Consider the following 56,083-nt stretch of genomic DNA (forward strand, 5'->3'; position numbering starts at 1 on the left):
CGCCTCCCCCGCCCCCCCCCCCCCCCCCCCGCCGGGGGGGGGGGGCGGGGCCGGCCCCCCCCCCCCCCCCCCCATGTCCGTGTGCGTACGGCGGCGGCTACGCCGTCTTCTGCTCGCCCGGGCCGCGGCCCCGCGCGTCGCGCGGGATCAGCGTCGGGTTGACGTTGGAGAGGACCACGTCGGCCGTGACGACGACGCGGGCGACGTCCTTGCGGGACGGGACCTCGTACATCACGCCCTGGAGGACCTCCTCCATGATGGCGCGCAGGCCGCGGGCGCCGGTCTGGCGGAGGATGGCCTGGTCGGCGATGGCCTCCAGGGCCTCGCGCTCGAAGTCCAGCTCCACGCCGTCGAGTTCGAACAGGCGCTGGTACTGCTTCACCAGCGCGTTGCGCGGCTCGACCAGGATCTGGAGCAGGGCCTCGCGGTCGAGGTTGTGGACGGAGGTGATGACGGGGAGGCGGCCGATGAACTCGGGGATCATCCCGAACTTCACCAGGTCCTCCGGCATGACCTGCTCGAACTGGTCCTTGGACTCGATCTCCCGCTTGGAGCGGATCGTCGCGCCGAAGCCGATGCCCTTGGCGCCGGCCCGGCCCTCGATGATCTTCTCCAGGCCCGCGAAGGCGCCGCCCACGATGAACAGGACGTTCGTCGTGTCGATCTGGATGAACTCCTGGTGCGGGTGCTTGCGGCCGCCCTGGGGCGGGACCGAGGCCGTGGTGCCCTCGAGGATCTTGAGCAGGGCCTGCTGGACGCCCTCGCCGCTCACGTCGCGCGTGATCGACGGGTTCTCGCTCTTGCGCGCGACCTTGTCGATCTCGTCGATGTAGATGATCCCGGTCTCGGCCTTCTTGACGTCGTAGTCGGCGGCCTGGATCAGCTTGAGCAGGATGTTCTCGACGTCCTCGCCGACGTACCCCGCCTCGGTGAGCGCCGTGGCGTCGGCGATCGCGAACGGGACGTTCAGCATGCGGGCGAGGGTCTGGGCGAGGAGGGTCTTGCCGGAGCCGGTGGGGCCCAGCAGGAGGATGTTGGACTTCGCCAGTTCGATGGCGTCCTCGCGGCCCTGGGCGCCGCCGTTCTCGCCGGCCTGGACCCGCTTGTAGTGGTTGTACACCGCGACGGAGAGGGCCTTCTTGGCGGCTTCCTGGCCCACCACGTAGCTCTCGAGGAACTCGTAGATCTCGCGGGGCTTGGGGAGCTCCTCCCAGCGCACCTCGCCGGTCTCGGCGAGCTCCTCCTCGATGATCTCGTTGCAGAGATCGATGCACTCGTCGCAGATGTACACACCGGGCCCTGCGATGAGCTTCTTGACCTGCTTCTGGCTCTTGCCGCAGAACGAGCACTTGAGCAGATCGCCGCCGTCACCGATGCGTGCCACGGTGTGCTTCCCCTTCGCCTGGGAGTCCTGCGGTCGTCGACACGAGGTCGACGGCCGGCCGGCTCCTGGTGCTGCCTTATGTCCGACGGTACCTTGCCGGGCCCCTCGTCCGGGCCCCCCTTGGCACGGTTCGCTTTGACGTGAACCGCGTCAAACCGTGCCAAGGAGCGGCAGACGTTACCGCCTCCCGCCTAGCGCAGGGAGGAGTTGTCCATCTTCCGGGTGGTGATGATCTGGTCGATCAGGCCGTAGCTGAGCGCGTCCTCGGCCGTGAGGATCTTGTCGCGCTCGATGTCCTCGCGGATCTTCTCGACCGGCGTGGTGGAGTGCTTGGCCAGCATCTCCTCCAGCTGGGCGCGCATGCGCAGGATCTCGTTGGCGGCGATCTCCAGGTCGGAGACCTGGCCGCGGCCCGTCTCGCTGTAGGGCTGGTGGATCAGGACGCGGGCGTTGGGCAGCGCCATGCGCTTGCCCGGCGTGCCGGCGGCCAGCAGGATCGCGGCGGCGGAGGCGGCCTGGCCCATGCAGACCGTCTGGACGTCCGGCTTCACGTACTGCATCGTGTCGTAGATCGCGGTGAGTGCCGTGAAGGAGCCGCCGGGGCTGTTGATGTAGACCGAGATGTCGCGGTCCGGGTCCATCGACTCCAGGCACAGCAGCTGCGCCATGACGTCGTTGGCGGAGGCGTCGTCGATCTGCACACCGAGGAAGATCACGCGCTCCTCGAAGAGCTTCGCGTACGGGTCGTACTCGCGCACGCCCTGCGAGGTGCGCTCGACGAAGCGCGGGATGACGTAACGGGACTCGGCGGTGGGGCCGGTGTACTCGGCGCGCGTGCGGTCGTACAGGCTGCTGCCGGGGAAGTCGTTCACAGTGTCTCCTGTAAAGGGGCTGAGGCGGTCGGCTCGGGGCGGGACGTGGCTCAGGCGCCCGTGCCGCCGCCGCCCGGCATGCCGGCGGCCGTGGGGATCACGTCGTCGATGAGGCCGTACTCCTTGGCCTCGAAGGCGTCGAACCAGCGGTCGCGGTCCGAGTCGCGGGTGATCTGCTCGACCGTCTGGCCGGTGTGCTGGGCCGTGAGCTCGGCCATGCGCTTCTTGGTGTGCAGCAGCCGCTCGGCGTGGATCTTGATGTCCGAGGCGGAGCCGGCGAGGCCCGCGGAGGGCTGGTGGATCAGGATCTCGGCGTTCGGCAGGGCGAAGCGCTTGCCGGGGGTGCCCGCGCTGAGCAGGAACTGCCCCATCGAGGCCGCGAGGCCCATCGCGATCGTCACCACGTCGTTCTTGATGAACTGCATGGTGTCGTAGATCGCCATGCCGGCCGTGATCGAACCACCGGGGCTGTTGATGTAGAGGAAGATGTCCTTGTCCGGGTCGGCGGCAAGGAGCAGCAGCTGAGCGGTGATCTTGTTGGCAATGTCGTCGTCGACCGGCTGGCCGAGGAAGATGATCCGCTCGTTGAGCAGCCGGTTGTAGACCTGGTCGCCGAGGCCACCACCGATGGAGGGCTCGCCGGCGGCTGAGGGCATCAGATTCGTCACGTATCCACCTGCTCGTCTTACGACGGCGCCGGGCCGTCTCACGTTTCCCTGCGGGGCTGGAAGCCGATTCGGAGACTCCCCTGCCCTCGTATTCATGGACCCTAACGCGGTGGGCCTGTGGGGCCATCCCGGTTCCGCTGGTGTTCGCCGGGGGCGTAGCGCGGCGGAGCCGCACGCCGGTGCGGTCCCGTGTCCCCGGGGGGTCCCGCCGTATGCCGACGGGCCCCGGCGATGGTCGTCCGGGGCCCGTCGTACGGCTGTGGGGGGTGGCGCGAGGATCAGCCCTCGGCCTTCTCCTCGCCCTTGTCGTCACCGGACTCGGCGTCGGTGGTCTCGGCGGCGGCCTCGGCGGCCTCCGTCTCCTCCTCCTCGTCGTCCAGGTCGACGATCTCGCCGTTGGTGTCCTTGACCGTGGCCTTCTCGACCACGGCGGCCAGGGCCTTGCCGCGGGCGACCTCGCCGACGAGGAGCGGGACCTGGCCCTGCTCGACGACGGCCTGGGCGAACTGGTCGGGGGACATGCCGGAGGAGGCCGCGCGCCGCATGAGGTGCTCGGTGAGCTCCTCCTGGCTGACGTTGAGCTTCTCCTGCTTGACCAGCTCGTCGAGGACGAACTGGGTCTTGATGCCCTTGACCGCGGCCTCGCGGGTCTCGGCGTCGAACTCCTCGGCGGTCTTGCCCTGGATCTCCAGGTACTTGTCGAGGGTGAGGCCCATCTGGCCGAGCTGGTGGTGCTCGAGGTTGTGCTTACGGGTGTTGATCTCGTCCTCGAGGAGCTTCTCGGGGACGGGGACCTCGACCAGCTCGAGCAGCTTGTCCAGCACGCGCTCCTGGGCCTGGGTGGCCTGGTCGTACTGCTTCATGTTGGCCAGGCGCTTGCGGCTGTCGGCCTTGAGCTCTTCCAGGGTGTCGAACTCCGACGCGAGCTGCGCGAAGTCGTCGTCCAGCTCGGGCAGCTCGCGCTTGGCGACCTGGGTGACCTTGACGGTGACCTCGGCCTCCTTGCCGGCCGCCGAGCCGCCCTTGAGCTCGGAGGTGAAGGTGGCCTCGCCACCGGCCTCCAGGCCCTTCACGGCGTCGTCGATGCCGTCCAGCAGCTCACCGGAGCCGATGGTGTACGAGACGCCGCTGGCGACGCCGTCCTCGAGGACCTCGCCGTCGACCTTGGCCTCCAGGTCGATGGTGACCACGTCGCCGTCCTCGGCGGCGCGCTCGACCGGGGAGGTGGAGGCGAAGCGCTCGCGCAGCTGCTCGACCGACTTCTCCACGTCCTCGTCGGTGACCTCGACGGCGTCGACCTCGACCTCGATGCCGGAGTAGTCCGGGATCTCGACGGTCGGGCGGACGTCGACCTCGGCGGTGAAGTTCAGCGTCTCGCCGTCCTTCAGCTCCGTGATGTCGACCTCGGGCTGGCCGAGCGGGTTCAGCTCGGCCTCGTTGACCGCCTCGGTGTAGAACTTCGGGAGCGCGTCGTTGACCGCCTCCTCCAGCACCGCACCGCGGCCGAACCGCTGGTCGATGATCCGGGCCGGGATCTTGCCCTTGCGGAAGCCCTTCACCGTGACCTGCTGGTTGATCTTCTTGTACGCCGCGTCGAGGCTGTCCTTGAGCTCCTCGAAGGGCACCTCGACAGTGAGCCGAACCCGGGTCGGGTTCAGGGTCTCCACGGCGCTCTTCACGGTTCGGTCTCCTTGTGGCTGACTGCTTCGGTTCTGCCGGAGCCGAGAGGCGTCCGGCGGATTTCGCCGCCCGGAGACTGCAGACTCTGAGACACACGGGCGTGCAGCTTGCATAGTAACGGCAGCGACTACACGGCCCAAAAGGCGATCACCCCCGATCGCCGCCGGTGATCCGTGAACGGGCCGCCGGCGATCACGGACGACCGGCCGGTGGATGGTCGGGGTGGCGGGATTTGAACCCACGGCCTTCCGCTCCCAAAGCGGACGCGCTACCAAGCTGCGCCACACCCCGTCTGGTGCGACACGTAGGGTACATGCCGCCGGGTTCCGGGGGTGCCGTGTTTTCCGCGTGCCCGCGGTTCACCCGCCCGTGGTCGCGGCGCGCCCGTGAAGGCGCCTCGCGGACGTTCCGTCCGGCGCGGACGGGAAGGGGTGTGCGGCGAAGGGGGGCGACCCGCTACGATGCCTCCAGTGCCGCGGTCACGGACCTGCGGCGCGCTGTGCGGGCGTAGCTCAATGGTAGAGCCCTAGTCTTCCAAACTAGCTACGCGGGTTCGATTCCCGTCGCCCGCTCCGAGAGGCCTCCGGCCCGGTCCCCGCAAGGGGCCGGGCCGGAGGCCTTCCGCGTGCCCGGGGTGCCGGGGGGCGGCTCCTAGAACTGGATGGAGTTGATCGTCTCCGCTATCGAGTTCAGGAACCTCTGGATGTCGTCGGCCATGCCCGTGGAGGCCAGGAAGAAGCCGAAGAGGACCGCGACGACCGCCGGGCCCGCCTTGAGGGAGCCTCCTCGCACCAGCACCACCAGGATGATCGCCAACAGCAGCACCACTGACAGTGAAATGGCCACAACTGATCACACCCTCGGTCGGTTCGCTCTCCCGGCCCGGGGACGCGACCCCGCGCACCCCGCCAGAACCATCGTGCCACCAACCGGGCTCCGTCATGCGGCGGGTGACACATCGTCCGGTCGGCTTCCGGCCGGACTCCTTCCCTCTCGGGCGCCGGACATCCGGCGGACCCGCCCCGCGCAGGGGTCCGCACGGGCCCTTCGCGGGAATCTCCGCAAGAAACCGCACAAGAATCCGCACAGGAATTCGACAGGGCACCCACATGGGGAACGAGAGGCGCGCCGTCGCCATCTCCGTACCTCGCTTCCGCAGGCATTCCTGAATTTCTTCACGGGTACCTCGAGCGGGTCGCGCACGGCCGCCGCAGACACACCCGGCCGGACATTCCCGAGGAGTCATCCGGTGGCCCCATGCCCGCTTCGGTGCCGAAGTGTCATGATAATTCGGGCCTTCCGGGCGGCCGGTGCCGGTGGGAGGCGCGGGCGGTGTGCGGTCCGCCACGTAATCCGGAGGGGCAACTCCTCGCGAATTCCGGGTAGTCGCGGAAAGTTCCGCGATCCCGAATACGGAAATACCGCGGGAGGTTTTACGGCATCACTCGGGCGGCGCTAGTGTGCCTGAGATGTTCAACGCTGCCTCGTCCCCCACCACCGCAGCGAGGTCGACGGGTGCGGCCCCGCCCGGCGCGCGACGCGACGCGTTCTTCGACAACGCCAAGTACCTGGCGATCGTGCTGGTGGCCATGGGCCACGCCTGGGACCCGCTGAACGACGACAGCCGGGGCCTGGAGACGCTGTACACGGTGGTCTACGTCTTCCACATGCCGGCGTTCGTCGTCATCTCCGGCTACTTCTCCCGCAGTTTCGACATGCGCCCCGACCGGATCGGACGGCTGATCACCGGCGTCGCCGTGCCGTACGTCGTCTTCGAGACCGCCTACGCCCTCGTCCAGCGCTTCGCCGGTGACGACCCACGGCACGGCATCAGCCTGCTGGACCCCTGGTATCTGACGTGGTTCCTGTGCGCGTTGTTCGTCTGGCGCCTGATCACGCCGCTGTGGAAGGTGATCCGGTATCCGCTGCCCGTGGCCCTGGGGATCGCCATGCTCGCCTCGATGGCGCCGGACGTCGGTGACGACCTGGACATGCAGCGGCTGTTGCAGTTCCTGCCGTGCTTCGTGCTGGGCCTGTGCCTGAGGCCCGAGCACTTCCGGGCGGTGCGACGGCGCGCGGTGCGGATCGCGTCGGTGCCGGTGTTCGCGGCGGCGCTGCTCGTGGGCTGGTGGGTGTCCCCGCACATGGACCTGGGCTGGGTGTACCGCAACGCCGCCGCGCAGGAGATGGGCGCGCCGTGGTGGGCCGGGCCGGTCATGGTGCTCGCGCTCTTCGGCTGCTCGGTGCTGCTGACGGCCTGTTTCTTCTCGTGGGTTCCGGGCCGGCACACCTGGTTCACCCCGCTCGGCGCGGGCACCCTGTACGGCTATCTGCTGCACGGCTTCCTGATCAAGGCCGGTTACTACACGGGGCTGTTCGACCGGCCCGCGCTGCATCACCCCGTCGGCGAGCTCGCGGTGACCGTCGCGGCCGCGGCGGCCGTCACGCTGCTGTGCACCGGGCCGGTGCGGCGCGTCTTCCGGTGCGTGATGGAGCCGGGGATGGCATGGGCGTTCCGGCGGGACACGGCCGGTCCGGTGCCGGGGCCGGGGCGCGGGGAGCGCGAGAAGGCGGGCGGGAAGCGGGAGAGGGTCCCGGTCTAGCGGGGGCCGGCGGCCGGTGCGGGCTGGGGGAAGTCCGGCGGCCGGGGCGGCCGGTGGGTCACCGGTCCGGGGTGGGGTGGCTGCTGTCGGTGGGCCGCGGGGTGTCCCGCAGGCCGAGGAGCGCGCGCATCCGCGCGTACTTCCGCGTCAGCCGGGCGCGGGTCGGCGCGTCGAGGAGCGCGAGCCGTTCCGGGTCCGCGTTGTGCGCCAGGTCCGCCTCCTTGACCAGCGGGGCACCGGGGGTGGCGAGGATGCGGGCCGCGTACGCCTCGGGCGGTTCCCCGGCCCGTCTGGTGAGGGCGAGCACGATGTCCTTGGTGCGGTGGCTGAGCGCGGCCTCGCGCAGCCACCGTTCGGACAGCGCGTCGTCCTCGATCGCGTCGTGGAGCCAGGCCGCGGCGATCTGCTCGTCGTCCCCGCCGCGCCGGCGGACGCCTTCGGCGACGGCCCGCAGGTGTTCGGCGTACGGGCGGCCCGCCTTGTCGGTCTGGCCGGCGTGGGCCGTGCGGGCGGTGGCCTCCACGTCGGCCAGGGAGAGGTACGGCCCGGAGGCGGGCGGCGGGGTGCGGGACACGCGGACCAGTGTGTCAGTCCGGCGTCGCCGGGGACAGGGTGGTCGGGCCCTCGCGGCTGATCAGCAGGAGCGCCCGGTCGTCGTTGACGTCCTTGGCCACCGCCTCGATCAGGTGCCAGGCGGCACCGTGGAAACCGCCGGCGACATAGCGGTCGGCCTCGCCGGTGAGGCGGTCGATGCCCTCGGTGATGTCGCGGTCGGAGGTCTCCACCAGTCCGTCCGTGAACAGCATCAGTACGTCCCCGGGGCGCAGGACGCCCTTCACCGGGTCGAACTGGGCACCGTCGTACACGCCCAGCAGCGGGCCCTCGGCGGACTTCTCCTCCCAGCGGCCGGTGCCGGCACTGAGCTGGAGGCCCGGCGGATGTCCGGCGGAGTACAGCTCGTAGTCGCCGGAGTCGAGGTCGAGGACGAGGTGGATGGAGGTGGCGAAGCCCTCGTCCCAGTCCTGGCGGAGCAGGTAGCCGTTGGCGGCGGGCAGGAAAGCGTGCGGGGGCAGGCTGCCGAGCAGGCCGCCGAAGGCGCCCGACAGCAGCAGGGCGCGCGATCCGGCGTCCATGCCCTTGCCGGACACGTCGGTGAGGACGACCTCCAGGGTCCGGCCGCCATGGGTGCGGGCCGCGACCACGAAGTCGCCGGAGAAGGACTGGCCGCCGGCCGGGCGCAGCGCCATCTCCCGGTGCCAGCCCGGCGGCAGCTGGGGCAGCTTGCTCTGGACGCGGATGCGTTCGCGCAGGTCGAAGAGCATGGTGCTGCCGCGTCGCCAGGGCACGCCGACCCGGCTGCGGAACTGGGCGAGCAGCAGGCCGAAGAAGCCGCAGGCGGCGACGACGAGGACGACGCCAGGGGTGACTCTGGAGGGCCCCTCCGTGTAGGGGCCCAGCTGCACGGACTCCACGATGAGCGCGGTCGCCGCGGCCGCGTACAGGGCGAGGAGGCTCGCGGGACGCAGCAGCAGGCCGCCCGCGACGATGGGCAGGACCAGGGCGGCCGGTGAGCACCAGACCGAGTCGGCCATCGTGGCCGCCGCGATCACCGGGACCGTCAGCAGCAGTCCGGCCAGCGCGATCCAGTCCGCGCCGTCGCCGCGGAAGTGGTCGACGGCGGATCTGCGCACGCCGACGCGGGCCCGGTGCCACTGCTTCTTCAACCGGGCCGTGAACGTCTCGGCTTCCGCGCGCCGCTGTCGTCCTGCTGTCATTAGTCCGGGACCCTATCCATCGGACCGGCCGCTCGGTACGGGAGGTCCCGCTTGTCCCCCGTCCGGGGCCGGACTTCACAGTGAACTTCACGAACGGCCGTCGCGCCGCAACCTGGCGGAAATTCCCTCGCCCGCATCTCGGGACGCTGATAGGCATGGGCCCATGGAAGACAACGGCATCGGCGGCACGGACGGTTTCGACCCCGCGGGAGGACTGCGGGTCCTGCGGCGGGACGAATGGGACACCTGGTACGGAACGCTGGTCCGTGCCTTCGGCGGTGTCCCGGAGCCGTCCGAGGAGCGGGAACTGTACCGGGACCTGACGCGGTGCGACCGCTCCATCGGCGTCTGGGACGGCGACGAGTGCGTCGGTACGGCGGGGGCGTTCGCCTTCCGGATGACGGTGCCCGGCGGGGTGCCGGTGGACGCGGCCGGGGTCACCATGGTCGGCGTCTCGGCCACGCACCGGCGTCGGGGCGTGCTCACGTCGATGATGCGGCGGCAGCTGGACGACGTACGGTCCTGGGGTGAGCCGCTGGCCGTGCTGACGGCCTCGGAGCCGGCGATCTACGGCCGTTTCGGATACGGCGTCGCGTCCTTCCAGACGAGCGCGGAGATCGACACGGACCGGGTCCGTCTGTCGGTGCCGGACGGGACGGACGACGTACGGGTGCGGTACGCCGCGCCCGCGGACGTCCTCGACGCGTGCGAGGCGGTGTATGCGCGGCTGGTGCCCCGCCGGCCGGGGATGATCGCCCGGACGCCGGGGTGGGAGCGGCTGGGGCTGCTGGACCCGGAGGCCGGCCGCGGCGGGGCGTCGCCCCTGCAGTGCGTGGTCGCCCGGCGGGGCGGAGAGGTCACGGGGTACGCGCGGTTCCGGGTGCGGCCGGAGTGGGGGACGGCGGGGGCCGCCGGCACGGTGGTCGTGCAGGACCTGGCCGGGCTGGACCCGGCGACGGAGGCGGCGTTGTGGCGTTTCCTCTTCGGCATCGACCTGACCACGCGGGTGAGCGTGCGCGGGCGGCCGGTCGACGAGGCGTGGCAGTACCAGGTGTCCGACCTCCGGCGGTGCGAGCCGCGGACGCGGGACGCCCTGTTCGTGCGGCTGGTGGATGTGGGGGCCGCGCTCCAGGCGCGGACGTACCAGGCGCCGGTGGACGTGGTGTTCGAGGTCGAGGACGCCTTCTGCCCGTGGAACGCGGGGCGTTGGCGGCTGTCGGGCGACGCGAAGGGGGCGTCCTGCGAGCGCACGTCGGACGCGGCGGATCTCGCGCTGACGGTACGGGAGCTGGGGTCGGCGTATCTCGGGGGCGTGTCGCTGGCGGCGCTGGCGGCGGCCGGGCGGGTGCGGGAGCTGCGGCCGGGTGCGCTGACGGAGGCGTCGGTGGGGTTCGCGTCGGACGTGGCGCCGTGGCTGCCGCACGGGTTCTGACGCGGGAGTCGTAGCGCCGGGGGTTGTGTCGCGCGAGGGTGTGTCGCGGGGGTGCCGGCGGCCGGGGTTCTCGCCCCGGCCGTCAGTTCCGCTGGCAGGTCGGGCACCAGAAGAGGTTGCGGGCGGCCAGTTCGGCGGTGCGGACGGTGTCGCCGCACAGGTGGCAGGGTGCGCCGGTCCGGCGGTAGACGTAGACCTCGCCGCCGTGGTCGTCGACGCGGGGCGGGCGGCCCATGGCCTCGGGGGTGTGCTCCGGGCGGACGGTGTCGATGCGGTTGTTCCGTACGCCCTCGCGCATGAGGGCGACGAGGTCGTGCCAGATCGCGTCCCATTCGTCGGGGGTGATGTCCCTGCCCGGGCGGTACGGGTCGATGCCGTGCCGGAAGAGGACCTCGGCGCGGTAGACGTTGCCGACGCCGGCGACGACCTTCTGGTCCATGAGCAGGGCGGCGATGGTGGTGCGGCTGCGGGAGATCCGGGCGTAGGCGGTGCGCGGGTCGTTGCCCTCGCCGGGCGGGCGGAGCGGGTCGGGGCCGAGACGGTCGTGTATGGCCTGCTTCTCGGGGTCCGTGATCAGGGCGCAGGTGGTGGGGCCGCGCAGGTCGGCGTAGGCGGTGTCGTCGACGAGGCGGAGGCGGACGGTGTCCGTGGGCGGGGGCGCGGGGGTGGCGCCGAAGGAGACCTTGCCGAAGAGGCCGAGGTGGATGTGGACCCAGTGGGTGCCTTCGGCGCCGGTGCCCGCGGCGCCGAAGCCGAGGAAGAGGTGCTTGCCGTGGGCCTCGGTGCGGGCGAGTCCGGTGCCGGTGAGGAGGGCGGCCGCGTCGGAGAACTTGCCCTGGGGGCTGGTGACGCGCACCGCCGTGCCGGTGAAGGCGGCGGCGTAGTCCTGGGCCAGCCGGTGGATCGTGTGCCCCTCTGGCAACGGGGGGTTTCCTTTCGTGGTTCTTCGCCCGCCCGTCCACCCGTCCGTCCGCACGTCCCGGCCGGCCGAGAGGCGGGACTCGCTTCAAGGCTCCGCCCCGGGTCACGGCGGGGCGCCGGTCCGGCCCTCCCCGGTGCGCGCGCACCGGGGAGGGCCGGACCGGCGTTCTCGTTACTGCTGGGGGTGGTGCGGGGGAATGGGCGGAAGGTCGCCCGTCGTCTCGTAGTCCGCCAGCATGTCGATGCGGCGGATGTGGCGCTCGTCGCCGGAGAACGGGGTGGCGAGGAAGGTCTCGACGAACTTCGTCGCCTCCTCCTGCGTGTGCATGCGGGCGCCGACCGCGACGACGTTGGCGTTGTTGTGCTGGCGGCCCAGCGACGCCGTCTCCTCGCTCCAGGCCAGCGCCGCGCGCACGCCCTTCACCTTGTTCGCCGCGATCTGCTCGCCGTTGCCCGAGCCGCCGATCACGATGCCGAGGGCGTCGGGGTCCGCGGCCGTCCGCTCGGCGGCGCGGAGGCAGAAGGGCGGGTAGTCGTCCTGGGCGTCGTAGATGTGCGGGCCGCAGTCGACGGGCTCGTGGCCCGCCGTCTTGAGCCATTCGACGAGGTGGTTCTTGAGTTCGTAGCCCGCATGGTCGGAGCCGAGATACACGCGCATGGTTCGAGTGTGACACGCGGGAGACGGGGCAGCCGCGTCGGGTGTGGGGCTGGGGAAGGGGGGCGGAGCTGTGGTTCCTCGGGCAAAGCTCGAGTAACGATCCGGAATCAGTGGTTCCGGAATGTGTCCCCCTCTGTTTCCCTGGTCCGGCTCGTACGCGTCGTACGCGGTTCGTACGGGTGAACGCTCGACCGGCGCAAAGGAAAACACCCCCATGACTTCGCAGCCGACCCTGACCAAGGCCGGGAACGGCCCCGGAGAACCCGGGGACCCCGGGACCGGACTCCAGGCCGGGCTCAAGAACCGCCACCTCTCGATGATCGCCATCGGCGGCGTCATCGGAGCCGGACTGTTCGTGGGATCCAGCTCCGGCATCGCCACCGCCGGCCCCGCGATCCTGCTGTCGTACGCCCTCGTCGGCACCCTGGTGGTGTGCGTGATGCGGATGCTCGGTGAGATGTCCGCGGCCGATCCGGCGTCCGGGTCCTTCTCCGCGCACGCCGACCGGGCGCTCGGTCCCTGGGCCGGTTTCTCGATCGGCTGGCTCTACTGGTTCTTCTGGGTCGTCGTGCTGGCCGTGGAGGCGACCGCGGGGGCCAAGATCCTCGAAGGGTGGGTGCCGGCCGTGCCCCAGTGGGGGTGGGCCCTCATCGTGATGGTGGTGCTGACCGCCACCAACCTCGCCTCGGTCGGCTCCTACGGCGAGTTCGAGTTCTGGTTCGCCGGGATCAAGGTCGTCGCCATCGCCGCGTTCATCGTCATCGGCGGGCTGGCCGTCTTCGGCGTGCTGCCGGGCGTCGACAGCGAGCGGGCGGGGCTGTCCAATCTGACGGAGCACGGCGGCTTCCTGCCGAACGGGCCCGGAGCCGTCCTCACCGGTGTGCTGCTCGTCGTCTTCTCGTTCATGGGCAGCGAGATCCCCACCCTGGCCGCCGGTGAGTCCGAGGACCCGCAGCGGGCCGTGACCAAGGCGACGAACAGCATCATCTGGCGCATCGCCGTCTTCTACCTCGGGTCCGTCTTCGTCGTCGTGACCCTGCTGCCGTGGGACTCCCCCGAGATCGTCGAGCTGGGCTCCTACGTCGCCGCCCTCGACTCCCTCGGCATCCCGAACGCCGGTGAGGTCATGAACGTCATCGTGCTGACGTCCGTGCTGTCCTGCCTCAACTCCGGCCTCTACACGGCGTCCCGGATGGCCTTCTCGCTCGGCCGGCGCGGGGACGCGCCGAAGTCGTTCGCCCGGACCACCCGGCGCGGGGTGCCGCGGACGGCGATCCTCGCGTCCGTCGTCTTCGGCTTCGTCGCGGTCTTCTTCAACTACAAGTTCCCCGACACCGTCTTCCTCTTCCTGCTCAACTCCTCGGGTGCCGTGGCGCTCTTCGTCTGGCTGGTCATCTGCTTCTCGCAACTGCGGCTGCGGAAGATCATCCAGGCCGAGGCGCCGGAGAAGCTGGTCGTGCGGATGTGGCTGTACCCGTACCTGACCTGGGTGACCACCGCGGTCATCGTCTTCGTCCTCGGCTACATGCTGACCGACACCGAGCACGACGGACGCACCACCGTGCTGCTGACGATGCTCGTCGCGGCGGTCGTGGTCGCCGTCGCCGTCGTCAAGCAGCGGGTCCTCGCCGCGCGCAGGAGCTGACGGCGGCCTCCCGGAACGGGGAAGGGGCCCGCCGGTCGCAGTGCGACCGGCGGGCCCCTTCCCCGTGCGGGTTCCTACGGCGTCATCGCCTGCCGGCCAGCTTCCAGGCGGTGGGCAGCACGCCCATCGCCAGGGCGGCCTTGAGCGCGTCGCCGATCAGGAACGGGGTGAGCCCGGCCGCGACGGCGGCGGTGAGGGACATGTCGGCGGCGACGGCCAGGTAGGGGACGCCGACGGCGTAGACGACCGCCTCGCCCAGCAGCATCGTGCCGGCCGTGCGCAGCACCGAACGGTCGGCGCCGCGGCGGGCGAGGGCGCCCACGACCGTGGCGGCGAGCAGCATGCCGAAGACGTAGCCGAGGGACGGGGCGCCGATGCCGGAGCCGCCCTCCGCGAACCACGGCACGCCCGCCATGCCCACCAGCGCGTACAGCGCGAGGGACAGCAGGCCGCGGCCGGCGCCGAGGGAGGTGCCGACGAGGAGCGCCGCGAAGGTCTGGCCGGTCACGGGCACCGGGGAGCCGGGGACGGGCACGGCGATCTGGGCGGCGATGCCGGTGAGCACGGCGCCGCCGGCCACGAGCGCGACGTCCCGGACTCGGGAGGAGGGGATGAGGTCGGCGAGGACCTGCCCGGTGCGGGCGGGGACGGCAGCGGTGCTCATGGGGACTCCGCGGTGGTGTGGACATGTCGGGACACCGCGACGCTATCCCAGCGGGCCGCACCGATCACGAGCAGCGACCGACAAAGGCCGCCGCGCAGGCTTGGTGGGCTCCCGACAAAGAACGCGGGGCACACCTGCTCCGGGGTGACACCGGTCACGAAGGTGAGGAGGTGGGCGTCACCCGGGGCGCGGCCGGCCGGGTCCGGGGCAGGCTGTGGGGTTCCGCCAAAGACGGGCGGGCGACCGGTCCGGCGAGCTATCGGACGATCACGTTCCGTATCGTCGGCGTCCGTATGGTGGGCGTCCGCTGTCGCCGGGTGGCGGCACGGCCGAGACTGTGGGCGTTTTTGCCCCCGCCCCCACGTATGGGACGAGCCGCCACATGACCCACACCACCCCCGTCGAGGCACCACCGCGGCCGGACGACGCCGCCCTCTCGCACGGCCTCAAGCAGCGCCACCTGTCGATGATCGCCCTCGGCGGGGTGATCGGCGCCGGGCTGTTCGTCGGCTCCGGCGCCGGTATCGCCGCCGCCGGTCCGTCGATCGTCGTCGCCTACGCCCTCTCCGGCCTCCTCGTGATGCTGGTGATGCGGATGCTGGGCGAGATGTCCGCCGCCCATCCGTCGTCGGGCTCCTTCTCCGCGCACGCCGAACGGGCGATCGGCCCCTGGGCCGGTTTCACCGCGGGCTGGGCGTTCTGGGTGCTGCTGTGCACGGCCGTCGGGCTGGAGGGCATCGGCGCGGCGCAGATCGTCCACGGCTGGCTGCCGGGCACGCCCGAGTGGGCGTGGGTGGCGCTGTTCATGGTGGTGTTCTGCGGGACGAACCTGGCCGCCGTGAAGAACTTCGGCGAGTTCGAGTTCTGGTTCGCCGCCCTGAAGGTCGGCGCGATCACCCTGTTCCTGGTGCTGGGCGTGCTGGCGATCGCCGGCGTCCTGCCGGGCACCGACTCCCCCGGCACCTCCCACCTGAGCGACTTCCTGCCCAACGGCGGTGACGGCCTGATCATCGGCCTGCTCGCCTCGGTGTTCGCCTACGGCGGCCTGGAGACGGTGACCATCGCCGCGGCCGAGTCGGAGAACCCGGTCAAGGGCGTGGCGAGCGCCGTGCGCACGGCGATGTGGCGCATCGCGCTGTTCTACATCGGCTCGATGGCGGTCATCGTCACCCTGGTCCCCTGGGACTCCGAGGAGGTCGTGGCGAAGGGCCCGTACGTCGCCGCCCTCGACGAGCTCGGCATCCCCGGCGCCGGCCAGCTGATGAACGTCGTCGTGCTGGTCGCGCTGCTGAGCGCGATGAACGCCAACATCTACGGCGCCTCCCGCATCGGCTACTCGCTGGTCGAGCGCGGGCAGGGTCCGAAGGCGCTGGGCCGGGTGTCGGGCGGGGTGCCGCGGGTCGCGGTCCTCGTCTCCTCCCTCTTCGGCTTCGGCTGTGTGCTGCTCAGCTACTGGCGCCCCGACGACGTCTTCGCCTGGCTGCTGAACATGATCGGCGCGATCATCCTGGTCGTGTGGATCTTCATCGCCGTCTCCCAGCTGCGGCTGCGCCGCCGGCTGGAGCGGGAGGCGCCGGAGAAGCTGGTGGTGCGCATGTGGGGCTTCCCGTGGCTGACGTGGGTGGCGCTGGCGGGCATGGCCGCGGTGTTCGTGCTGATGGCCCGGGAGCCGGACACCCGGGTGCAGCTGTACTCGACGGGCGGGCTGACGCTCGCCCTGGCGGCCGTCGGCTACGCCCGGCAGCGGCGGCGGGCGCGCGGCTGACACGCGGACGCCCCGGACGCCCCGGACGCCCCGGACGCCCCGGACGCCCCGAGGGGCCCTCGCACGGAGAACCCAAGATCCGTGCGGGGGCCCCTTTCCGCGCGTCCCGGCACACCCACGCCCCTTCCTGCTGCTAGCGTGCAGTTGCAATACTGTTGCAGTAAGAGGCCGGAGGGGGTCCGTCATGCCCGTCTGCACGCTTCCTGAGCCGCCGTACGACCACTCCGCGCCGGCCCCCGCGATCAGCCCCGAGATCGTCGAGCCGCACCACGACAAGCACCACGCGGCCTACCGGACACCCCTGGGCCTCTGAGTCGTCCCGCCTCGTGATCGTCTTCTCACCCTTCACGGCGGCGGGCGGAACGGGGAAGCCCCCGCGAGCGGACATCCCTCCTCCGGGGGGAGTGACTCGCGGGGGCTTCCGGTATGCGGTGGTCCGGGGCAGAGTGTCGTGATGGCGACACAGAGGACGATGAAGGACCACTGCTGGACCTGCCGCGCGGACCAGCAGCACCGTCAGCTGAACAAGAAGGAGCAGGACTGGCTGAAGGAACGGCTGGGCCGGGCCGGCGTGGGCGAGTTCTGGCTCTGCGAGAACGTGCTGGACCCGGACACCGGCAAGCAGTGCCGCAATCTGCGTACGGGCTTCAACAAGAAGCCCTTCGCCGATCCCATCAAGGTTCCCGTCCTGGACTGACCCGTCACAGGTTGCTGAAGTCCGGGCCCTGGGTGCGGGTGCGCTTGATCTCGTAGAAGCCGGGGACCGAGGCGACCGCGAGGGTGCCGTCCCAGAGACGGACCGCGTCCTCGCCCTTGGGGGCGGGGGTGACGACGGGGCCGAAGAAGGCGATCTGCCCGCCGTCGGCGCCGGGAACGGCGATGACGGGGGTGCCGACCTCCTGGCCGACCTTGTCGATGCCCTCCTTGTGGGAGGCGCGCAGCTGGGGTTCGTAGGGGGTGGAGTCCCAGTGGTCCATGAGGGACTCGGGCAGGCCGACGTCCTTGAGGGCGGCGGCGACCGCCTCCTTCTCCGGTCCCTCGCCCTGGTTGTGGAAGCGGGTGCCGAGGGCCGTGTAGAGGTCGCCGAGGATCTCGGGGCCGTGCTCCTCCCGGGCGGCGATGACGACGCGGACCGGGCCCCAGGCCTTGGTCTCGAGCAGCTCGCGGTACTCGGCGGGCAGCTCGTCGAGCTTGTCCTCGTTGAGGACGGCGAGGCTCATCACATGCCAGCGGACCTCGATGTCCCGGTGCTTCTCCACCTCCAGGACCCAGCGGGAGGTCATCCAGGCCCAGGGGCACAGCGGGTCGAACCAGAAGTCGACGGGGGTCTTCTGCGACATGTCTCTCCTCGTGGAACGGGCACGGCCGAGCGCTTTCCCCCTGGCAACGCGTCGGCTCACCCCTCCCATTCCCGGCTGCCGCCCGTCAGGGCCGCATGGCAGGATCGGTGCCGTCCGCATACTGAACACCACCCGAGGGAGTGCCGCCCGTGCCCGGTGAGAATCTGTCCCGCGACGAGGCCCGGGAGCGGGCCGCCCTGCTGTCCGTCGACGGGTACGAGGTGTCCCTCGACGTGCGCTCGGCCGTCGGTGAGGCGAAGGGCGCGGGGCCGCGCACCTTCCGCTCCGTCACCACGATCCGCTTCCGCTGCAACGAGCCCGGCGCGAGCAGCTTCGCCGATCTGATCGCGCCGAGCGTGACCGCCGTGTCCCTCAACGGCCGCGACCTGGACCCGAGCGAGGTCTTCGACGGCTCCCGGATCGTCCTGGAGGACCTGGCCGCCGACAACGAGCTGGTGGTCGACGCCCAGTGCGCGTACTCCCGCACCGGTGAGGGCCTGCACCGCTTCGTCGACCCGGAGGACGGCGAGGTGTACCTGTACACCCAGTACGAGCCGGCCGACTCCCGCCGGGTGTTCGCGAACTTCGAGCAGCCGGACCTCAAGGCGCCCTTCCGCTTCGAGGTGCGGGCGCCCGAGGAGTGGACGGTGTGGAGCAACGGGGCCGGGGAACTCGCCGACGGGGTGTGGCGGTTCGCGGAGACGAAGCCGATCTCGACGTACATCACGTGCGTGGTCGCGGGGCCGTACCACTACGTCACGGACTCCTACGAGCGCGTGCTCGGGGACGGTACGCGGCTGGAGATCCCGCTCGGCGCGATGTGCCGCAAGGGCCTGGCGCCGCACTTCGACGCCGACGACGTCTTCCTGATCACCAAGCAGGGCCTGGACTTCTTCCACGACCACTTCGACTACCCGTACCCCTTCGGGAAGTACGACCAGGCGTTCGTGCCCGAGTACAACCTCGGCGCGATGGAGAACCCGGGGATGGTGACCTTCCGGGAGGAGTACATCTTCCGCGGGAAGGTGACGCGGGCGTCGTACGAGGGCCGCGCCAACACGATCCTGCACGAGATGGCGCACATGTGGTTCGGCGACCTGGTCACCATGGAGTGGTGGGACGACCTGTGGCTGAAGGAGTCCTTCGCGGACTTCATGGGCGCGTTCGCCAATGGCGGCGCGACCCGGTTCAAGGACGCCTGGATCACGTTCGCCAACCGCCGCAAGGCGTGGGCGTACCGCGCCGACCAGCTTCCCTCCACGCACCCGATCACGGCCGACATCCGTGACCTGGAGGACGCCAAGCTCAACTTCGACGGCATCACGTACGCCAAGGGCGCGAGCGTGCTCAAGCAGCTGGTGGCGTACGTCGGCCAGGACGCCTTCCTGGAGGGCGCGCGGCGCTACTTCAAGCGGCACGCGTACGGCAACACGCGCCTGGGCGACCTGCTGTCGGTGCTGGAGGAGACCAGCGGGCGGGACATGACCGCCTGGGCGCGGTCCTGGCTGCAGACGGCCGGCATCAACTCGCTGACGCCGCAGGTGCTGCTGGACGCCGAGGGCCGCGTCGACGAGCTGGCGGTCGTGCAGGAGGCCGCCGAGTCCCACCCCGAGCTGCGCCCGCACCGGGTGGCGGTGGGCCTGTACCGGCGTACGGCCGAGGGCGCCCTGGAGCGGTACGCGCGCGCCGAGGTGGACGTCGAGGGTCCGCGCACGGTCGTGGCGGAGCTGACCGGGGCCGAGGCGCCCGAGCTGGTGCTCGTCAACGACGACGACCTGACGTACTGCAAGACCCGCTTCGACGAGACCTCGCTGGCGACGCTGCGCGAGCACCTGGGCGCGCTGACCGACCCGCTGGCCCGTGCCCTGTGCTGGTCGGCGCTGTGGAACATGACGCGGGACGCGCTGCTGCCGGCGCGGGACTTCACCGGGCTGGTGCTGCGCTTCGCGGGGCGCGAGTCCGAGATCGGCGTCCTGCAGATGCTGCACGCCTGGGCACAGTCGGCGCTGGTGCACTACGTGGCGCCCGACGGGCGCGAGGCCTGCGGCCGGCTGCTGGGCGAGGGCGCGCTGCGGGAGCTGCGGGAGGCGGTGCCGGGCAGCGAGCAGCAGCTGGCGTGGGCGCGGTTCTTCGCGGCGGTCGCCTCCGACGGGGCGGACCTGCGGCTGCTGCGCGGCCTGCTGGAGGGCACGGAGAAGATCGACGGGCTGGACGTGGACCAGGAGCTGCGCTGGGCGTTCCTGGAGCCGCTCGCCGCGCACGGCGAGGCCGGCGAGGACGTGCTGGCCGCCGAACTGGCCCGGGACGACACGGCCTCCGGCAAGCGGCACCAGGTGCGCTGCCTGGCGGCCCGCCCCTCGGCGGCGGTGAAGGCGCAGGCCTGGGCACAGGTCGTGGAGTCCGACGCGCTGTCCAACGCCCTGGTGGAGGCGACCATCGCGGGCTTCGCGCAGCCCTCGCAGCGGGAGCTGCTGGCGCCGTACGCCCAGAAGTACTTCGCGGCGATCGAGCGGGTGTGGAGCGAGCGGTCGATCCAGATCGGCATGGACGTGGTCCGCGGCCTGTTCCCGTCGCTGCGGGACTCGCAGGAGACCCTCGACGCGACGGACGCCTGGCTGTCGGCCCACCAGGACGCGGCCCCCGCGCTGCGCCGGCTGGTGCTGGAGGCGCGGGACGACCTGGCGCGGGCGCTGCGGGGGCAGGCGTGCGACGCGGCCGCCGCCGGGGGGCGATGAGGGATGCCCCTGCAGGGCGGTGGCCGTCTGCGGGAGGTGAGCGGCCGGCCACGGCCGTGAGCTTTGGCCAATGACTTGGCGTTCCGTGATCGTTACGGAATTCGGGCAGAGGCGCCCGTAACCCCTGGTCCGCACCTTTGCGGACCAGGGGTTTTCGGCATCCGAACACCCGTACTTTAGGGCGGGCTTGTCCCGATTCGGCGATGGGCTTGTAACAGCGGTTAAGGGGCGGATCGGACACGGGAAAGTCCCGGTCATGACGCACAACACCCCGCTCTCCCCCCGCCCCCTCCGTCACCTGGCCGAGGGCCGGCGCCCCCTGATGACGACCGCGCAGCTGCGGGCGCACGGTGTCCCGGCCGCCGAGACCGACGAGCGGTGCCGCCCCGGCGGGCCCTGGCAGCGGCTGCTGCCGAACGTCGTCCTGCTCCACCCGGGCCCGCCGACCGGCGACGAGCGCCTGCACGCGGCCCTGCTGTACGCGGCCCGGGAGCGGCCCGCCGGCGCGGCCCCCGGCGTGCCGGTGCAGCCCGGGGCGGAGGGGGAGAAGGGGGCGGAGGGGGAGAAGGGGGCGGCAGCGCCCGGTCACGCGGAGGCGATGATCACGGGGCTGGCCGCGCTGACCCTGCACGGCTTCCGGGCCGCTCCCCCGCTGCCGGCCCTGGACGCCTTCGACGTCCTGGTGCCGCGGACGCGCCGGCTGCGTTCGACGGGCTGCGCGCGGATCGTGCGCACGGCGGCGCTGCCGGTCGCCGAGCAGGTGACCGGGGTGCCGGTGGCGCCGGTGGCGCGGGCGCTGGCGGACGCGGTGGCGCAGCTGACGGACGCCGCCACCGTGCACCGGCTGCTGACGGAGGCGGTGCGCGGCGGACACTGCGAGCCGGCGGCGGTGGTGCGGGAGCTGAACCGGGCGCGGCTGCTGAGCCGGCCGCACGTGGTGGACGCCGTGGACTCGCTGGTGGCGGAGGGGCGGGCCCTCGCCGAACAGCGCCTGTACCGGATGGTGCGCGAGCACGGACTGCCGGAGCCGGTGTGGAACGTCGAGCTGCGCCTGCCCGGCGGCCCCCGCCTCGGCTCCCTGGACGCCTACTGGCCCGAGCAGGCGGTCGCCCTGGAGCTGGACACGCGGGCCCACCGCCAGGAGGGCGACGCGCTGTGGCCGGAGCACGTCCGCAAACGCGAGCGTCTGGAGCGGCTGGGCATCACGGTCGTGCACCTCACGCCGCGCAAGCTGCGGGACTCGCCCGAGCAGCAGGCGGTCGTCGTCCGTACGGCGTTGGCGGCGGCCGGGGACCGGGAACCCGCCGCGTACGTCGTGGTGCTGCCCCGGTAGTGACGGGCCGGGGCGGCACCAGGAGGGGAGAGGAGGGACCGGCGGGCGCGGCTGCCCGCCGGTCCCTCCTCGTGTGCGCGGGACCGCCGCGGACCGGGAACGCCCTGCTCCGGGGCCACCGCGGACCGGGGCCTCCACGGGATCTCCAGGGGACGGGATTGTCATGGACCGTCCCTTGCGTCCCCGATGGCGTATGGCGGGAGTACGCCATGGCTCCTTGACGTCACGGTCAACTCTCCCCAAACAACTATCCCTTGCGTAAGGCTGAGCGATCGTCCGGGATCACCTTCCGGACCTTCTCGGCCAGGGCCGATCGGCCCTGGCCGTACACGCCCGTTCTTTCCTCTTACAAGGGATGCCGATGACCCACACCCCCCAGCGCGAACCGATACCGGGCGCGAGACGCGCGACCCGCATGGCCGTGGCCGCGGGTCTCGTCGCCGCGCTCTGCGCGGCCGGGCCGCTCCCCCTGGCCCTCGCGGCCGACGGTCCGGGCAACGGAACCGTGCCGCCCGCCGACGCCTCCGTCAAGTCCGCGCACGAGAAGCTCGGTTCGGACGACGCGGACCGGCTCGCCGAGGCGAAGGCCGACGGCGAGAAGAGCGTCACGATGATGGTCGCCACCGCGCCCGGCCGGACCGAGCAGGTCGCGAAGGAGCTGAACTCCGTCGGCGGCGGCGCCGTGGGCCGGACCGACGACGAGCTCGGCTACGTCCGCGCCACCGTCCCCCTCGCCAAGGCGGACTCGGCCATCGCGGCCGCCGCGAAGCTCTCCTCCGTGCACGGCATCGACCTGCGCGACGAGATCCCGCTGGACGACCCGACGCCGGGCGCGGACACGGCGAAGGGCGCCTCGCACAAGGGCCGTTCCTACCCGGCGCCGGACCGGAACACGCCCGCCGAGAACCCGTACAACCCGTCCTTCGAGACGGGCGCCGTCGACTTCGTGAAGAAGAACCCGAAGGCGGACGGCCGCGGTGTCACCATCGGCATCCTCGACTCGGGCGTGGACCTCGCCCACCCGGCGCTGCAGAGGACCACCACCGGCGAACGCAAGATCGTCGACTGGGTCACCGCGACCGACCCGGTCGTCGACGGGGACGCCACCTGGCGGCGCATGGACACCGCCGTCTCCGGCCCCGCCTTCACCTACGGCGGGCAGAGCTGGACGGCGCCCGCCGGGTCGTACCGGATCAACGTCTTCCGGGAGGCCGTCACCGCCGGCGGCGACGCCGCGGGCGACGCGAACCGGGACGGCGACACCACCGACTCCTGGGGCGTCCTGTACGACGCGCAGGCCGGCACGGTCCGCGTCGACCTGAACAACAACCACGACTTCGGCGACGACACCCCGATGAAGCCGTACAAGGACGGCTTCCAGATCGGGTGGTTCGGCACCGACGACCCGAAGACGGAGGTGGCCGAGCGCCAGCCGTTCGTGGTCGAGATCCGCAAGGACGTCGTCGTCGGCGGCTCCGGCGCCAAGGCCGACTTCGTCAACATCGGCGTCATCGAGGGCTCGCACGGCTCGCACGTGGCCGGCCTCGCCGCCGCCCACGGCCTGTTCGGCGGGCGGATGAACGGCGCGGCCCCCGGCGCGAAGATCGTCTCCTCGCGCGCCTGCTCCTGGTCCGGCGGCTGCACCAACGTCGCGCTCACCGAGGGCATGATGGACCTCGTCAAGAACCGCGGCGTCGACATCGTCAACATGTCGATCGGCGGCCTCCCGGCGCTGAACGACGGCAACAACGCGCGCGCCGAGCTGTACACGCGGCTCATCGACACCTACGGCGTCCAGCTCGTGATCTCCGCGGGCAACTCCGGCCCCGGCGCCAACACCATCGGCGACCCGAGCCTGGCCGACAAGGTCATCTCGGTCGGCGCGTCCATCTCCAGGGAGACCTGGGCCTCCAACTACGGCTCCGTGGTGGAGAAGAAGTACGCCATGATGCCGTTCTCCTCGCGCGGCCCGCGTGAGGACGGCGGCTTCACGCCGACGCTGACCGCGCCCGGCGCCGCGGTCAACACCATCCAGACCTGGGTCCCCGGCGCCCCGGTCCCGGAGGCGGGCTACGCCCTGCCGGCCGGTTACGGCATGCTCCAGGGCACCTCGATGGCCTCCCCGCAGGCCGCCGGCGCCGCCGCGCTGCTGCTGTCCGCCGCGAAGCGCGAGGGCATCGACCTCTCCCCGGCGAAGCTGCGCACCGCGCTGACCTCCACCGCCGAGCACATCAAGGGCGTGCAGGCGTACGAGGAGGGCGCGGGCCTGATTGACGTGGTGGACGCCTGGAAGGTGATCCGCAAGGGCGTCACCGCGCACGAGTACACGGTCAAGGCGCCGGTCGACACCGCGATCGACCAGTTCCTGAAGACCCCGGGGTACGGCACCGGCCTGTACGACCGCGAGGGCGGTCTGAAGGCGGGCGAGAAGAAGACGTACGAGATCACGCTCACCCGCACCACCGGCGCCGACAGGGCGATCCGGCACGAGCTGGACTTCGAGAACAACGCCGGGCGCACCTTCCGGATCGTCGGCTCCGACGAGGTGAGGCTGCCGCTGAACGAGCCGGTGACCGTCAGGGTCGAGGCGCGGCCGGGCTCCGCGGGTCTCAAGAGCGCGATCCTGGAGGTCGACGACCCGCGCACCGAGGGCGTCGACAAGCAGGTCATGACCACGGTCGTGGTCTCGGCGCCGCTGGAGCACACCTTCTCCGCGAAGGGCTCCGTGCAGCGCAACAGCACGCAGTCGTACTTCGTGACCGTCCCCGAGGGCGCGAAGACGCTCGAGGTGGCGATGAGCGGGCTGAAGGACAAGAGCCAGACCCGGTTCGTCTCGCTCCACCCGTACGGCGTCGCGATGGACCCCACCTCCACGCCGTACTGCTACAACAACTACCTCGACGGCAACGGCTGCCGGCCCGACGTGCGCGCGTACGCCGACCCGCAGCCCGGCGTCTGGGAGATCGAGGTCGAGTCGCGGCGCACCTCGCCGCTGCTGGACAACCCGTACGAGCTGGACGTCACGGTCCTCGGCGCCTCCTTCGACCCGCAGGTCGTGACCGTGCCCGAGGCGAAGGCGGGCACCCCGGCGACCGCGTCCTGGAAGGTGACCAACGAGTTCGCCGCGCTGGAGGGCAAGCTGGTCGGCGGCCCGCTCGGCTCGGCCGCCACGTCCCGCCCGACGATCAGGCAGGGTGAGACGGCCACCTCCACGGTCGAGGTGCCCGCGGGCGCCACGTCGCTCGACGTCGCCATCGGGGGCGTCTCCGACACCGCCGCCGACCTGGACCTGACCGTCTACGACAAGAGCGGCAGGGTCGTCGGCCAGTCCGCCGACGGCGACTCGCAGGAGTCGGTGTCCATCCCGTCCCCGGCCGCCGGCACGTACACCGTCAAGGTCGCCGGCTACTCGGTGCCGTCCGGCTCCACCGCGTACGACTACCGGGACGTGTACTTCGCCGCGTCCCTCGGCTCGGTCACCGTGGACGGCTCGGCGCCGGTGAAGCTCGGCACGGGCGACTCGGCGACGGTCACGGCCGGCGCGACCGCGCTGGCCGCCGCGCCGGAGGGCCGTGAGTTCTTCGGCCAGGTCCAGCTGGTCAACGCGCGCGGCACGGTCGCGGGCCTGGGCAGCGTACGGATCGGCAAGGTCGTGCCGTAGTCCGGAGTCCGGGGTCCGGGGTCCGGCACGGCGGACACCGAGGGGGCGGGCGCTCAGCGAAGCGCCCGCCCCCTTCGCCGTGCCCGCCTCCGGATCGGCTGTCCCGGGTGAGGGTGCGGCGGAGCGCCCGGCTCCGCACCGTAGATCTTTTCTTCACACCGTCCTCACTGTCACGATGTGCCCCATGACGCACATCATCAAGGGCGCCAACACCCCTGTCCCCACCGCCCCGTTGCGGATCGCCGTGGGTCACAGCCGGGGGCCGGGGGTGCCCGCCGTGGAGGCCGCCGCCCTGCTGCTCGACGCGGCCGGCTCGGTGCGCGGCGACGCCGACATCGTCTTCCACGGCCAGGTCGCGCATCCGTCCGGTGCCGTACGGCACGTGGGCACCGGGGAGGGCGGCGGGCAGCTCGCCGAGTGGCTGGAGCTGGACCTGCCGCGGATCGAGGCGGCCGTCCAGCGGGTGCTGATCGCCGGATCCTGCGACGACGGGGTGTTCGGGCAGGTCCCCGGCCTGTACGCGCAGGTGGTGGCGCCCGACGGCGCGATGGTGGCCCACTACGACGTGACGGACGCCTCCAGCGAGACGGCCTTCGTGCTCGGGGAGTTCTACCGGCGCGACGGGGCGTGGCGGTTCCGCGCGGTGGGCCAGGGCTACGACTCGGGGCTGGCGGGACTGGCGACGGACTTCGGGGTGGTGGTCGCGGAGCCCGCGACGGCCGGACCGGCGGCACCGGTCGCGCAGGCGGCCGGACCGGCGGCACCGGTCGCCGCCGTGCCGGTGTCCGGGCCCGTGCCGGTGTCCGGACCCGTGCCGCTGACGGGTGTGGGCAAGACGGGGCCGGTGCCCGCGGGGGGCGCCGTGTCCGCGATGCCCGTGCCCACCGCGGCGGAGCCCGTCCTGCCGGGGCCCGCGGTCCCGGCCTTCACCCCGCCCGCCACCGCACCCGCCACCGCACCCGCGGCCGTCCCCGGCCCGGCGCCCGTCACGGCCCCGCCCGCCGCCGTGCCCTCCGGCACCGCGCCCGCCGCCGTCCCGTCCGACGCCACCGTCCCGTCCGACGCCACCGTCCTGGCCGACGACGTCCCCTCCTGGGGAGGCGAGCCCTTCGAGTTCGAGCCGCTCACCTTCACCGGCAAGAACGAGAAGACGGTCATCGTGGACCTGCCGTTCCCGCCGGACTCGGGACCGGTGATCCTCGAGGCCAGGGTCCAGGAGTACCGCTTCCTGCACGTCCAGATCCCCGGCCGCGAGGACGACGTCTTCTGCAACGACCTGCCCGACCACTACGGCCGGGCCCTGCTCGTACCGCCCCGCAAGGGCGGCCCGGTGAAGCTGAAGGTGCGCCACTCCGGGAAGTGGGAGCTGACCGTCCTGCCCCTGTCGGCGGCCCGCCGGCTCACCGCCGGGACCATCCAGGGCAGCGGCCGCGAGGTCTTCCTCCACACGGGCCCCGCGGCCGAGATGAAGGTGCGGGCGACCGACAAGGGCGACGGCTGGTTCCAGCTCAACTCCTACGCGGGCGACTCCCCCGAGGAGCTGAGGCGCCCCGCCGAACAGCTGGTCCACGCCTGGAACGGCCGCCGGGTCAAGGAGACCGTCCGGATCCCCGAGGGACCCGTCCTGCTCGCGATCGACAAGAGCCGGCACCGGTGGGAGCTGACGGTCGAACCGGAGAACACCCGCGCCGGGTGGAGACCGCGGGCGGCCGGCGTGTACGAGGGCAGGGGCGACAAGAAGATCACCCTGGTCAGCCTCCGCCCGGGCCGGCCGGCGCTGGTGCGGTACGAGTTCAAGGAGGCCGAGCACCGGTACGACGTCGAGGTCCGTGCGGTGGACGAGTACGGCGACGAGACCGAGTGGCTGAACACCCACACCCACGGCGTCCGCGGCACCGCACAGACCTTCGGCGCGGGCTCCCCCGAGAGGTCCGTGCACATCAGGTACCCCGGGCAGTGGAGCCTCCAGCTCCTGCCCGAGGAGCAGGCCCCGCTGATCACCGGCCCGGTGGAGGGCCGGGGCACCACGGTGCTGCGCTACCAGGGCCCGCCGACGCTGATGACCCTGCGGCGCGTCTCCCGTGCGAAGAAGGGAACTCTCACCGCGTACGCCTGGAACCACCCGTTCGGCAAGTCGGCGATCATCGCCGACGTCGGGGACCTGCACCGGCCCGCGCTCGGCCCCGTCTGGGTCGATCCGGGCGGCACCTGCTTCGTGATCGTCAACTGCCAGGAGTCCACGAAGTGGCGGCTGGAGCCCACCGCCTTCACCGAGGCTCCCCTGCTGGGCGCGCGGACCGAGGGCACCGCGTATGGAGTCGTACGTCACACCGGGCCCGACGTCGAGGTGTCGTACGCCTCCACGAGCGGCATCCAGCACCTCTACCAGCTCGACGAAAATCTGTTCCCGCGGCGGAAAATCACCGCAACTTCCGGCCCCTACCTCGTCTCGGAAGGATTCCTCCACGTCCGGGCGCTCGGTCAGTGGGTGATCGAGAAGATCGGCTGACGGGGTTGCCCGTCCGCTCCTCGGGCAAACGATTGGACACACCGGCCGGGAATCCCCGCATGATGGAAGGGCCCCGCCCGCCCGGCCGGGTGCACGCACGTCGCGAGAAGGAGTCACCGTGAGGGTCGGAATCGTCGGAGCCACCGGTCAGGTCGGCACGGTCATGCGCAGGATCCTCGCGGAGCGGAACTTCCCGGTCACCGAGCTGCGCCTGTTCGCCTCGGCCCGCTCCGCCGGCAAGGAGCTGGACGGCGTCACGGTGGAGGACGCGGCCACCGCCGACTACTCCGGGCTGGACATCGTGCTGTTCTCCGCGGGCGGCGCCACCTCCAAGGCACTGGCCGAGAAGGTCGCCTCCCAGGGCCCGGTCGTGATCGACAACTCCTCCGCCTGGCGTCGCGACCCCGAGGTCCCCCTCGTGGTCTCCGAGGTGAACCCGCACGCGATCGCCGACCGCCCCAAGGGCATCATCGCCAACCCGAACTGCACCACGATGGCCGCGATGCCGGTCCTGCGTCCGCTGCACGCGGAGGCGGGCCTCGAGGCCCTCGTCGTCGCCACCTACCAGGCGGTCTCCGGTTCCGGCCTGGCCGGCGTGGACGAGCTGTTCGAGCAGATCAAGAAGGTCGGCGAGGACGCCCCGAAGCTCACCCACGACGGTTCGGCGGCCGAGTTCCCGAAGCCGGAGAAGTACGTGGCGCCGATCGCGTACAACGTGCTGCCGCTGGCCGGATCGATCGTCGACGACGGTCTGCACGAGACGGACGAGGAGCAGAAGCTCCGCCACGAGTCCCGCAAGATCCTGGAGATCCCCGGGCTGAAGGTCTCCGGCACCTGCGTGCGCGTGCCCGTCTTCAGCGGCCACTCCCTCCAGATCAACGCCCGCTTCGCCCGCCCGATCAGCGTGGAGCGCGCCAAGGAGCTGCTGGCCGGCGCCCCCGGCGTCGCGCTCACCGAGGTGCCGACCCCGCTGCAGGCCGCCGGCCAGGACCCGTCGTACGTGGGCCGCATCCGGCAGGACGAGACCGTCGAGAACGGCCTCGCCCTGTTCGTCTCCAACGACAACCTGCGCAAGGGCGCGGCCCTGAACGCGGTGCAGATCGCGGAGCTGGTGGCGGCCGAGCTGAAGGGCTGACCCCGCCCGGCCCCGCGAGGACGCGGCGGCCGCACCCGACGGCCCGGACGTGGGCGAACGCCACGGTCGGGCCGTCGCGCGTTCCCCGGCGGGAAACGGTCATCGCGTTCCGTGCGGATCACGTGGAAGGATGGCGCAATCCACACATCACGAGGAGATGACCGCGTGCCTGGCACAAACCTGACTCGCGAAGAGGCGCAGCAGCGGGCGAAGCTGCTGACCGTTGACTCGTACGAGATCGAGCTCGATCTCACCGGCGCGCAAGAGGGAGGGACCTACCGGTCCGTGACCACGGTGCGCTTCGACGTCGCCGAGGGCGGCGGCGAGTCCTTCATCGACCTGGTCGCGCCGACGGTCCACGAGGTGACGCTGAACGGCGACGCCCTCGACCCCGCCGAGGTGTTCCAGGACTCCCGCATCGCCCTGCCGGGGCTGCTGGAGGGCCGCAACGTCCTGCGCGTCGTCGCCGACTGCGCGTACACCAACACCGGTGAGGGCCTGCACCGGTTCGTCGACCCGGTCGACGACCAGGCGTACCTCTACACCCAGTTCGAGGTGCCGGACGCCCGCCGCGTCTTCGCGAGCTTCGAGCAGCCGGACCTGAAGGCGACCTTCCGGTTCACCGTGAAGGCCCCCGAGGGCTGGACGGTCATCTCCAACTCGCCCACCCCCGAGCCGAAGGACAACGTCTGGTCCTTCGAGCCGACCCCGCGCATCTCGACGTACATCACGGCGCTGATCGCCGGCCCGTACCACGCGGTGCACAGCACGTACGAGAAGGACGGCCACTCCGTCCCGCTCGGCATCTACTGCCGGCCCTCGCTCGCCGAGCACCTCGACGCGGACGCCATCTTCGAGGTGACCCGGCAGGGCTTCGACTGGTTCCAGGAGAAGTTCGACTACCCGTACCCCTTCAAGAAGTACGACCAGCTCTTCGTGCCCGAGTTCAACGCGGGCGCGATGGAGAACGCGGGCGCGGTCACCATCCGCGACCAGTACGTGTTCCGCTCCAAGGTGACGGACGCCGCGTACGAGGTGCGGGCGGCGACGATCCTGCACGAGCTGGCGCACATGTGGTTCGGCGACCTGGTCACCATGGAGTGGTGGAACGACCTGTGGCTGAACGAGTCGTTCGCCACCTTCGCCGAGGCCGCCTGCCAGGCCGACGCGCCCGGCTCCAAGTGGCCGCACTCGTGGACGACGTTCGCCAACCAGATGAAGACCTGGGCGTACCGGCAGGACCAGCTGCCGTCCACGCACCCGATCATGGCGGACATCCGCGACCTGGACGACGTGCTCGTCAACTTCGACGGCATCACCTACGCCAAGGGCGCTTCGGTGCTGAAGCAGTTGGTGGCGTACGTCGGTGAGGACGCGTTCTTCCGGGGCGTGCAGGCGTACTTCAAGCGGCACGCGTTCGGCAACACGCGCCTGTCCGACCTGCTGGGCGCGCTGGAGGAGACCTCCGGCCGCGACCTGAAGACCTGGTCGAAGGCGTGGCTGGAGACCGCCGGCATCAACGTGCTGCGCCCGGAGATCGAGACGGACGCGGACGGGGTCATCACCTCCTTCGCCGTCCGCCAGGAGGCCCCGGCGCTCCCGGCCGGCGCGAAGGGCGAGCCGACGCTGCGGCCCCACCGCATCGCGATCGGCTCCTACGACCTGGACGCCGACGGCAAGCTGGTGCGCGGCGACCGCGTCGAGCTGGACGTGGACGGCGAGCTGACGGCCGTACCGCAGCTGGTCGGCAAGGCCCGCCCGGCGGTGCTGCTCCTGAACGACGACGACCTGTCGTACGCCAAGGTCCGCCTGGACGAGCGGTCCCTCGCGGTGGTCACCGAGCACCTCGGCGACTTCACCGAGTCGCTGCCGCGCGCCCTGTGCTGGGCGTCGGCCTGGGACATGACCCGCGACGCGGAACTCGCCACCCGCGACTACCTCGCCCTGGTCCTCGCCGGCATCGGCAAGGAGTCCGACATCGGCGTCGTGCAGTCGCTGCACCGCCAGGTGAAGCTGGCCATCGACCAGTACGCCGCCCCGACCGCCCGCGAGACGCTGCTCGCCCGCTGGACCGAGGCGACGCTGGCCCACCTGCGCGCCGCCGAGCCGGGCAGCGACCACCAGCTGGCGTGGGCGCGGGCCTTCGCGGCGACGGCGCGCACGCCGGAGCAGCTGGACCTGCTGGACGCGCTGCTGGACGGCACGCAGACGATCGAGGGCCTGGCCGTCGACACCGAGCTGCGCTGGGCGTTCGTGCAGCGGCTGGCGGCCGTGGGCCGGTTCGGCGGTGCGGAGATCGCCGCCGAGTACGAGCGGGACAAGACGGCCGCCGGTGAGCGCCACGCCGCCACCGCGCGCGCCGCCCGCCCGACCGAGGCGGCCAAGGCGGAGGCCTGGGAGTCGGTCGTGGAGTCCGACAAGCTGCCGAACGCCGTGCAGGAGGCGGTCATCGCCGGCTTCGTCCAGACCGACCAGCGCGAGCTGCTGGCGCCGTACACGGAGCGGTACTTCGAGGCGCTGAAGGGCGTCTGGGAGTCCCGTTCGCACGAGATGGCCCAGCAGATCGCGGTCGGCCTGTACCCGTCGGTGCAGGTCTCCCAGGAGACCCTGGACCGCACGGACGCCTGGCTGGCCTCCGCCGAGCCGAACGCGGCCCTGCGCCGGCTGGTCTCGGAGTCCCGCTCGGGCATCGAGCGCGCCCTGAAGGCCCAGGCCGCGGACGCGGCGGCCGGCGAGTAGGCGGTACGTCTCTTGCGGAGGGCGCCCGGTGCTACACCGGGCGCCCTCCGCGTTCCTTGAGCGCCCCGACGAAGGCGGCGAAGGCGGGGGCGGGGAAGGAGAGGGCGCCGCGGGAGGGGTCCTTGGAGTCGCGGACGGCTGTGCGGTGGCCCAGCTCCGCGACCTCCACGCAGTCGTTGCCCTCTCCACCGCCCGAGTAGGAGGACTTGCGCCAGGGGGTGGGCGTGGGGGTGATCATCGGATACCTCACAGCTCCTTGGCCAGCTGATGAATGAGGTCACGTGACGGCTCCGGTGCGAGTGCCCCGTCCCTCACCCTACGAAACAGCCGCCGGAAGTGCTCCAACTGGGCTTCGCCGTCCAGGAAGGCCGTGCCATGGGGGGCGTCGCGCACCACGGTGTCCAGGCGCGGGACCGGTCCGCCGAGGTGCACCATGGTGCTCCCCGCGCCCGCGAAGTCGTCCAGCGCGAAGGGGACGACCCTGACGGTGACGTGGTCGGCGTCGGACATCTCCAGAACGCGTGCGAGCTGAGCGCGTGTCGCCGCACGCCCGGCGACCCTGATGCGCAGCGCCGCTTCGTGTATCACGGTCTCGTACGGGATCGGCTCGGGGCCCTCGATGATGACCTTCCGCCGCATCCTGTGCTCGACCCGGTGATCCACTTCCGTGTCCGGGAACTCCGGGTTCATGTAAGCGAAGAGGGCGCGGGCGTAGTCCTCCGTCTGGAAGAGCCCCGGGACATGGATGACCGCCACGTCACGCCGGAACACGGCGTGGTGCTCCAGCTCGGCGAGATCCAGGTAGATGGCGGGCAGGAGACCTCGGTACTCCTCCCACCAGCCCCGGGTGCGCTCGGTCGCCATGGCCACCAGCGTGTCGATCAGCTCGGTGTCCGCGCAGGCGTAGTTGGTGGCGAGCCGACGCAGTCGCTCCTCGCTCACCCCCGCGAGGGCGGACTCGATGTGGCTGATCTGGACAGGGCTCACCCCGAGCAGTGCCGCCGCTTCCCGGGCGGAGAGACCCGCCGCGTCGCGAAGTCGGCGCAGCTCGGTCGCCAGCCTCGTCTGGCGGGCGGTGGGTTCGCGCCTCAGGGCCATCGACTGCTCTCCGATCACGTGCGCCTGTGCACCCGACTCGTTCGGGGTCTGATTACGCGAGCGACTTGCTCAACATGAAGCTTTAGACCTACCTTCAGTCACGGAGCCAACACTCTGTGCGTCCGGGTGCTGGAAGCGCACCGCTCCGTCCTGCCATGACGGGCCGGCAATGACACCGCACTCCGTGACTGCCGCACGCCTCGACTCCCCTTCACGTCAACGGAGGTCGCATGCCCGAGAACGAACCGTGGGAGTACTCCCTGTACATCCCGAACGACCCGAGAGCCGTCACCGTCTGCCGCCGCACCCTGCGCCTGATCCTCACCGTGCACGGCCTGATCCGCCTGGTCGACGTGGCGGAGCTGCTGGCGACGGAGCTGGTCTCCAACGCCGTACGGCACACCAAGGGGCCGGCCGCCCTGCGGGTGCGCTGGTCCGGGTCCGGGGTCCTGCGGATCGGCGCCTGGGACGCGGACCCGACGCCGCCCGAGCCCCCGCAGTCCTTCGTCCCCGCCCTGGAGCGGGAGGGCGGCCGGGGTCTGACCCTCGTCCGCGCCTGCGCCGACGTCTGGGGCTGGCAGCCACTGACGAGGGACGGCAACCAGGGGAAGTACGTGTGGTGCGAGCTGGGTGCGGCTTGAGGCTTGAGGAACGGCAGCGCTCCTGCGATTGTCCCGGCTGCTCCGGCTGCCGGGTGACCATCCAGCCGGAGCGATGAGCAACGGGCCGGACAGGGGATACCTCCGCGCAGGTGTATCCCCGCGGGTGCGGGGAGCAGTCCTCGCGCTGTAGAAGCCCGTGGACGACGTTGGAACCATCCTCGCGGGTGCGGGGAGCAGTTCTCCGGACAAGGGGTGACCTCCTAGTTCTCGGGACCATCCCCGCGGGTGCGGGGAGCAGGGGCGGACGCCCTCCTCCTTGCAGTAGCCAGGGGGAACATCCCCGTGGGTGCGGGGAGCAGGCGCAGCTGGACAAGGACCAGCAGCAGCGCGTGGGATCATCCCCGCGGGTGCGGGAGCAGCGATCGCCGACGGGCGGGACGCCTCGCCGGAGGGACCATCCCCGCGGGTGCGGGGAGCAGGTCGGCGGATCCGTGGGGTCCGTCGTGGGCGGGGGCCATCCCCGCGGGTGCGGGGAGCAGTGCTCGTCGAAGCGACCAGTCTACGAGGGGCCGGGGAATCCCTGCGGGTGCGGGGAGCAGGGCGTCGGCGTGCGGCTGTCCAAGGACGGCAAGGGGCCATCCCCGTGGATGCGGGAGCAGGTCTCGTGGACCAGCTCGCGGGTCCGGGCCGGGGGACCATCCCCGCGGGTGCGGGGAGCAGTGCCCGTTGTCCGGGCCGACGACGTTCGCGCCGGGACCATGACGTCCCGAGGGCGCCCGGTGACTACGCCGGGCGCCCTCGGCTTTCCTTGAGGGCGCCGACGAAGGCGGCGAAGACGGGGGCGGGGAAGGAGAGGGCGCCGCGGGAGGGGTCCTTGGAGTCGCGGACGGCTGTGCGGTGGCGGCGGGCCACTTCGACACAGGCGTTGCCTTCGCCACCACCGGAATAGGACGACTTGCGCCAGAGAATGGGCGTGGGGGTGATCATCGGGCTCCTCACAGCTCCTTGGTCACCTGGTGGACGAGGCCGTTTCCGCTCCCTGCTCCAGCGGTAGTTCGGCCAGCATGACGGCGTACACCGGGGAGTCCGGGAAGGGCTGTCGGTCCCCGACCTTCCGGAAGCCCCACGACTCGTACCTCTGCTGGACCTTGGGGTGTTCGAGGTCGACGAGCAGTACCACGAGGTCTTCGTCCCGGTCCTCCAGGAGTGCCCGGCTCACCAGCTCGGCCGTCCCGGTCTTCCGCCACTTCGTCCGGACGGCCAGCTCGGAGAAGGAGAACGTCCGGCTCTTCTCCGGGGCGGGATCCAGATGCTCACGCCACCACTCCCGTCCCGGGTTCGCCGGGGCTCCGTAGGCGAAGGCCACCGGCTCCTCACCGTCGTAGGCGATCACGCAGACGAACCCGGGGTGTCCGCCCCAGTGATCCACGAACCAGGGAAAGCGCTGGTTGAACTCGTCGTCCATCGCATCGGCGTAGGCGTCGGCGTGCACGTCGATCAGGGCCTGGCGGATCTGCGGGAGGTCCTTGTGGGCGAAGCGGCGGATGTCCGGACCGGTGGCGCTCAAGCTCGCCTCCATTCGGCTCGATAGCGGTCTCCCCACTCTTGTGCGACTGCCGCGTCCGGCGCAAGGGTGATCAAGTCGCGGTAGTAGTCGCCGAGGAGGGACCGCATCCTTCCCGGCAGCGGCGAGCCCTTCATCAGCTCGAACACGCTGGATGCCGTGGCGCACGCCTGGTCGATGTCCCGCTGGTGGAGCTGGGCCAGGGCGAGTCGTGCGGTGGCCAGGGCCCTGTTCCTGCGGAACTGCTCGGGAATCGCCCCCAGAGCCTTGTGGGAGGCGGCCTCGGCCTCGGCGGAGTCCCCGATCCGGTCCCGGACGATGGCCGTCATCGCCGTCAGCTCAGCTGCCCCGTAGAAGGCCGTCCAGCTGGGTCTGGGCCGGTCCGGTTCCGCCTTGCCCAGGGCTTCCTCGGCGTGCCCCAGGGAGCGGATGGCGGCCTGGCGGTCACCGAGGTTCGAGTGGCCGATGGCCGTACGAGCGTGGGCCAGGGAAGCGAAGAACGGGTCCCGCCTGGTGATCGGGGCCGCCTGGGCCGCCCGGGCGGAGTCGACGGCCTCCGTACGCTCCCCGCGCTGGTGGGCCAGCATGGCGTACGAGTTCCAGATCCTCAGTTCCGCCACGGAGTCCTGGGCCATCCCCGCCAAGTACAGGGCCTTTCCCAGCAGGGCGTACGCGCGGTCCGACCGGCGGGCGTCCAAGGCGCTCCAGGCAGCCGTGGCGGTGTAGTCGGCGGCGACGGAGAAGAGCCGGAGGCGGATGCGCTGGGTGGCCGCGAGCTTCTGCTTCCCCAATGCCTCGGCGGCTCCGGCCAGCGCGGCCCGCTCCAGGTCCTCGTGGCCTCCCCTGCTGTCGTCCAGAGCCATCAGGGCGTCCAGGCCGCTGCGGAGGCGGAGGACATCGGAGGTGCCCACCCGGGGCGGGACTCCGACGCGGGGGACCGCCACGGCGGCCGTCGTGCCGCTGACGGCGGTGAGGAAGTTCCGGCGCCTCACGGGGTCCTCCGAAGGGTTCGAGGTGCGTCGCCTGCGCGCCGGCGGGCTGAAGCCCAACTCCTCGGCGGCACGGCCGAATACCGCTTCCAACGCCTCACGCTGTCTGGGGTGCGGCCACGCGGTCCTCCCGGTCAGCCAGTTGCGGACGGTGCGGTCGCCGACCGTTCCGTCGTATCCCGCACTGACCAGGTGCGCGTTCACCCTGTCCGCCAACTCGGCCTGGGTGAGGCCGTTCTCGTGCATGACGCTGCTGAGGCTTTCGTTCCCCGTCACATACCCACGGTAGTGACCTGGTGCCCGTCGGTAGCAGGGATGCGGAGAAATTTCCGGTGGGTGCCGACGCACACGCCAAGAGCTTTTCCTGCCCCTGGGAGGCCGCGAGCCGTTCACTCGGGTACGGCTACATCGCAACCACACCCAAGGGGTCCTGATGACCGTGATGGCAACGCCACGCCCTACGGGGCATCCCGGCTACTCCGAGACTCTCCCCCGAGAACCGGAGAGCGCAGCCGCGGCCCGAAGGCTCGTCCGTACCGCGCTGGCCGCCTGGGGCCTGGAGGAACAGACCGATGACGCCATGGTCGTGGTGACCGAGCTGGTCTCGAACGCGGTGGAACACGGGCGGCTCTCCTCGATCCGCGTGGTCGTTTCACGGCTCACCGACAATCACGTTCGCATCGGCGTCGTCGACCGCTCGAAGAGCATCCCGGTGCTGCGGACCGACTCCGACGGCGATCAGGTCCGAGGCCGGGGACTCCTCCTGGTCGACGCTCTGGCCGAACGCTGGGGCACCGACCTCCACCGGTGGGGCAAACAAGTCTGGGCCGAGCTGAAGAGCGAGCCGGCCCGATGACCGAGGAGAGGACCCCCTGGGTCGGCGACCAGGTCCACGACGCCGAGGCGGGCAAGGAGGGCGTCGTCACCGACGTGAGAAACGGGACGTACATCCTGCGCGAGGTGCACTCGTGGTCCCTCCTCTGGACGGTCCCGGACGCCGAGAGGCTGACCGTCGTCATGACACGCGAGGAACGGATCAAGAGAGAGCGGGAGAACTGACCGCGTCCAGCAGCACATTCCCTTCGCTGAGCGGCCTCATCAGACGTGCGGGCACTCCGCCCCGCTGTCGGCATGACCACCGGAACCTTCAGGGTGACCTGCGGATCGGGGGGGCGGGGTTTGGAACGCGCAACCGTCACCGCCGGAGTCTCCGCAGCCCTTCGCCCTTCGCCCCTCGCCCTGGAGCGGGAGGTCGGCCGGTGCCTGGCACTTGTCCGCGCTGCCGTCCGGGGCCGGCAGCCACGGGCAGATGCCGACGACCGGGGCAAGTACGTGGGTACCGAGGAGCAGGCGGTGTCCTGTTCGGCGTCAGCGAGGTCCAGGAGACCATCCCCGCGGGTGCGGGGAGCAGGAGGACACCGTCCGCCGCTTCGCCCGCCGCCTGGGACCATCCCCGCGGGTGCGGGGAGCAGCACCCTGCGGTCGGCGAGCAGCGCGTCGAGCTGGGACCATCCCCGCGGGTGCGGGGAGCAGACTGTGCGACCTGCGAGTTTAGTGCGGGAGGGGCGTGAAATCAGTAAGTATTGGAGATTCCGGCAAATGGGGCATCATGCTTCGTCCGGGGGCGTAGTGGCCTCGTGATGGGGCGGTGGGAAGCCGAGCATCATACGACCTGCCGGTGTCTCCTGCCTGTTGATCACCTTGTTTGCTCGTTCTGGTGCCGAGAGGCGGCCTTTGCCTGTATCAATCCCCCATGAGCACTGGGGGGAATGCCCGTGCCGGCCTGCTGTGCCGGCTCGGGGGGCCGGCGCGGTCGGTGTGGGCCAAGCATGACCGCGGCACTGATGGCTGGCTGCCGTTGTGGCGGCACATGGAGGACAGCGCCGCGGTTGCCGGCCTGCTGTGGGACCGGTGGCTGCCCGCAGGGGTGCGGAGGCTGGTGGCTGGGGCGTTGCCGCAGGGAGAGTCGGACGCGCGTGCTCTCGCCGTATGGCTGGCCGGGGTGCATGACATCGGCAAGGCCACCCCAGCGTTCGCCTGCCAGGTCGATCAGCTCGCCGACGTCATGCGCAACCAGGGGCTGGAGATGCGCTCGGCGAAGGCGATGGGGCCGGACCGCCGGATCGCGCCGCACGGTCTGGCCGGACAGGTGCTGTTGGGAGAGTGGCTGGAGGAACGGCACGGGTGGGGAGCCGCGCGGACCGGGCAGTTCACGGTGGTCGTGGGCGGACATCACGGTGTGCCGCCCGAGCACGGACAGATCAAGGCACTCTACGCGCATGAGGAGTTGCTGTGCACTCCCGGTGCGAGCGGCCGGGTCTGGCGACAGGTGCAGACCGAGTTGCTCGACGCCTGCGCCGACCGCTTCGGGGTGGCCGGACGGCTGAGCGCGTGGCGTTCGGTGAAGCTGCCGCAGCCGGTGCAGGTGCTGCTGACCGCGCTGGTCATCGTCTCCGACTGGATCGCCAGCAACCCGGACCTCTTCCCCTACTTCCCCGACGGCGCGGCCCGCAGCGACCGGGAGCGTCTTGCCGCGGCCTGGCAAGGGCTGGACCTGCCGGAGCCCTGGCAGCCCGAGGAACTCGCCCAGGACAAGGACAAGCAGGGCGCCCAGGAGTTGTTCACCTCCCGGTTCGGACTGCCGGCGGGGGCGCGGGTGCGTCCGGTGCAGGAGGCGGCCGTGGAACTGGCCCGGGAGATGGAGGCGCCCGGTCTGATGGTCGTCGAGGCTCCGATGGGTGAGGGCAAGACGGAGGCGGCGCTCGCCGTGGCCGAGATCTTCGCGGCGCGTTCCGGCGCGGGCGGGGTCTTCTTCGCCTTGCCCACCATGGCCACCGGCAACGCGATGTTCCCCCGTCTGCTCGACTGGCTGGACCGGCTGCCGGGGGTGGCGGGCTCGCGTCGCTCGGTGCATCTGGCCCATTCCAAGGCGGCTCTCAACGAGGACTTCGCCGGCCTGATGGCCCGTGCAGGACGGGTCGCGGCCGTGGATGTGGACGAGGTGACACCCTCGCTCCGGCGGCAGTCGGATCACCGGCGTCGCGCGGGTGCCGAGCTGGTGGCGCACGCGTGGCTGCGCGGTCGGAAGAAGGCCATGCTGGCGTCGTTCGTGGCGGGCACCATCGACCAGTTGCTGTTCGCCGGGCTGAAGAGCCGGCACCTGGCGCTGCGGCACCTCGCCGTGGCCGGGAAAGTCGTCGTCATCGACGAGGCGCACGCCTACGACACGTACATGAGCGTGTATCTGGACCGGGTGCTGGCCTGGCTGGGGGCCTACCGGGTGCCGGTGGTGGTGCTGTCCGCGACCCTGCCGGCCGCCCGCAGGCGCGAACTCGTCGAGGCGTACGCCGGCCGGACCGAAGCGGGCACCTCCGCACCTGGCACCTCCGGGGACGTACCCGCGACGGACGAGATCGCGACGGACGGGATCGCGACGGACGCGTACCCGCTGTTGACGGCCGTCTCCCCAGGAGGGGTTCCGCTGGTCCGCCGGCCGCAGGCGTCGGCCCGGTCGACGCAGGTGCGGGTGGAGCGTCTCGCCGACGGACTGGACGTCCTCGCCGACCGACTGGAGAGCGAACTGGCCGACGGCGGCTGCGTCCTGGTGATCCGGAACACGGTCAAACGGGTGCTGGAGACGGCTCGCGCGCTGCGCGACCGGTTCGGCGCCGAGAACGTGACCGTCGCCCACTCGTGCTTCGTCGACCTCGACCGGGCGGACAAGGACCGCACACTGCTCCGGCTCTTCGGCCCGCCGGAGAAGACGGGCGACAGACCCACGGGCCGGCACATCGTGGTGGCCAGCCAGGTGGCCGAGCAGTCCCTGGACGTCGACTTCGATCTGCTGGTCAGCGACCTGTGCCCGGTCGACCTGCTGCTGCAGCGCATGGGCCGCCTGCACCGCCACCGGCGCGGGAAGGACCAGGGCGAGCGGCCCGGGCGGCTGCGGACCGCGCGCTGCCTGGTGACCGGGGTCGACTGGGCGGCGGACGTACCCGCCCCGGTGCGGGGATCGGTCGCCGTGTACGGGCGGTACGCCCTGCTGCGGTCGGCCGCGGTGCTCCTGCCCTACCTCGACGGCGGGTCCCGGCAGCCGGTGGAACTCCCGGCGGACATCAGCCCCCTCGTGCAGAACGCGTACGGCGAGGGGCCGGTCGGACCGGACCACTGGCAGGACGTGCTGAAGAAGGCGCGCGAGCAGTTCGAACGGCACCGCGACGACCAGGCCGAACGCGCCGCCGTGTTCCGGCTGGGAGACGTCGGCAGAGCGGGACGGCCGTTGTTCGGCTGGGTCGCCGCCGGTGTGGGCGACACGGACGACACCCCCACCGGGCGTGCCCAGGTCCGGGACAGCCGGGACAGCCTGGAGGTCGTCGTCGTGCAGCGGCGCGGTGACGGAAGCCTCGCCACCCTGCCGTGGCTCGCGGCGGACGGCAAGGGACGGCAGCGCGCAGGCATCGAGCTGCCGCAGGACGCGACGCCGGAGCGGTTCGCGGCCCGTACGGCCGCGAGCTGCGGGCTGCGGCTTCCCCTGCAGTTCTCCGGCGAGGTCATGGACCGGGCCATCGAGGAGCTGGAGCGGCTGTACCTGCCCAAGTGGCAGGGCAAGGACAGCCCTTGGCTCTCCGACCAGTTGATCCTCGCCCTCGACGAGGACTGCCGGGCCCACCTGGCAGGTTTCTCACTCCGCTACAGCCAGAGCGACGGTCTTGAGGTGACCCGTGACGCAGACGACTGAACCGCCCGGTACCGGTACCGGTACCGGCGCCGATGAGGACGCGGGCGCGGTGATGTCCTTCGACCTCACCGACCGGCCGTGGATCGGCGTCCTGCGGGACGACGGCTCCCAGGACGAGCTGTCGCTCCGCCAGGTCTTCGCACAGGCTGACCGACTGCGGCGCGTCGAGGGCGACCTGGCCACCCAGGAGTTCGCCCTGATGCGTCTCCTGCTGGCCGTCGCCCACGATGCCCTGGACGGCCCCGGTGACATCGAGGAGTGGGCGGAGCTGTGGGAGGACCCCGACTGCTTCGCCCCCGTCCAGTCCTACCTGGAGGAGCACCGCGACCGGTTCGACCTTCTCCACCCGGTCGCCCCTTTCCTCCAGACCGCAGGGCTTCGCACGGCGAAGGACGAGGTCTTCTCCCTCAGCCGGATCGTGGCCGACGTACCCGCCGGTGAGCCTTTCTTCAGCGCGCGCATGCCGGACGTGAAGCGGCTGTCCTTCGCCGAGGCCGCCCGCTGGGTCGTCCACGTCCACGCCTACGACACCTCCGGCATCAAGTCCGGCATGACCGGGGACGACCGGGTCAAGGGCGGCAAGGTGTATCCGCTCGGCACGGGGTGGGCGGGGGGTCTGGGCGGTGTCTTCGTGGAGGGCGGGACGCTGCGCGAGACCCTGCTGCTGAATCTGGTGGCGGCGGACACCGAAGAGCTCGACTCCTCCTCCGCCGACCGGCCGGCCTGGCGCCGCGAGCCCTGCGGCCCGGGCTCCGACGGGCGTTCCGCGACCGGCCTGCGCGACCTGTACACCTGGCAGTCGCGGCGGGTACGCCTGCACCACGACACGGACGGCGTCCACGGCGTCGTCCTCGGATACGGCGATCCGCTCGTCTCCCGGAACATGCACCGCAGTGAGCCGATGACCGCGTGGCGGCGCAGCCCCGCCCAGGAGAAGAAGCTGGGGCAGTCACCCGTGTACCTGCCCCTGGAGCACGATCCGGCCCGTTCGGCCTGGCGGGGCATCGCCGCGCTCGTCGCCGACCGGCTGGAGGACGGAGGCGGTGCCGAGGGCGCGTCGCGCCTGCGGCCGGGGATCCTCGAATGGATCGCCCGTCTGGTGACCGGGGGGCACCTCTCCCGTCACTTCCTCGTCCGTGCCCGGGTGGTGGGCGTCAGCTACGGGACCCAGCAGTCCGTGATCGACGAGGTCGTCGACGACCGCCTGGCGATGCCGGTCGTCCTGCTGCACCGGCAGGACCGTACGTACGCCCGGCAGGCCATCGCCGCGGCCGAGGACGCCGACCGGGCGGTGCGGGCCCTGGGCGACCTCGCGGCCGACCTGGCACGGGCGGCCGGGGCCGAGCAGGAAGGACCGAAAGCCGCGGCCCGCGCCGAGGGTTTCGACGCGCTGGAGCACCTCTACCGCGGCTGGCTGTCCGCCATGGCGGACGCTCCCGATCCCTTCGAGCACCGGTACGTCTGGCAGCGACAGGTCCGGGAGACGGTGGGCCGCCTCGGTGACCGTCTCATCGCCGCCGCGGGCGACGCGGCCTGGGAGGGACGGACCGACACCGACAAGAAGGGCAGGACCCACTGGCTGAACGCGGGCCTGGCCGACGTGTGGTTCCGGGGACGACTGGCCGGAGCGCTGGGCGACCCCGACTCCGCGGGTCCCGGCGGCAGCGGCGGAGGCGCCGCCGCACCGGCCGACGAAGGTCCGGCCGGCCCGGAACCGCCCGGCCTGCCGGAAACAGGCCACATCCCGACCGCCCCGGAGGTGCACGCATGACCACCGCATCCGTACCCGCATCAGCCCCGCCCGCGGCACTCCCGGTTCACCGGCAGGTCGCGGATCTCACGGCCACGCTCGTCGACTCCTGGCAGCGGGGGTACCTCCAGGACAGGCCCTCGGCGGTCGCCGCACTCGCCCGGCTGCGCCGCGGTGCGGGCCGCGAGGCGGGCGAGACGCCCGACCTGTGGAACCTGATCGACACCGATCCGCTCCACAGGCCGGCCCCGGGGACACAACCGCTGAGCGAGCAGGAACTGGTCCGTGCCGAGAACGCGCTGCACGCTGCCCTCACCCTCTGGGCGTTCCACCAGCAGTCCCGCGGCACCCCCATGCACCGCCGCCACACCCGTGAGCGGCCGGGCGGCCTGGGCGCGGCGGTCCGGCGTCTGATGCCGGCCGACGGCGTCGACGAACCCGTCCGCAAACGCCTGGTCCGCGCCGGCACCGCCCCCGACCTCGCCACCCTCACCCAGCGGCTGCGCGACATCGTCGCCCTGCTGCGCCGCGACGACATCCCGCTCGACTACGCCCTCCTCGCCGGCCAGCTCTACGCCTGGCAGTGGCCCGACGGACCCGCCGCCGTCCGCCGCCGCTGGGGCCGTTCCTTCCACGAGCAGCGACGCCCCCGGCAGGCCCCCGGCCAGGACGCCGCCCCGGCCCTCGACGAGAACACCACCCCGGGCTCCGCCCCGGTCACCGACACGGACGACAAGGACGCCTCGTGAACCGCATCTTCCTGGACGTGCACGCCCTGCAGACCGTCCCGCCCAGCAATCTCAACCGGGACGACACGGGCGCACCCAAGACGGCCGTCTACGGCGGGGTACCCCGCGCCCGTGTCTCCAGCCAGGCGTGGAAGCGGGCCATCCGCACCTACTTCGGGGACGAGCACCTGCTGGACCCCGCCGAACTGGGCGTGCGCACCAAGAAGGTGGTGGAGCTCCTGGCCGACCGGATCACCGGGCTCGACGCCTCCGTCGAGCGGGAGACGGCGCTGAGGCTCGCCGACGAGACGGTCAAGGCCGCGGGCTTCAAGACCGAGATCCCCAAGCGGAAGGCCGACCAGGCGAAGAAGGACGGCGGTCCCGCCCCGGCTCCCGAGAGCAAGTACCTGGTCTTCCTCAGCTCCCGGCAGCTCGACGGCCTGGCCCGCCTCGCCCTCGAGGGCGCCGCCGACATCACGGCGTTCCTGAAGAGCAAGGAGAACAAGGCCCGCGCCAAGGAGCTCGCGGACGTCCGTCACTCCGTGGACATCGCCCTGTTCGGCCGGATGGTAGCCGACGTCGCCGACATCAACGTCGACGCCGCCGTGCAGGTCGCGCACGCCCTCAGCGTCCACCGGGTCGACAACGAGTCCGACTACTACACCGCCGTCGACGACGAGAACACGGACGAGGAGACCGGCGCCGGAATGATCGGCACCGTCGACTTCAACTCCGCGACCCTCTACCGGTACGCCGCCCTCGGCGTGCACCAGCTCGCCGCCAACCTCGGCCGGGGCCTGCGCGAGGACGAACCGCGCACCGAGCCCGTCCGCCTCGCCGTCGAGGCGTTCGTGCGGGCCTTCGCCGAATCCCTCCCCACCGGGAAGATCAACACCTTCGGCCACCACACCGAGCCCGACGCCGTCGTCGTCCGGCTCCGCACCACCCGGCCGATCAGCTACGTCGCCGCCTTCGAGGACCCGGTCCGCAGCGACGGCGGCGGGCACCTGCGCGAGGCCGCCGACCGGCTCGCCGCCTACGCCTCCGACGTCGAGCGCGCCTACGGCGACCCCGAGACCACCCTCACCTGGGTCCTGCGCGTCGGCCCCGCCACGCAGAAGCTCGCCGGCCTCGGCACCGAGACCGGCACGCTGCGCGAACTCGCCGCCGCCGTCGGCCAGGCCGTCGCGGAACGCCTGGAGAAGCCCGCATGAGCCGCACGAGTGTGCTTGCCCTTCGCCTGGCAGGCCCCCTGCAGTCCTGGGGGGCCTCCTCCCGCTTCACCCGCCGCACCACCGAATCGGCCCCGACCAAGAGCGGCGTCGTCGGCCTGCTCGCCGCGGCGGCCGGCGTCGAACGCGGCGACGACACCGCCCTCGCCCCCTTGGCGGCACTCGGCTTCGGGGTCCGCATCGACCAACCGGGCACCCGCGTCCGGGACTTCCACACCGCCCATCACGGCGTCACCGGCGCGTCCATGCCGCTGTCCGAGCGGTTCTACCTCGCCGACGCCGTCTTCGTCGCCGCCCTCGAGGGCGACCACGCCCTGCTCACCGGCCTGCATGACGCCCTGCGCAGCCCCGCGTACCCGCCCTATCTCGGCCGGCGTTCGTGCCCGCCCTCCGAGCCCGTCGTCCTCGGACTGCACGAGGACGCGCGCCTGGAGGACGTACTGGCGAGCGTGCCGTGGCAGGCCTCCGCCTGGTACCGCAGGCGCCACCGCACCCCGCAGACCCTGACCGTGCTGCGGGAGGCGACGACCGACGGCGAAACCCGGACGGCGGACGTCCTGCGCGACCAGCCGGTCAGCTTCGACGCCGCACACCGGCGGCACGCACTGCGCACCGTCGTCACCGCACCCGTACCCACCCCGATCCCGGCGGAGGGCGGCAGCACGCAGCTCGCGCACGACCCGTTCGCCGCCCTCGCTGCCCTGGAGGAGGAGAGCGCCTGATGTTCATCTCCCGCTTCCGGATCAACACCGCCCGGCCCGGCGCCCGCCGCCTCCTGTCCTCGCCCCAGGCCATGCACGCGGCCGTCATGTCGTCGTTCCCGCACCTCCTGCCCTCCGACACTCCGGTGCCCGGCGCCCCGCGCGTGCTGTGGCGTCTGGACCAGCGGGCCCGCGCCGAGGTGCTGCTGTACATCGTCAGCCCCGACCGTCCCGACCTGACGCACCTGGTCGAGCAGGCCGGATGGCCCGCCGTCGCCGGTCCCGAGAACCCCGGCTGGCAGACCCGGCCCTACGGCCCCCTCCTCGACCGGCTGACCGCCGGCGACCGCTGGGCGTTCCGCCTGACCGCGAACCCCGTGCACACCGTCCGCCGCAAGGAGGGCGAGCCCCGCAAACTCACCGCCCACCTGACACCCGTCCACCAGATGGGCTGGCTGCTCGACGAGGAACGCCAACAACGCCTCGGCTTCCGCGTCTGCGAGAAACCGGCGGACCGACGGCTCCTGCCCGAGGGCACCACCCACCAGAAACGGCCCCATCCCGGCGACCGGTACGAGCTGGCCGTACAGGACACGCGGTCCCTCTCCTTCGACAAGTCCCGCAGCGCCGGCGGCCGCCGGGGCAAACCGGTCACCGTCCTCGCCGTCACCTTCGAGGGACGGCTGGAGGTCACCGACCCCGACGCCCTGCGCCGCACCCTCACCCAGGGCGTCGGCCGGGCCCGCGCCTACGGCTGCGGCCTGCTCACCCTGGCACCCCTCACCCCACCCGCCCCGCCCGCCCGGCGGACGCCATGAGCACGGTCTCCCGGCGCCCGGCACTCACCCCACGGCAGCTCACCCGCACCGGTGACCGTCTCTCCTTCGTCTACCTGGAACGCTGCACGGTCCACCGCGACGCCAACGCCATCACCGCCCAGGACGCGGAAGGCACCACCCACATCCCGTCGGCGACCATCGGCACCCTCCTCCTCGGCCCCGGCACACGCATCACCCACCAGGCCATGAGCGTGCTCGGCGAGACCGGCGCGGCGGTCTGCTGGGTCGGTGAACACGGCGTGCGCTACTACGCCTCCGGCCGCGCGCTCAGCCGTTCCTCCGCCCTCATGGAGGCCCAGGCCCAGCAGTGGGCCAACCCGCGCAGCCGCCTGGCCGTGGCACGTGCGATGTACCGGCTGCGTTTCCCGGACGAGGACCCGGCCGGTCTCACCCGGCACGAACTCCTCGGCCGGGAGGGAAGACGGGTCAAGGACTGCTACCGCGCCGAGGCCGCCCGCACCGGCGTCCCCTGGCGGGGCCGCCGCTACACTCCCGGCGACTTCACCAGCGGCGACGCCGTCAACCAGGCCGTCACCGCCGCCGCCCAGTGCATGTACGGCATCGCCCACGCCGTCGTCACCTCCCTCGGCTGCAGCCCGGCCCTGGGCTTCGTCCACTCCGGCCACGAACTGTCCTTCGTCCTGGACATCGCCGACCTCTACAAAACCGAGATCGGCATCCCGCTCGCCTTCGACGTGGCCGCCCAGGACGAGGAGGACGTCGGCCCCCGCACCCGCCGCGCACTGCGGGACCGCATCAACGAGACGTCCCTGCTGAACCGGTGCGTCGACGACATCAAACGCCTCCTGCTGCCGGAGGCGGCGGGCTCCACCGACCCCGGCGGTGACACCGACCGGGACGTCGTCATGCTCCAGAGCGACCACGGCCACCAGGTCGCCGCCGGCGTCAACCACGACGGCCCCGACGACTTCGGAGACGACCTCTGGTGACCGTCATCGTCCTCACCAACTGCCCGGCCGGACTACGCGGCTTCCTCACCCGCTGGATGCTGGAGATCTCCGCCGGCGTGTTCGTGGGCAACCCCTCGGCCCGGATCCGCGACGCGCTCTGGGAAGAGGTCCAGCAGTACGCAGGCCAGGGCCGCGCCCTGCTGGCCCACACCACCAACAACGAGCAGGGCTTCACCTTCCGCACCCACGACCACGCCTGGCACCCGACCGACCACGAGGGCGTCACCCTCATCCGCCGCCCCGACCCGAACACCCCCGCCCCCGCCCCCGCTACCCGGAACGGGCCACCGACCGGCTGGAGCAGAGCCTCCAAACGCCGCCGCTTCGGGAGAGCCTGATGCCCGCCAAGCCCCTTACGCCCTATTTGCCAGAATCAAAGAAAGTACTCGAAAACCGCCTCCATCACCAATAAACCCGCAGGTCACCCAGCCTGCTCCCCGCACCCGCGGGGATGGTCCCCGGTAGCATGTGGTACACGTCAGACGACCGGTCTGCTCCCCGCACCCGCGGGGATGGTCCCGTCGGCGCGGGCGTGACCTGCTGGCGCCGGGAGGCGAGGGACTGCTCCCCGCACCCGCGGGGATGGTCCCAGTGAGGCGTTCTCCACCGACGGCGGGAAGACCTGCTCCCCGCACCCGCGGGGATGGTCCCTCCGTGATCCGATCCACCAACAGCTGATCGAACTGCTCCCCGCACCCGCGGGGATGGTCCCCCGGCCATCGAGCTCGAGGAAGCGCCGGGCATCTGCTCCCCGCACCCGCGGGGATGGTCCCTCTTGTCCGCGTGCCGAACGCATGGCGTCGGCCTGCTCCCCGCACCCGCGGGGATGGTCCCGGACATGCCGCCCATCACGGAGAATTCGGGCTCTGCTCCCCGCACCCGCGGGGATGGTCCCATCCGCTTCGTCGCGCCTGGAGGTGTCCGGATCTGCTCCCCGCACCCGCGGGGATGGTCCCGGCAGCCACGGCAGGGCCCGGGCGGCGGCGCGCTGCTCCCCGCACCCGCGGGGATGGTCCCACCGCGGCCTCCCCGAGCGCTTCGCGCAGTCCCTGCTCCCCGCACCCGCGGGGATGGTCCCGACGGCCGGCCCCGGCGAGGTCGCGAGCCGGGCTGCTCCCCGCACCCGCGGGGATGGTCCCCACTTGTTGTCCAGGTACAGGTCGTAGCCGTTGCTGCTCCCCGCACCCGCGGGGATGGTCCCATCCGCGCACAGATTCCGCAGGATCTCCCGCTCTGCTCCCCGCACCCGCGGGGATGGTCCCACACGTTCGCGTGACATGCCGCATAGGAGCCACTGCTCCCCGCACCCGCGGGGATGGTCCCACGACCAGCCCCCGCCCCGCAGACGGTCAGTGCTGCTCCCCGCACCCGCGGGGATGGTCCCCATGGGAGATCCACATGTCCGACACCAACCAGCTGCTCCCCGCACCCGCGGGGATGGTCCCGCCACATGGCGATGGACCGCTCCCCGGGCGCCCTGCTCCCCGCACCCGCGGGGATGGTCCCGCGGATCATCTCGTCGATGACGGCCTGCGGATCTGCTCCCCGCACCCGCGGGGATGGTCCCGGTCGGGTCACGTACGACTTGCACGAGACTCTCTGCTCCCCGCACCCGCGGGGATGGTCCCCCTGAGTACGAACTGGCGGATGCCACCTATCCGCTGCTCCCCGCACTCGCAGGGATGGGCCTGGGCAGCGTCTCTTCGGGGCCTGCACTGTTCGCTGCTCTCGCAGCCGCAGGGGTGGCGCCGTCCGCCATGACATCGCGGAACAGCTGGACGATGGATTCGCACCCCGGAGACGCGGTTCAGCCGCCGAGGTCATCCGCCGCCTGCCGTAGGGCCGCAAGGACGCTGCCCGTGGCGCCGCGCTCCCCCGCGCCCTTGCGGACGGCCGCGACGACGTGCCGGACCGGGCGGTCCGCGTGCAGGTCGCGCATCGCCACGCCGTCGCGCGGCACGGCCGCCATGCGGGGGACGAGGGCGACGCCCATGCCCGCCTCGACCATCGCCAGGATCGCCGTCCAGCCGGCCGCCGAGTGCCCTTGGTGGGGGCGGAACCCGGCGGCCTCGCAGGCGGCCCGGGTGATGTCGGACCAGGGGCCGCTGCCGCCGAAGATCCACGGCTCGGCGGCCAGGTCCGCCAGTCGCAGCCCGGCCGACGAGGCCAGCGGGTGGTCGCGGGGCAGGGCGACGTCCAGCGGGTCGGCGAGCAGCGGTACGCGGGTGAAGCGGGGGTCGGCGGGGGGTGGTGCCTGTGCCGCCAGGGTCAGGGCCAGGTCCACATCCCGGGCGGCCAGCAGTTCGTACGCCTCCTGCGCCTCGGTCTCCCGCACCCGCACCGTGACGCCGGGACGTTCCGCCCGCAGCGCGGTCACGGCCGGTACGACGAGGGCGGGCACGGCGGTGGAGAAGGCGCCGACCCGGACCTCGCCGGCCTCCCCGTGGACGTGGGCCGTCAGGTCGGCGTCCGCGCGTTCCAGTTGTTCGAACACGGCATCGGCGTGCCGCAGGACGAGCCGGGCCGCGTCCGTCAGGCGGACCCGTCTGCCGTGGGCCTGGAGGAGTTCCACGCCGAGCCGGCGGGAGAGGTTCGTCAGTTGCTGGGAGACGGCCGAGGGCGTCATGTGCAGCGCCTCGGCCGTCGCGGTGACCGTGCCCCGGTCCCGCAGCGTCCGCAGGATCTGGAGTTTGCGGAGGTCCCAGTCGGCCATGCCGGCAATCTACCGGCGTGCCCCCGCGCCGAGGACGACGCCCGTGAGGATCAGCACCATGCACCCGGCCTGTGCCCAGCCGGTCGGTTCGGCCAGCAGCACCCAGGACAGCAGGGCGACGCACACCGGCTGGAGGTAGTAGACGACGCCCGCGCGGCTCGGGCCGATCAGGGAGACCGCCTTGTTCCAGGCGAAGAAGGCGACGGCCGAGGAGGCGACGCCGACGTAGAGGAGCGGCAGGACGGTGCCGGCCGTCAGGTCGAAGCCGCCCTGGACGGCGAGGCTGACGCCCTGGGCGGGCAGCAGCAGGACGGTGCCGAACAGGAAGGTGGTGAAGAGGAAGGTCACCCCGTCGAGGCCGTCGGGTCTGCGGCGCAGCAGGGCGCTGTAGGAGCCGAAGCAGCAGGCGGCGGCGATCATCCACAGGTCGCCGGCCGAGAAGGACGCCCCGTCCCCTCCGACGAGCAGCAGTACGCCCGCGCAGGCGAGGAGCAGCCCGGTGATGCGGCGGGCGCCGAGCCGGACGCCGCCCGCGCGTTCGTAGACGGCCATCAGCACCGGGGACGCCGCCATGATCATGCCCATGTTGGCGGCGGGGGTGGTGACGCCGGCCTGGTTGACGAGGGTGTTGTAGACGGTGACGCCGAGCAGGGAGGCGAGGAGGACGAAGCCGAGGTGGCGGCGGACGAGCGCGCGTTGCCGCCAGGCCCGGCGGGCGCCGAAGGGGGCGACGACGGCGAGTGCGATCACCCAGCGCCAGAAGGCGTGCTGGACGGGCGGGACGCTGTCGCCGAGGGCGCGGGAGGTGACGAAGCTGCCGGACCAGACGAGGGTGGCGAGGACGGCGAGCGCGAGGCCGATGGCGACGGGGGTCGTGGTCCTCGGCCGGCCGGTGGGGGTGGGGGTGTCGGCGGGGTGGGTGGTGGTCCGGCGGTCGGCTATGGCCACGGAGGTCCTTTCCTGGTCGGAAGCCTGGCGCGCCTACCGTCGCAGGACCGGACCCGTCAGGTCCATCGAATCTTCTCGACCGTTCTTTGAAGGAGAACTGAAGGTTCCGAGGCTCTCGGCGGTCCCGTCCCCGCCCCGTCCGCCCGGCGTGAGCTGTCCCGCGACGGTGGCGCCGAAGGCCAGTGCCATGCCCGCCAGTTGTACGGGGGTCAGCGCCTCGCCGAGGGCCGCCCAGCCGACGACGGCGGCGGTCAGCGGGGAGAGCGGGCCGAGGAAGGTGGCCTGGGTGGCGGAGAGGCGGCCGATGCCGCGGAACCAGAGCCAGTAGGCGACGGCCGTGTTGGCGAGCGCCAGGTAGAGGTAGCCGCCGGTCGCCGGGCCGTCCAGCGCGGGCGGGGCGCCCTCGACGAGGAGGGCGAGCGGCGCGATCAGCAGGCCGCCCGCGGTCAGCTGCCAGCCGGTGAGGGCGAGCGGGCCGACGCCGTCGGGGCGTCCCCACCGCTTGGTGAGGACCGTACCGGCGGACATGGAGGCCGTGGAGGCGAGGGCCGCCAGCACGCCGAGCGGGTCCAGGGCGCCGGCCGCCTTCAGTACGACCAGGCTGACGCCGAACGCGGCGACGAGGCCGGTGAGGACGGAGCGGGCCGTGGGCCGCTGCCCGAGCAGCAGTGCCGAGAGCCCGACGACGAGGAGCGGGCCGGCCGAGCCGACGACGGCGGCCATGCCGCCCGGCAGCCGGTAGGCGGACAGGAACAGCAGCGGGAAGAAGGCCCCGATGTTGAGTGCGCCCAGCACCGCCGCCTTCCCCCACCAGGCGCCGCGCGGCAGCACCCGGGCCAGGGCGAGCAGCAGCAGCCCGGCGGGCAGGGCGCGCATCAGCCCCGTGAACAGGGGCCGGTCGGGCGGCAGGAACTCGGTGGTGACGGCGTAGGTGGTGCCCCAGGAGACGGGGGCGAGGGCGGTGAGCGCGATGAGGGCGGTGCTGGGGCGGCCGGCGGCCATGGGGGCACCCTTCGTGGCGACGACGTGGTCCGGGGAGCGGGTCGTTCGGAGCGGGTCGTTCGAAGGTAGCTTAGCGCTAAGCAAGTTTCCGTCAAGCCACTTTCTTGCGGGCGACCGGAACGCCCCGGATACTCGTGCCATGACCGAACACCCCGAGCCGCGGCCCGGACAGCGCCAGGACCCCGTCGACGCGATCATCGGCCAGTGGGCGGCGGTGCGGCCGGATCTGGACACGGCCGCCATGGAGGTCTTCGGCCGCGTCTTCCGGCTCGCGCGCGCGATGGGCGACCGGATGGAGAAGGCGTACACGCCCTACGGGATCTCCCGGGGCGAGTTCGACGTGCTGGCCACCCTGCGCCGCTCCGGCGAGCCCTACACCCTCTCCCCCCGGCAGCTGTCGGCCACGCTGATGCTCACCACCGGCGGCATGACGGGCCGTCTGGACAAGCTGGAGCGGGCCGGGCTGCTGCGCCGCTCCCCCGACCCGCACGACCGCCGGGGGCTGCGGGTGACGCTCACCGCGGAGGGGCTGGAGCTGATCGACCGGGCCGTCGGCGCCGGACTCGCCGTCCAGACGGAGGCGCTGTCCGCCCTCGGCCCCGACCGGGCCGGGCTCCTCGCCGGTCTGCTGCGGGAGCTGCTCGCCGCCACCGAGAAGTAGCCGACGCGGCCTCCTCCCCCGGGAACGCCGCGAGGGCGCCGGCCCCGTCCGCGTACGGCTGGTGCGTACGCGGACGGGGCCGGCGCCCTCGGTGCGGCGGAGGCGGGCCGTCGGGCCCGGTTGCGGATCACCGGACCACGGGGCCGTCGGGCCTTGGCGGACTGACGGGTCTTCGGCGGGCCGGGCGGACCTCGGCGGGCCGTCAGGCCTTCGCGCCGGCCCGGGTCTTCACGTTGCGGGAGGTCACGCGGTGCTCCTCCTTGGAGCGGTCCAGGACCATCACCAGACCCGCGATGACCACGAACAGGCCGAGCGGGAGCAGGACGTAGAGACCCAGCGTCTCGATGACGCTCAGGCCCGTGCCGGGGTCGTCGCCGTCGTCGCGGGTCAGCGCGAGCGCGGGGGACGACATGAGCAGCATCATCAGCGTCGTACCGGCTGCCAGGGCGCCGGCGCGCAGGGCGTTCTTCTTGTCCACGGTGCAAAGTTAGCGAACGGCCGAACGGGGCGCGCGCCCGGGGTGCCGTACGGGGCCCCGGGCGTCCCGTTCAGGGTGCGGAACCGGCCCGCATCACCTCGGTCAGGGCGTGCAGGCGCGGTGAGGCGGCCAGGTCCTCCAGGGTGACCGGGCGGCCCTCGGCGTCGGCGACGGGCAGCCGCCAGTTGGGGTACTGGTCCCAGGTGCCGGGCAGGTTCTGCGGGCGGCGGTCGCCGACGGCGTCGGGGAGCCAGAGGCCGACCATGCGGGCGGGGGTGCGCAGCAGGAAGCGGTGGACGGCCTGGATGCCGGCCTCCTCGGAGGGGGTGCCGGTGTCGCCGCCGGTGCCGTGCAGCAGGCCGAGCCGGGCGAGCTGTCCGAGCCATTCGGCGGCGTCCGCCGCCGCCTCGGCCCGCTCCTGCTCCAGCGGGCGGGTGAGCAGGCCGAGCCGGTCGCGGAGTTCGACGTGTTCGCCGGAGAGCCGGGCGGCGGTGGACGGCAGGTCGTGGGTGGTGGCGGTGGCCAGGCAGTCGGCGCGCCACCGTTCGGGCGGCAGGGGCCGGCCGTCGCCCGCCCAGTCCCGTTCGAACCAGAGCACGGAGGTGCCGAGCACCCCCCGTTCGCGCAGGGTCTCGCGCACGCCCGGTTCCACGGTGCCGAGGTCCTCGCCGATGACGACGGCGCCGGCCCGGGTGGCCTCCAGGACGAGGACGGCGAGCATGGCCTCGGCGTCGTAGCGGACGTAGGTGCCCTCGGTGGGCGGGTGGCCCTCGGGGACCCACCAGAGCCGGAACAGGCCCATGACGTGGTCGATGCGCAGGGCGCCCGCGTACCGGAACAGGCCGCGCAGCAGGTGCCGGAAGGGGGTGTAGCCGCAGGCGGCGAGGCGGTCGGGGCGCCAGGGCGGCAGGCCCCAGTCCTGGCCGCGGGCGTTGAAGGCGTCGGGTGGCGCGCCGACCGACATGCCGGCGGCGAAGTACTCCTGCTGGGCCCAGGCGTCGGCGCCCTGCGGGTGCACGCCGACGGCGAGGTCGTGGACGATCCCGACGGGCATGCCGGCCTCGCGGGCGGTGCGCTGGGCGGCGGTGAGCTGGGTGTCGGTGAGCCAGGCGAGACGGGAGTGGAAGTCGACGCGGTCCATCAGCTCGCGGCGGGCGCGGGCGGTGCCGGCGGAACGCGGGTCGCGCAGCTCCTTTGGCCAGCGGCGCCAGTCGGAGCCGTGTCTCTCGGCGAGCGCGCACCAGGTGGCGTGGTCCTCCAGGGCGGTGCCCTGTTCGGCGAGGTAGTCGCAGTAGGCGGCGCGGCGGCCGGGGCCGAGGGGGACCTCGTGGAGCAGTTCCAGGGCCTCGCGCTTGAGCTCCCACACGGCATCCCGGTCGATGAGGGCGCCCTCCTCCAGCACGGCGGAGCGCAGCCGTCCGGCACGCTCCCGCAGGGCGCGCAGGCCGGCGGCGTCGGCGACGTACGCGTACTCGGGGACGTCCTCGACGCGCAGGTGGACGGGGTCGGGGAAGCGCCGGGAGGAGGGTCGGTAGGGCGAGGGGTCGGTGGGGGCGCCGGGCACGGCGGCGTGCAGCGGGTTGACCTGGACGAAGCCGGCGCCGAGGGCGCGGCCGGCCCAGGCGGTCAGTTCGCCGAGGTCGCCGAGGTCGCCCATGCCCCAGGAGCGGTGGGACAGGAGGGAGTACAGCTGGACGAGGAGTCCGTAGGAGCGGCCGGGCGGGGCGGGCAGCCGGCCGGGGGCGACGATCAGGTGGGCGTGGGCGGTCCGGCCGTCGGGCGCGGTGGCGGTCAGGCGGTGGTAGCCGGCGGGGAGCCGCCCGGCGTCGGCGCGGGTCCCGCCCTGCTCCGTCTCGACGCGCAGGACGGTGCCCTCGGGCAGCGCGGCCAGGGCGGCCGGGGTGCCGCCGCCGGCGCGGGCGACGACGGTCGGCGGCAGCAGGCGTCCGCGCAGCTCCTCCTCGCGGGCGGCGAGGGCGGCGCGCACCGCCGCGGGGCCGCTCGCGTCGACGCCGAGGGCGGCCAGCGCGAGGGTGACGGCGGTGGCCGAGGCGGCGACGGTGCGGTCGGGGGACGGATCGTAGGAGGTGGCGACGCCGTGCAGGGCGGCGAGCCGGACCAGATCCTCGGAAAGGTCTTCGACGGGGGGCTCGGCCGGCCGGGCAGCTGTCATCTACGACCTCTCGGGTTCCGGTACGGCGAAGGACGGGCCGCCCTGCTCCGGGACGTCTGCCGTGAGCTCGGGGGAGGATTCGCTGGTCAGGGGTACGGCGTCGGTGAACGGCGGCTCGCTGGTGAGGGGAGCCGCGTCGGGCAGCGGCGGTTCGCTGGTCAGCGGGGCGCCGGCGCAGCCGCCGGTGGTGGTGCCGAAGACGCAGTAGTGCGGGGTGCCGGAGTCGGCGGAGGGCTCCGCCCAGGGGGCGGGCGGCTCCGCCACGGGTTTGGAAGGGGCCGGGAGCAGCAGGGGCGCCGGTGCGGCCATGGGGGTCTCCTTGGGTGTCGAGGTGTGCCGGAGCGGACCGGGCACGTTCTGACGGGTCACGGCAGCCCTACCCAGTCGCCGCGCGGACAGGCACCCCGGGACGGACAACGTGACCCTGGCCACATTCCGCTCCGGGGAAACATCCTGGACCGGGGCGAAAGCCCCCACACCGGCCGTCACTCGTCCGAGCGAGTTCCGGCGCAACTATTCACTCAGTACATGTACGCGGTGAATACTCGGCGGCATGAGCACCCGTCACATCCTGCTGGGACTGCTCGCCTCGGGGCCGAGCCACGGCTACGACCTGAAGCGACGGCACGACGAACGCTTCCCGCAGGCCCGCCCGCTGGCCTACGGGCAGGTCTACACGACCCTGCAGCGCCTGGTCCGGGACGGCCTCGCGGAGGTCGACGGCACCGGGTCGGACGGCGGCCCGGAGCGGACCGCGTACCGCGTGACGGACGAGGGGGCGCGCGAACTGGCGCGCTGGACGGCGGAGGTCGCGCCGCCCGCGCCCTTCGTGACGAACGAGATCTTCGCCAGGCTCGTCGTCGCCATCCTCACCGGCGCCGACGCGGACGCGTACCTGCTGGCCCAGCGCGCCGCCCACATGCGGCGGATGCGGGAGCTCACGGCGGTCAAGACCGCCCCGGGCGCGGACCTGACGACCGTGCTCTCGGCCGACCACGCCCTCAACCACCTCGACGCCGACCTCCGCTGGATGACCACCACGGCGGCCCGGCTCACCACTCTGACCGCGGAGGTCCGCACGACATGACGAACGGGGAGACGAGGGGGCCGCTGCTCGCGGCCACCGGTCTGGTCAAGGCGCACGGCAGGACAAAGGCCCTGCGCGGCGCGTCCGTCGAACTGCGCGCCGGCGAGATCCTCGCCGTCACCGGGACGAGCGGCAGCGGGAAGTCGACGTTGCTGCACTGCCTGGCCGGGATCGTCCGGCCGGACGCCGGCTCGGTGACGTACGACGGGCAGCGGCTGGAGGGACTGCCGGAGAAGCGGCTGAGCGAGCTGCGCCGTACCGACTTCGGTGTGGTCTTCCAGTTCGGTCAG

The 56,083-nt window shown here is 72.2% G+C and carries 47 protein-coding genes, 2 tRNA genes, 1 pseudogene and 1 CRISPR repeat array (1 of these 51 running past the window's edge); of the genes and pseudogenes, 27 read left to right on the forward strand and 23 right to left on the reverse strand.

Features of this window, described 5'->3' with window-relative positions:
- Positions 1 to 97: 97 nt before the first annotated feature.
- From clpX to ACFYOJ_RS12640, 5 genes are all read right to left on the reverse strand, one after another.
- Positions 98 to 1,384, reverse strand: a complete 1,287-nt coding sequence (gene clpX / locus ACFYOJ_RS12620) for an ATP-dependent Clp protease ATP-binding subunit ClpX (RefSeq protein WP_356558950.1) — start codon at positions 1,382 to 1,384, stop codon at positions 98 to 100.
- Positions 1,385 to 1,575: 191 nt separating this feature from the next.
- Positions 1,576 to 2,256 (reverse strand): ATP-dependent Clp protease proteolytic subunit, encoded by a 681-nt coding sequence (locus tag ACFYOJ_RS12625; protein ID WP_356558952.1) that lies wholly within the window; start codon positions 2,254 to 2,256, stop codon positions 1,576 to 1,578.
- 50 nt (positions 2,257 to 2,306) lie between these two features.
- Positions 2,307 to 2,912, reverse strand: a complete 606-nt coding sequence (locus ACFYOJ_RS12630) for an ATP-dependent Clp protease proteolytic subunit (protein ID WP_356558968.1) — start codon at positions 2,910 to 2,912, stop codon at positions 2,307 to 2,309.
- 290 nt (positions 2,913 to 3,202) lie between these two features.
- Entirely contained in the window at positions 3,203 to 4,603 is a 1,401-nt protein-coding gene (gene tig, locus ACFYOJ_RS12635; RefSeq protein ID WP_356558954.1) for a trigger factor, read from the reverse strand.
- 215 nt (positions 4,604 to 4,818) lie between these two features.
- Positions 4,819 to 4,895 (reverse strand) — tRNA-Pro (locus tag ACFYOJ_RS12640).
- Between the two features lie 210 nt (positions 4,896 to 5,105).
- On the opposite strand from ACFYOJ_RS12640, the gene ACFYOJ_RS12645 reads away from it, so the two are divergent.
- Positions 5,106 to 5,176 (forward strand) — tRNA-Gly (locus tag ACFYOJ_RS12645).
- A gap of 79 nt (positions 5,177 to 5,255) precedes the next feature.
- Here the strand turns inward: ACFYOJ_RS12645 and ACFYOJ_RS12650 are convergent.
- Positions 5,256 to 5,450: a hypothetical protein gene (locus ACFYOJ_RS12650; RefSeq protein WP_356558956.1), complete on the reverse strand. Its 195-nt coding sequence runs from the start codon at positions 5,448 to 5,450 to the stop codon at positions 5,256 to 5,258.
- Between the two features lie 623 nt (positions 5,451 to 6,073).
- Between ACFYOJ_RS12650 and ACFYOJ_RS12655 the strand changes: the two genes are divergently transcribed.
- Positions 6,074 to 7,207, forward strand: coding sequence for an acyltransferase family protein (locus tag ACFYOJ_RS12655; RefSeq protein ID WP_356558958.1), 1,134 nt, complete (start codon positions 6,074 to 6,076; stop codon positions 7,205 to 7,207).
- Between the two features lie 58 nt (positions 7,208 to 7,265).
- Here the strand turns inward: ACFYOJ_RS12655 and ACFYOJ_RS12660 are convergent, their stop codons facing one another.
- Both ACFYOJ_RS12660 and ACFYOJ_RS12665 read right to left on the reverse strand, forming a co-directional pair.
- Entirely contained in the window at positions 7,266 to 7,781 is a 516-nt protein-coding gene (locus tag ACFYOJ_RS12660) for an HD domain-containing protein (RefSeq protein ID WP_356558960.1), read from the reverse strand.
- A gap of 13 nt (positions 7,782 to 7,794) precedes the next feature.
- Positions 7,795 to 8,982: a PP2C family protein-serine/threonine phosphatase gene (locus ACFYOJ_RS12665; RefSeq protein ID WP_356558962.1), complete on the reverse strand. Its 1,188-nt coding sequence runs from the start codon at positions 8,980 to 8,982 to the stop codon at positions 7,795 to 7,797.
- A gap of 163 nt (positions 8,983 to 9,145) precedes the next feature.
- On the opposite strand from ACFYOJ_RS12665, the gene ACFYOJ_RS12670 reads away from it, so the two are divergent.
- The gene (locus tag ACFYOJ_RS12670) at positions 9,146 to 10,414 is read left to right on the forward strand and encodes a GNAT family N-acetyltransferase (RefSeq protein WP_356558964.1); all 1,269 of its coding nucleotides are present in this window, start codon (positions 9,146 to 9,148) and stop codon (positions 10,412 to 10,414) included.
- 82 nt (positions 10,415 to 10,496) lie between these two features.
- Here the strand turns inward: ACFYOJ_RS12670 and ACFYOJ_RS12675 are convergent, their stop codons facing one another.
- Entirely contained in the window at positions 10,497 to 11,336 is an 840-nt protein-coding gene (locus ACFYOJ_RS12675; RefSeq protein ID WP_356558966.1) for a DNA-formamidopyrimidine glycosylase family protein, read from the reverse strand.
- 171 nt (positions 11,337 to 11,507) lie between these two features.
- Positions 11,508 to 11,993, reverse strand: coding sequence for a ribose-5-phosphate isomerase (locus tag ACFYOJ_RS12680; RefSeq protein ID WP_356558265.1), 486 nt, complete (start codon positions 11,991 to 11,993; stop codon positions 11,508 to 11,510).
- 214 nt (positions 11,994 to 12,207) lie between these two features.
- Here ACFYOJ_RS12680 and ACFYOJ_RS12685 point away from each other — a divergent pair, with 214 nt between their 5' ends.
- On the forward strand, positions 12,208 to 13,638 hold the full coding sequence (locus ACFYOJ_RS12685; RefSeq protein ID WP_356558266.1) for an amino acid permease: 1,431 nt from the start codon (positions 12,208 to 12,210) through the stop codon (positions 13,636 to 13,638).
- 82 nt (positions 13,639 to 13,720) lie between these two features.
- Here the strand turns inward: ACFYOJ_RS12685 and ACFYOJ_RS12690 are convergent, their stop codons facing one another.
- On the reverse strand, positions 13,721 to 14,302 hold the full coding sequence (locus tag ACFYOJ_RS12690) for a biotin transporter BioY (RefSeq protein ID WP_356558267.1): 582 nt from the start codon (positions 14,300 to 14,302) through the stop codon (positions 13,721 to 13,723).
- A gap of 382 nt (positions 14,303 to 14,684) precedes the next feature.
- Here ACFYOJ_RS12690 and ACFYOJ_RS12695 point away from each other — a divergent pair, with 382 nt between their 5' ends.
- The 3 genes and pseudogenes from ACFYOJ_RS12695 (at position 14,685) to ACFYOJ_RS12705 (ending at position 16,764) form a co-directional block, all read left to right on the forward strand.
- On the forward strand, positions 14,685 to 16,067 hold the full coding sequence (locus ACFYOJ_RS12695; protein ID WP_356558268.1) for an amino acid permease: 1,383 nt from the start codon (positions 14,685 to 14,687) through the stop codon (positions 16,065 to 16,067).
- 184 nt (positions 16,068 to 16,251) lie between these two features.
- Positions 16,252 to 16,359, forward strand: a pseudogene (locus ACFYOJ_RS12700) (superoxide dismutase); the annotation flags it as partial.
- 162 nt (positions 16,360 to 16,521) lie between these two features.
- Positions 16,522 to 16,764, forward strand: a complete 243-nt coding sequence (locus ACFYOJ_RS12705) for a hypothetical protein (RefSeq protein ID WP_356558269.1) — start codon at positions 16,522 to 16,524, stop codon at positions 16,762 to 16,764.
- 4 nt (positions 16,765 to 16,768) lie between these two features.
- Here ACFYOJ_RS12705 and ACFYOJ_RS12710 read toward each other — a convergent pair whose 3' ends face one another.
- On the reverse strand, positions 16,769 to 17,407 hold the full coding sequence (locus ACFYOJ_RS12710; protein WP_356558270.1) for a DsbA family protein: 639 nt from the start codon (positions 17,405 to 17,407) through the stop codon (positions 16,769 to 16,771).
- A 149-nt stretch (positions 17,408 to 17,556) separates the two neighbouring features.
- Here ACFYOJ_RS12710 and pepN (ACFYOJ_RS12715) point away from each other — a divergent pair, with 149 nt between their 5' ends.
- The 6 genes from pepN (ACFYOJ_RS12715) to pepN (ACFYOJ_RS12740) all read left to right on the forward strand — a co-directional run bounded on the left by pepN (ACFYOJ_RS12715) (position 17,557) and on the right by pepN (ACFYOJ_RS12740) (position 31,519).
- A complete protein-coding gene (gene pepN, locus ACFYOJ_RS12715; RefSeq protein WP_356558271.1) occupies positions 17,557 to 20,142 on the forward strand; it encodes an aminopeptidase N in 2,586 nt (861 codons plus the stop codon).
- Between the two features lie 256 nt (positions 20,143 to 20,398).
- A complete protein-coding gene (locus ACFYOJ_RS12720) occupies positions 20,399 to 21,475 on the forward strand; it encodes a hypothetical protein (protein ID WP_356558272.1) in 1,077 nt (358 codons plus the stop codon).
- A 361-nt stretch (positions 21,476 to 21,836) separates the two neighbouring features.
- Positions 21,837 to 25,136, forward strand: a complete 3,300-nt coding sequence (locus ACFYOJ_RS12725) for a S8 family serine peptidase (RefSeq protein WP_356558273.1) — start codon at positions 21,837 to 21,839, stop codon at positions 25,134 to 25,136.
- 184 nt (positions 25,137 to 25,320) lie between these two features.
- Positions 25,321 to 27,645, forward strand: a complete 2,325-nt coding sequence (locus tag ACFYOJ_RS12730; protein WP_356558274.1) for a TerD family protein — start codon at positions 25,321 to 25,323, stop codon at positions 27,643 to 27,645.
- A 118-nt stretch (positions 27,646 to 27,763) separates the two neighbouring features.
- Complete coding sequence (locus ACFYOJ_RS12735; protein WP_356558275.1) at positions 27,764 to 28,780, forward strand: aspartate-semialdehyde dehydrogenase; 1,017 nt, start codon at positions 27,764 to 27,766, stop codon at positions 28,778 to 28,780.
- A gap of 165 nt (positions 28,781 to 28,945) precedes the next feature.
- Positions 28,946 to 31,519, forward strand: a complete 2,574-nt coding sequence (gene pepN, locus ACFYOJ_RS12740) for an aminopeptidase N (protein WP_356558276.1) — start codon at positions 28,946 to 28,948, stop codon at positions 31,517 to 31,519.
- 31 nt (positions 31,520 to 31,550) lie between these two features.
- On the opposite strand, the gene ACFYOJ_RS12745 is transcribed toward pepN (ACFYOJ_RS12740), so the two are convergent.
- A complete protein-coding gene (locus tag ACFYOJ_RS12745; protein WP_356558277.1) occupies positions 31,551 to 31,757 on the reverse strand; it encodes a DUF397 domain-containing protein in 207 nt (68 codons plus the stop codon).
- Positions 31,758 to 31,765: 8 nt separating this feature from the next.
- On the reverse strand, positions 31,766 to 32,617 hold the full coding sequence (locus ACFYOJ_RS12750) for a helix-turn-helix transcriptional regulator (protein ID WP_356558294.1): 852 nt from the start codon (positions 32,615 to 32,617) through the stop codon (positions 31,766 to 31,768).
- A 230-nt stretch (positions 32,618 to 32,847) separates the two neighbouring features.
- Between ACFYOJ_RS12750 and ACFYOJ_RS12755 the strand changes: the two genes are divergently transcribed.
- Entirely contained in the window at positions 32,848 to 33,258 is a 411-nt protein-coding gene (locus ACFYOJ_RS12755) for an ATP-binding protein (RefSeq protein WP_356558278.1), read from the forward strand.
- A gap of 744 nt (positions 33,259 to 34,002) precedes the next feature.
- Here ACFYOJ_RS12755 and ACFYOJ_RS12760 read toward each other — a convergent pair.
- Genes ACFYOJ_RS12760 through ACFYOJ_RS12770 form a run of 3 tightly spaced genes read right to left on the reverse strand, consistent with a single transcriptional unit; the run spans position 34,003 to position 36,048 of the window.
- On the reverse strand, positions 34,003 to 34,206 hold the full coding sequence (locus tag ACFYOJ_RS12760) for a DUF397 domain-containing protein (protein ID WP_356558279.1): 204 nt from the start codon (positions 34,204 to 34,206) through the stop codon (positions 34,003 to 34,005).
- A 22-nt stretch (positions 34,207 to 34,228) separates the two neighbouring features.
- Positions 34,229 to 34,798, reverse strand: coding sequence for a GNAT family N-acetyltransferase (locus tag ACFYOJ_RS12765; protein ID WP_356558280.1), 570 nt, complete (start codon positions 34,796 to 34,798; stop codon positions 34,229 to 34,231).
- Positions 34,783 to 36,048, reverse strand: a complete 1,266-nt coding sequence (locus tag ACFYOJ_RS12770) for an XRE family transcriptional regulator (protein WP_356558281.1) — start codon at positions 36,046 to 36,048, stop codon at positions 34,783 to 34,785. Before ACFYOJ_RS12770 ends, ACFYOJ_RS12765 begins: the two co-directional genes overlap by 16 nt.
- 157 nt (positions 36,049 to 36,205) lie before the next feature.
- Here ACFYOJ_RS12770 and ACFYOJ_RS12775 point away from each other — a divergent pair, with 157 nt between their 5' ends.
- The 10 genes from ACFYOJ_RS12775 (at position 36,206) to cas2e (ending at position 47,069) form a co-directional block, all read left to right on the forward strand.
- Positions 36,206 to 36,628 (forward strand): ATP-binding protein, encoded by a 423-nt coding sequence (locus ACFYOJ_RS12775; protein ID WP_356558282.1) that lies wholly within the window; start codon positions 36,206 to 36,208, stop codon positions 36,626 to 36,628.
- On the forward strand, positions 36,625 to 36,831 hold the full coding sequence (locus ACFYOJ_RS12780) for a hypothetical protein (protein WP_356558283.1): 207 nt from the start codon (positions 36,625 to 36,627) through the stop codon (positions 36,829 to 36,831). Before ACFYOJ_RS12775 ends, ACFYOJ_RS12780 begins: the two co-directional genes overlap by 4 nt.
- 694 nt (positions 36,832 to 37,525) lie before the next feature.
- Complete coding sequence (gene cas3 / locus ACFYOJ_RS12785; protein WP_356558284.1) at positions 37,526 to 40,510, forward strand: CRISPR-associated helicase Cas3'; 2,985 nt, start codon at positions 37,526 to 37,528, stop codon at positions 40,508 to 40,510.
- Positions 40,494 to 42,281, forward strand: coding sequence for a type I-E CRISPR-associated protein Cse1/CasA (gene casA / locus ACFYOJ_RS12790; protein ID WP_388596770.1), 1,788 nt, complete (start codon positions 40,494 to 40,496; stop codon positions 42,279 to 42,281). The genes cas3 and casA overlap by 17 nt, the downstream gene beginning before the upstream one ends.
- Positions 42,278 to 43,009 (forward strand): type I-E CRISPR-associated protein Cse2/CasB, encoded by a 732-nt coding sequence (gene casB / locus ACFYOJ_RS12795; protein WP_356558285.1) that lies wholly within the window; start codon positions 42,278 to 42,280, stop codon positions 43,007 to 43,009. The genes casA and casB overlap by 4 nt, the downstream gene beginning before the upstream one ends.
- Positions 43,006 to 44,202, forward strand: coding sequence for a type I-E CRISPR-associated protein Cas7/Cse4/CasC (gene cas7e, locus ACFYOJ_RS12800; RefSeq protein WP_356558286.1), 1,197 nt, complete (start codon positions 43,006 to 43,008; stop codon positions 44,200 to 44,202). The genes casB and cas7e overlap by 4 nt, the downstream gene beginning before the upstream one ends.
- On the forward strand, positions 44,199 to 44,942 hold the full coding sequence (gene cas5e, locus ACFYOJ_RS12805; protein ID WP_356558287.1) for a type I-E CRISPR-associated protein Cas5/CasD: 744 nt from the start codon (positions 44,199 to 44,201) through the stop codon (positions 44,940 to 44,942). Before cas7e ends, cas5e begins: the two co-directional genes overlap by 4 nt.
- Positions 44,942 to 45,739 (forward strand): type I-E CRISPR-associated protein Cas6/Cse3/CasE, encoded by a 798-nt coding sequence (cas6e, locus tag ACFYOJ_RS12810; protein ID WP_356558288.1) that lies wholly within the window; start codon positions 44,942 to 44,944, stop codon positions 45,737 to 45,739. The genes cas5e and cas6e overlap by 1 nt, the downstream gene beginning before the upstream one ends.
- Positions 45,736 to 46,710 carry a type I-E CRISPR-associated endonuclease Cas1e gene (cas1e, locus tag ACFYOJ_RS12815; protein WP_356558289.1) on the forward strand — a complete coding sequence of 325 codons (975 nt, stop codon included), beginning with the start codon at positions 45,736 to 45,738 and terminating at the stop codon, positions 46,708 to 46,710. Before cas6e ends, cas1e begins: the two co-directional genes overlap by 4 nt.
- On the forward strand, positions 46,707 to 47,069 hold the full coding sequence (gene cas2e / locus ACFYOJ_RS12820) for a type I-E CRISPR-associated endoribonuclease Cas2e (RefSeq protein ID WP_356558290.1): 363 nt from the start codon (positions 46,707 to 46,709) through the stop codon (positions 47,067 to 47,069). The genes cas1e and cas2e overlap by 4 nt, the downstream gene beginning before the upstream one ends.
- 92 nt (positions 47,070 to 47,161) lie before the next feature.
- A CRISPR array of direct repeats spans positions 47,162 to 48,421; the repeat unit is 29 nt; unit sequence CTGCTCCCCGCACCCGCGGGGATGGTCCC.
- A gap of 117 nt (positions 48,422 to 48,538) precedes the next feature.
- Here the strand turns inward: cas2e and ACFYOJ_RS12825 are convergent.
- The 3 genes from ACFYOJ_RS12825 to ACFYOJ_RS12835 are packed head-to-tail and all read right to left on the reverse strand — an operon-like array spanning position 48,539 to position 51,394.
- A complete protein-coding gene (locus ACFYOJ_RS12825) occupies positions 48,539 to 49,444 on the reverse strand; it encodes a LysR family transcriptional regulator (protein ID WP_356558291.1) in 906 nt (301 codons plus the stop codon).
- Positions 49,445 to 49,453: 9 nt separating this feature from the next.
- Positions 49,454 to 50,392 carry a DMT family transporter gene (locus ACFYOJ_RS12830; protein ID WP_388596776.1) on the reverse strand — a complete coding sequence of 313 codons (939 nt, stop codon included), beginning with the start codon at positions 50,390 to 50,392 and terminating at the stop codon, positions 49,454 to 49,456.
- Positions 50,393 to 50,425: 33 nt separating this feature from the next.
- Positions 50,426 to 51,394: an EamA family transporter gene (locus tag ACFYOJ_RS12835; protein WP_356558292.1), complete on the reverse strand. Its 969-nt coding sequence runs from the start codon at positions 51,392 to 51,394 to the stop codon at positions 50,426 to 50,428.
- Positions 51,395 to 51,533: 139 nt separating this feature from the next.
- Here ACFYOJ_RS12835 and ACFYOJ_RS12840 point away from each other — a divergent pair, with 139 nt between their 5' ends.
- Positions 51,534 to 52,055 carry a MarR family transcriptional regulator gene (locus ACFYOJ_RS12840; protein WP_356558293.1) on the forward strand — a complete coding sequence of 174 codons (522 nt, stop codon included), beginning with the start codon at positions 51,534 to 51,536 and terminating at the stop codon, positions 52,053 to 52,055.
- A gap of 202 nt (positions 52,056 to 52,257) precedes the next feature.
- Here the strand turns inward: ACFYOJ_RS12840 and ACFYOJ_RS12845 are convergent, their stop codons facing one another.
- The 3 genes from ACFYOJ_RS12845 to ACFYOJ_RS12855 all read right to left on the reverse strand — a co-directional run bounded on the left by ACFYOJ_RS12845 (position 52,258) and on the right by ACFYOJ_RS12855 (position 55,015).
- A complete protein-coding gene (locus ACFYOJ_RS12845; RefSeq protein WP_356554762.1) occupies positions 52,258 to 52,533 on the reverse strand; it encodes a hypothetical protein in 276 nt (91 codons plus the stop codon).
- 70 nt (positions 52,534 to 52,603) lie between these two features.
- Positions 52,604 to 54,706, reverse strand: a complete 2,103-nt coding sequence (gene malQ / locus ACFYOJ_RS12850; RefSeq protein WP_356554764.1) for a 4-alpha-glucanotransferase — start codon at positions 54,704 to 54,706, stop codon at positions 52,604 to 52,606.
- The gene (locus ACFYOJ_RS12855; RefSeq protein WP_356554766.1) at positions 54,707 to 55,015 is read right to left on the reverse strand and encodes a hypothetical protein; all 309 of its coding nucleotides are present in this window, start codon (positions 55,013 to 55,015) and stop codon (positions 54,707 to 54,709) included. It abuts the gene before it with no gap.
- A gap of 244 nt (positions 55,016 to 55,259) precedes the next feature.
- Here ACFYOJ_RS12855 and ACFYOJ_RS12860 point away from each other — a divergent pair, with 244 nt between their 5' ends.
- Together ACFYOJ_RS12860 and ACFYOJ_RS12865 are read left to right on the forward strand one after the other, a co-directional pair.
- Positions 55,260 to 55,793 carry a PadR family transcriptional regulator gene (locus tag ACFYOJ_RS12860; RefSeq protein ID WP_356554768.1) on the forward strand — a complete coding sequence of 178 codons (534 nt, stop codon included), beginning with the start codon at positions 55,260 to 55,262 and terminating at the stop codon, positions 55,791 to 55,793.
- Positions 55,790 to 56,083, forward strand: the beginning of a protein-coding gene (locus tag ACFYOJ_RS12865; RefSeq protein WP_356554769.1) for an ABC transporter ATP-binding protein. 402 nt of this gene lie beyond the right edge of the window; only the first 294 of its 696 coding nucleotides appear in the window; the start codon lies at positions 55,790 to 55,792; its stop codon lies off the right edge, out of view. Before ACFYOJ_RS12860 ends, ACFYOJ_RS12865 begins: the two co-directional genes overlap by 4 nt.

This window comes from Streptomyces sp. NPDC006384 (assembly GCF_042870695.1).
Lineage (GTDB): Bacteria > Actinomycetota > Actinomycetes > Streptomycetales > Streptomycetaceae > Streptomyces.

Excerpts from the sequence above, each read along its gene's own strand:
- ACFYOJ_RS12630 (WP_356558968.1), bottom strand. The coding sequence starts at position 2,912 with ATGCCCTCAGCCGCCGGCGAGCCCTCCATCGGTGGTGGCCTCGGCGAC.
- ACFYOJ_RS12655 (WP_356558958.1), top strand. The coding sequence starts at position 6,074 with ATGTTCAACGCTGCCTCGTCCCCCACCACCGCAGCGAGGTCGACGGGT.
- ACFYOJ_RS12665 (WP_356558962.1), bottom strand. The coding sequence starts at position 8,982 with ATGACAGCAGGACGACAGCGGCGCGCGGAAGCCGAGACGTTCACGGCC.
- ACFYOJ_RS12670 (WP_356558964.1), top strand. The coding sequence starts at position 9,146 with ATGGAAGACAACGGCATCGGCGGCACGGACGGTTTCGACCCCGCGGGA.
- ACFYOJ_RS12680 (WP_356558265.1), bottom strand. The coding sequence starts at position 11,993 with ATGCGCGTGTATCTCGGCTCCGACCATGCGGGCTACGAACTCAAGAAC.
- ACFYOJ_RS12685 (WP_356558266.1), top strand. The coding sequence starts at position 12,208 with ATGACTTCGCAGCCGACCCTGACCAAGGCCGGGAACGGCCCCGGAGAA.
- ACFYOJ_RS12690 (WP_356558267.1), bottom strand. The coding sequence starts at position 14,302 with ATGAGCACCGCTGCCGTCCCCGCCCGCACCGGGCAGGTCCTCGCCGAC.
- ACFYOJ_RS12695 (WP_356558268.1), top strand. The coding sequence starts at position 14,685 with ATGACCCACACCACCCCCGTCGAGGCACCACCGCGGCCGGACGACGCC.
- ACFYOJ_RS12705 (WP_356558269.1), top strand. The coding sequence starts at position 16,522 with ATGGCGACACAGAGGACGATGAAGGACCACTGCTGGACCTGCCGCGCG.
- ACFYOJ_RS12710 (WP_356558270.1), bottom strand. The coding sequence starts at position 17,407 with ATGTCGCAGAAGACCCCCGTCGACTTCTGGTTCGACCCGCTGTGCCCC.
- ACFYOJ_RS12720 (WP_356558272.1), top strand. The coding sequence starts at position 20,399 with ATGACGCACAACACCCCGCTCTCCCCCCGCCCCCTCCGTCACCTGGCC.
- ACFYOJ_RS12725 (WP_356558273.1), top strand. The coding sequence starts at position 21,837 with ATGACCCACACCCCCCAGCGCGAACCGATACCGGGCGCGAGACGCGCG.
- ACFYOJ_RS12730 (WP_356558274.1), top strand. The coding sequence starts at position 25,321 with ATGACGCACATCATCAAGGGCGCCAACACCCCTGTCCCCACCGCCCCG.
- ACFYOJ_RS12745 (WP_356558277.1), bottom strand. The coding sequence starts at position 31,757 with ATGATCACCCCCACGCCCACCCCCTGGCGCAAGTCCTCCTACTCGGGC.
- ACFYOJ_RS12750 (WP_356558294.1), bottom strand. The coding sequence starts at position 32,617 with ATGGCCCTGAGGCGCGAACCCACCGCCCGCCAGACGAGGCTGGCGACC.
- ACFYOJ_RS12755 (WP_356558278.1), top strand. The coding sequence starts at position 32,848 with ATGCCCGAGAACGAACCGTGGGAGTACTCCCTGTACATCCCGAACGAC.
- ACFYOJ_RS12760 (WP_356558279.1), bottom strand. The coding sequence starts at position 34,206 with ATGATCACCCCCACGCCCATTCTCTGGCGCAAGTCGTCCTATTCCGGT.
- ACFYOJ_RS12765 (WP_356558280.1), bottom strand. The coding sequence starts at position 34,798 with ATGGAGGCGAGCTTGAGCGCCACCGGTCCGGACATCCGCCGCTTCGCC.
- ACFYOJ_RS12775 (WP_356558282.1), top strand. The coding sequence starts at position 36,206 with ATGACCGTGATGGCAACGCCACGCCCTACGGGGCATCCCGGCTACTCC.
- ACFYOJ_RS12780 (WP_356558283.1), top strand. The coding sequence starts at position 36,625 with ATGACCGAGGAGAGGACCCCCTGGGTCGGCGACCAGGTCCACGACGCC.
- cas3 (WP_356558284.1), top strand. The coding sequence starts at position 37,526 with ATGAGCACTGGGGGGAATGCCCGTGCCGGCCTGCTGTGCCGGCTCGGG.
- casB (WP_356558285.1), top strand. The coding sequence starts at position 42,278 with ATGACCACCGCATCCGTACCCGCATCAGCCCCGCCCGCGGCACTCCCG.
- cas5e (WP_356558287.1), top strand. The coding sequence starts at position 44,199 with ATGAGCCGCACGAGTGTGCTTGCCCTTCGCCTGGCAGGCCCCCTGCAG.
- cas6e (WP_356558288.1), top strand. The coding sequence starts at position 44,942 with ATGTTCATCTCCCGCTTCCGGATCAACACCGCCCGGCCCGGCGCCCGC.
- cas1e (WP_356558289.1), top strand. The coding sequence starts at position 45,736 with ATGAGCACGGTCTCCCGGCGCCCGGCACTCACCCCACGGCAGCTCACC.
- ACFYOJ_RS12825 (WP_356558291.1), bottom strand. The coding sequence starts at position 49,444 with ATGGCCGACTGGGACCTCCGCAAACTCCAGATCCTGCGGACGCTGCGG.
- ACFYOJ_RS12835 (WP_356558292.1), bottom strand. The coding sequence starts at position 51,394 with ATGGCCGCCGGCCGCCCCAGCACCGCCCTCATCGCGCTCACCGCCCTC.
- ACFYOJ_RS12840 (WP_356558293.1), top strand. The coding sequence starts at position 51,534 with ATGACCGAACACCCCGAGCCGCGGCCCGGACAGCGCCAGGACCCCGTC.
- malQ (WP_356554764.1), bottom strand. The coding sequence starts at position 54,706 with ATGACAGCTGCCCGGCCGGCCGAGCCCCCCGTCGAAGACCTTTCCGAG.
- ACFYOJ_RS12855 (WP_356554766.1), bottom strand. The coding sequence starts at position 55,015 with ATGGCCGCACCGGCGCCCCTGCTGCTCCCGGCCCCTTCCAAACCCGTG.
- ACFYOJ_RS12860 (WP_356554768.1), top strand. The coding sequence starts at position 55,260 with ATGAGCACCCGTCACATCCTGCTGGGACTGCTCGCCTCGGGGCCGAGC.